Origin of the sequence: Schlesneria paludicola DSM 18645 (genome assembly GCF_000255655.1) — a bacterium.
Lineage (GTDB): Bacteria > Planctomycetota > Planctomycetia > Planctomycetales > Planctomycetaceae > Schlesneria > Schlesneria paludicola.
This window is the reverse complement of sequence record NZ_JH636434.1, coordinates 2,526,613-2,584,283: the sequence shown is the minus strand read 5'-3', so window position 1 is coordinate 2,584,283 and position 57,671 is coordinate 2,526,613. Positions and strand designations below refer to the sequence as shown.

38 protein-coding genes and 1 pseudogene (1 of these 39 running past the window's edge) are annotated in these 57,671 nt (G+C 54.8%); 24 read left to right on the top strand and 15 right to left on the bottom strand.

Annotated features, from left to right (window positions below):
* The 5 genes from OSO_RS0112760 to OSO_RS43310 form a co-directional block, all read right to left on the bottom strand.
* Nucleotides 1–568 carry the 5' portion of an RNA polymerase sigma factor gene (locus OSO_RS0112760; RefSeq protein WP_010583695.1) on the bottom strand. The gene continues 188 nt to the left of window position 1, outside the view, so 568 of the gene's 756 nt are visible here — the first part of the coding sequence; it begins with the start codon at nt 566–568; its stop codon lies off the left edge, out of view.
* A 948-nt stretch (nt 569–1,516) separates the two neighbouring features.
* A complete protein-coding gene (locus OSO_RS0112740; RefSeq protein WP_010583692.1) occupies nt 1,517–3,049 on the bottom strand; it encodes a DUF1559 family PulG-like putative transporter in 1,533 nt (510 codons plus the stop codon).
* A complete protein-coding gene (locus OSO_RS0112735) occupies nt 3,046–4,563 on the bottom strand; it encodes a hypothetical protein (protein ID WP_010583691.1) in 1,518 nt (505 codons plus the stop codon). The genes OSO_RS0112740 and OSO_RS0112735 overlap by 4 nt, the downstream gene beginning before the upstream one ends.
* Nucleotides 4,560–5,222: a hypothetical protein gene (locus tag OSO_RS0112730; RefSeq protein ID WP_010583690.1), complete on the bottom strand. Its 663-nt coding sequence runs from the start codon at nt 5,220–5,222 to the stop codon at nt 4,560–4,562. The genes OSO_RS0112735 and OSO_RS0112730 overlap by 4 nt, the downstream gene beginning before the upstream one ends.
* Complete coding sequence (locus OSO_RS43310; protein ID WP_010583689.1) at nt 5,183–5,698, bottom strand: RNA polymerase sigma factor; 516 nt, start codon at nt 5,696–5,698, stop codon at nt 5,183–5,185. The genes OSO_RS0112730 and OSO_RS43310 overlap by 40 nt, the downstream gene beginning before the upstream one ends.
* Nucleotides 5,699–5,955: 257 nt before the next feature.
* On the opposite strand from OSO_RS43310, the gene OSO_RS47885 reads away from it, so the two are divergent.
* The 4 genes from OSO_RS47885 (at nt 5,956) to OSO_RS0112705 (ending at nt 10,384) form a co-directional block, all read left to right on the top strand.
* Nucleotides 5,956–7,965 (top strand): SUMF1/EgtB/PvdO family nonheme iron enzyme, encoded by a 2,010-nt coding sequence (locus OSO_RS47885; RefSeq protein WP_162130538.1) that lies wholly within the window; start codon nt 5,956–5,958, stop codon nt 7,963–7,965.
* A gap of 178 nt (nt 7,966–8,143) precedes the next feature.
* Entirely contained in the window at nt 8,144–8,611 is a 468-nt protein-coding gene (locus tag OSO_RS0112715; RefSeq protein WP_010583687.1) for an Rrf2 family transcriptional regulator, read from the top strand.
* A 145-nt stretch (nt 8,612–8,756) separates the two neighbouring features.
* Nucleotides 8,757–9,440 (top strand): class I SAM-dependent methyltransferase, encoded by a 684-nt coding sequence (locus OSO_RS0112710; RefSeq protein WP_010583686.1) that lies wholly within the window; start codon nt 8,757–8,759, stop codon nt 9,438–9,440.
* Between the two features lie 272 nt (nt 9,441–9,712).
* The gene (locus tag OSO_RS0112705; RefSeq protein WP_237729278.1) at nt 9,713–10,384 is read left to right on the top strand and encodes a class I SAM-dependent methyltransferase; all 672 of its coding nucleotides are present in this window, start codon (nt 9,713–9,715) and stop codon (nt 10,382–10,384) included.
* A gap of 15 nt (nt 10,385–10,399) precedes the next feature.
* On the opposite strand, the gene OSO_RS0112700 is transcribed toward OSO_RS0112705, so the two are convergent.
* From OSO_RS0112700 to OSO_RS47880, 3 genes are all read right to left on the bottom strand, one after another.
* Nucleotides 10,400–11,617: a hypothetical protein gene (locus OSO_RS0112700; RefSeq protein WP_010583684.1), complete on the bottom strand. Its 1,218-nt coding sequence runs from the start codon at nt 11,615–11,617 to the stop codon at nt 10,400–10,402.
* A gap of 278 nt (nt 11,618–11,895) precedes the next feature.
* Complete coding sequence (locus OSO_RS0112690; protein ID WP_010583683.1) at nt 11,896–13,218, bottom strand: MFS transporter; 1,323 nt, start codon at nt 13,216–13,218, stop codon at nt 11,896–11,898.
* A gap of 171 nt (nt 13,219–13,389) precedes the next feature.
* Nucleotides 13,390–14,853: an ankyrin repeat domain-containing protein gene (locus OSO_RS47880; protein ID WP_010583682.1), complete on the bottom strand. Its 1,464-nt coding sequence runs from the start codon at nt 14,851–14,853 to the stop codon at nt 13,390–13,392.
* A gap of 715 nt (nt 14,854–15,568) precedes the next feature.
* On the opposite strand from OSO_RS47880, the gene OSO_RS0112680 reads away from it, so the two are divergent.
* From OSO_RS0112680 to OSO_RS0112670, 3 genes are all read left to right on the top strand, one after another.
* Nucleotides 15,569–16,672, top strand: a complete 1,104-nt coding sequence (locus OSO_RS0112680; RefSeq protein WP_010583681.1) for a DUF1559 domain-containing protein — start codon at nt 15,569–15,571, stop codon at nt 16,670–16,672.
* A 272-nt stretch (nt 16,673–16,944) separates the two neighbouring features.
* Nucleotides 16,945–17,409 carry a hypothetical protein gene (locus OSO_RS47875; protein WP_010583680.1) on the top strand — a complete coding sequence of 155 codons (465 nt, stop codon included), beginning with the start codon at nt 16,945–16,947 and terminating at the stop codon, nt 17,407–17,409.
* A gap of 349 nt (nt 17,410–17,758) precedes the next feature.
* Nucleotides 17,759–19,888, top strand: a complete 2,130-nt coding sequence (locus tag OSO_RS0112670) for a sulfatase-like hydrolase/transferase (protein ID WP_083842856.1) — start codon at nt 17,759–17,761, stop codon at nt 19,886–19,888.
* Nucleotides 19,889–20,020: 132 nt separating this feature from the next.
* Here the strand turns inward: OSO_RS0112670 and OSO_RS0112665 are convergent, their stop codons facing one another.
* Entirely contained in the window at nt 20,021–20,473 is a 453-nt protein-coding gene (locus OSO_RS0112665; protein WP_010583678.1) for a DUF2165 family protein, read from the bottom strand.
* A gap of 317 nt (nt 20,474–20,790) precedes the next feature.
* Here OSO_RS0112665 and OSO_RS47870 point away from each other — a divergent pair, with 317 nt between their 5' ends.
* A complete protein-coding gene (locus OSO_RS47870; RefSeq protein ID WP_010583677.1) occupies nt 20,791–22,797 on the top strand; it encodes a Ycf46 family AAA ATPase in 2,007 nt (668 codons plus the stop codon).
* A gap of 64 nt (nt 22,798–22,861) precedes the next feature.
* On the opposite strand, the gene OSO_RS0112655 is transcribed toward OSO_RS47870, so the two are convergent.
* Together OSO_RS0112655 and OSO_RS0112650 are read right to left on the bottom strand one after the other, a co-directional pair.
* Nucleotides 22,862–23,812, bottom strand: coding sequence for a mannonate dehydratase (locus tag OSO_RS0112655; protein ID WP_010583676.1), 951 nt, complete (start codon nt 23,810–23,812; stop codon nt 22,862–22,864).
* Nucleotides 23,813–23,963: 151 nt separating this feature from the next.
* Nucleotides 23,964–24,704, bottom strand: a complete 741-nt coding sequence (locus OSO_RS0112650; RefSeq protein WP_010583675.1) for a glycosyltransferase family 2 protein — start codon at nt 24,702–24,704, stop codon at nt 23,964–23,966.
* A gap of 608 nt (nt 24,705–25,312) precedes the next feature.
* Between OSO_RS0112650 and OSO_RS0112640 the strand changes: the two genes are divergently transcribed.
* Nucleotides 25,313–26,548 carry an aminotransferase class I/II-fold pyridoxal phosphate-dependent enzyme gene (locus OSO_RS0112640; RefSeq protein WP_010583674.1) on the top strand — a complete coding sequence of 412 codons (1,236 nt, stop codon included), beginning with the start codon at nt 25,313–25,315 and terminating at the stop codon, nt 26,546–26,548.
* 128 nt (nt 26,549–26,676) lie between these two features.
* Here the strand turns inward: OSO_RS0112640 and OSO_RS0112635 are convergent, their stop codons facing one another.
* Nucleotides 26,677–27,954 (bottom strand): metal-dependent hydrolase family protein, encoded by a 1,278-nt coding sequence (locus tag OSO_RS0112635; RefSeq protein ID WP_010583673.1) that lies wholly within the window; start codon nt 27,952–27,954, stop codon nt 26,677–26,679.
* A gap of 748 nt (nt 27,955–28,702) precedes the next feature.
* On the opposite strand from OSO_RS0112635, the gene OSO_RS43285 reads away from it, so the two are divergent.
* From OSO_RS43285 to OSO_RS0112610, 3 genes are all read left to right on the top strand, one after another.
* Nucleotides 28,703–29,098, top strand: coding sequence for a carboxypeptidase regulatory-like domain-containing protein (locus OSO_RS43285; protein WP_157605166.1), 396 nt, complete (start codon nt 28,703–28,705; stop codon nt 29,096–29,098).
* Between the two features lie 123 nt (nt 29,099–29,221).
* Entirely contained in the window at nt 29,222–30,301 is a 1,080-nt protein-coding gene (locus OSO_RS0112615) for a DUF1559 domain-containing protein (protein ID WP_029246948.1), read from the top strand.
* 137 nt (nt 30,302–30,438) lie between these two features.
* On the top strand, nt 30,439–31,668 hold the full coding sequence (locus OSO_RS0112610) for a Kelch repeat-containing protein (RefSeq protein ID WP_010583670.1): 1,230 nt from the start codon (nt 30,439–30,441) through the stop codon (nt 31,666–31,668).
* 50 nt (nt 31,669–31,718) lie between these two features.
* Here OSO_RS0112610 and OSO_RS0112605 read toward each other — a convergent pair whose 3' ends face one another.
* Both OSO_RS0112605 and OSO_RS0112600 read right to left on the bottom strand, forming a co-directional pair.
* The gene (locus OSO_RS0112605; protein WP_029246947.1) at nt 31,719–33,332 is read right to left on the bottom strand and encodes a sialidase family protein; all 1,614 of its coding nucleotides are present in this window, start codon (nt 33,330–33,332) and stop codon (nt 31,719–31,721) included.
* Nucleotides 33,333–33,372: 40 nt separating this feature from the next.
* Nucleotides 33,373–34,644 carry a TlpA family protein disulfide reductase gene (locus OSO_RS0112600; RefSeq protein WP_010583668.1) on the bottom strand — a complete coding sequence of 424 codons (1,272 nt, stop codon included), beginning with the start codon at nt 34,642–34,644 and terminating at the stop codon, nt 33,373–33,375.
* A gap of 514 nt (nt 34,645–35,158) precedes the next feature.
* On the opposite strand from OSO_RS0112600, the gene OSO_RS0112595 reads away from it, so the two are divergent.
* From OSO_RS0112595 to OSO_RS0112530, 7 genes are all read left to right on the top strand, one after another.
* Nucleotides 35,159–35,737, top strand: coding sequence for a peptidylprolyl isomerase (locus OSO_RS0112595; RefSeq protein ID WP_010583667.1), 579 nt, complete (start codon nt 35,159–35,161; stop codon nt 35,735–35,737).
* Nucleotides 35,738–36,037: 300 nt separating this feature from the next.
* A complete protein-coding gene (locus OSO_RS0112585; protein WP_010583666.1) occupies nt 36,038–37,858 on the top strand; it encodes a sensor histidine kinase in 1,821 nt (606 codons plus the stop codon).
* A gap of 284 nt (nt 37,859–38,142) precedes the next feature.
* Nucleotides 38,143–40,179 carry a hypothetical protein gene (locus OSO_RS0112575; RefSeq protein ID WP_157605165.1) on the top strand — a complete coding sequence of 679 codons (2,037 nt, stop codon included), beginning with the start codon at nt 38,143–38,145 and terminating at the stop codon, nt 40,177–40,179.
* Nucleotides 40,180–40,392: 213 nt separating this feature from the next.
* Nucleotides 40,393–41,361, top strand: coding sequence for an ABC transporter ATP-binding protein (locus tag OSO_RS0112565; protein WP_157605164.1), 969 nt, complete (start codon nt 40,393–40,395; stop codon nt 41,359–41,361).
* Between the two features lie 74 nt (nt 41,362–41,435).
* Complete coding sequence (locus OSO_RS0112560; protein WP_010583663.1) at nt 41,436–43,019, top strand: ABC transporter permease; 1,584 nt, start codon at nt 41,436–41,438, stop codon at nt 43,017–43,019.
* A gap of 554 nt (nt 43,020–43,573) precedes the next feature.
* On the top strand, nt 43,574–45,007 hold the full coding sequence (locus tag OSO_RS0112550; RefSeq protein WP_010583662.1) for a DUF1501 domain-containing protein: 1,434 nt from the start codon (nt 43,574–43,576) through the stop codon (nt 45,005–45,007).
* Nucleotides 45,008–46,096: 1,089 nt separating this feature from the next.
* Nucleotides 46,097–46,477: a hypothetical protein gene (locus OSO_RS0112530; protein ID WP_010583660.1), complete on the top strand. Its 381-nt coding sequence runs from the start codon at nt 46,097–46,099 to the stop codon at nt 46,475–46,477.
* Between the two features lie 312 nt (nt 46,478–46,789).
* On the opposite strand, the pseudogene OSO_RS52595 reads toward OSO_RS0112530, so the two are convergent.
* Nucleotides 46,790–47,262: pseudogene (locus OSO_RS52595) on the bottom strand (IS630 family transposase).
* Nucleotides 47,263–48,803: 1,541 nt separating this feature from the next.
* Here OSO_RS52595 and OSO_RS0112510 point away from each other — a divergent pair.
* From OSO_RS0112510 to OSO_RS50785, 5 genes are all read left to right on the top strand, one after another.
* A complete protein-coding gene (locus tag OSO_RS0112510; RefSeq protein ID WP_237729277.1) occupies nt 48,804–50,441 on the top strand; it encodes an ArnT family glycosyltransferase in 1,638 nt (545 codons plus the stop codon).
* A 97-nt stretch (nt 50,442–50,538) separates the two neighbouring features.
* Entirely contained in the window at nt 50,539–51,708 is a 1,170-nt protein-coding gene (locus OSO_RS0112505) for a hypothetical protein (RefSeq protein ID WP_010583656.1), read from the top strand.
* Between the two features lie 690 nt (nt 51,709–52,398).
* The gene (locus tag OSO_RS52590; protein ID WP_083842854.1) at nt 52,399–52,995 is read left to right on the top strand and encodes a cysteine peptidase family C39 domain-containing protein; all 597 of its coding nucleotides are present in this window, start codon (nt 52,399–52,401) and stop codon (nt 52,993–52,995) included.
* A gap of 1,010 nt (nt 52,996–54,005) precedes the next feature.
* Complete coding sequence (locus tag OSO_RS0112490) at nt 54,006–55,151, top strand: hypothetical protein (protein WP_157605162.1); 1,146 nt, start codon at nt 54,006–54,008, stop codon at nt 55,149–55,151.
* Between the two features lie 254 nt (nt 55,152–55,405).
* Entirely contained in the window at nt 55,406–56,443 is a 1,038-nt protein-coding gene (locus OSO_RS50785; protein WP_157605161.1) for a LolA-like protein, read from the top strand.
* The last annotated feature ends 1,228 nt before the right edge of the window (nt 56,444–57,671 follow it).

Here is a 57,671-nt window from a genome sequence, read left to right as displayed (position 1 = left end):
CGTTCGCGCGTGGGATCAAATGAGGCCGAATTGCTGCGAACAATTCAGATTGGTTTCTTCTCTCGTAGTGTTCGGACAAGCGTTGTTTGACACGATCGAGCAATGCGACTGCCCACTCGCGATCGAACGCTTGATCAAGCGAGTGGTCGCAAGCTTGTGCCTGAGCGAAACGAGCGTCGGCGTCCATCTGCTCCAGAGAGATAATCGTTTTACCACCTCCCCGAATCAGTCGATTCGCATTTCGATGGTGGTTCGCCATGAAATTCTCGAACGTCCGCAATAAATACGAGCGGAAACGTCCTTTTTCAGGCGAAATCGATTCGAATCGATTGCCATTCAGCAGATGGACGAAGAAGGCTTGCGTCATGTCCTGGGCGTCGTGATCGTTGGTCCCCTTGCGTCGGCAAAAGGCATACAGCGGAAACCAATAGATGCGAGCGATTTCATTCCAGACATCTTCGGCCTCACGGACATTGGAATCCTTGATGCGCAGAACGACGCTCCAACGCGTTGTTTGAAACCGGCTGCGATTGACCCGATCATCATCAGCCAAAAACTGTTCTGCCACGTTCCCGCCAATTCATTGGAATCTGCTGACGATCCTCAAGAGCCTGTTGAAAATTTGGGGCCTCGCCCTGATGAGCCTTCACCCTCGCCATGACGTTTGCAGGGGAACAGAGTTTGCCCCGATTGCCATCACGGGGGAAGTCTGATGATCGTGCTCGCCTCGATTTCCGAACCGATGATTTAACAAAATTTCTCAAAAAAAACTGTTGTCTTTGCGACGAAAGCGTGTTGATTGAACTGGAGTCTAGCGCGTCAAAATTCCTGACGCAACTGGATTCATGCTCGGAAAGCTCCAAACGGCCAGCGAGATCTTTCGGCAGTGCCAGCGGTAGCGACCAGGACGCACGTAGCGAAAGCAACGACGAATAAAATGACTGATGGGACTGATGTGCGATGTGCCGTTTGTGGCAACGTAATTCCGGCGAACAAGACTCCACCCGAGTGCAGTTTTTGTTTGCTTGGATTGGGGCTCGGTTCGGCAGAGAAAAGGCCGAAGTCCGCGGATCATTCACGGGAACGGGATTCGTCGATTGGAGCGCCGGAATGTGAACCGCCTTAGCCGACTATTGGAGTCAGTGGGCAGGCACTTCGTATTTACATAGGCAAAAGATACCTGGCGTCAAAATCTGATTCTGACGCCAGGTATCTTCGGTGACCTGCCCTAATTCGATCGTCGCAAATCGGTCGGACCGATCACTGCGAGGCCGGACGCTGTTTTGCATTGTCTGAACAGCACTTTTACCGAACCGCGGCATGCCGGCTGACGTCGCGATGTGGGCCCATCCCTTTGTGTGATCCGGCCCCGACTCGCGTTTGTCGTGATGGATCCCGAGGTCTGGGATTCGCTTTCGGGAATCCATAGCCTTGCTGATCCCGTGCAGGCATTTCATGGGCCCTTTCGAAATGCGCGAGCCTGATTGCGACCCTTGCAACGAACAATGCAGCGCGATCAGAATTCACCCATGGCTTCGCCGTCGTTGATCTGAAAAAGTCGTCTCATGGTTTCCGCGTCAAGTTTGTCGGAAATCGCGCGGACTGATCCGTCGCAGAACAATGCCCAGATACGTCCATCGGCCTGGCCGGACAATTCTTTCAGCGGCTGTTTAAAATCGATGACAAGATCATCAGGCCTGGTCCACGCAACAGCCGTGTCGGAATTCGAGTCGACGACCATAATCGTGTTTGACGTTCCATCGGTGATTTGTTTAATTGCGTTCCCTTCTGAAGTTGCAAAGAGTGTCTTATCCGCGATTGGAACGAGAAACGTCGTCTTGCCACTCGCTCGTTGATCTCGCGTGATATTGGATGACACGAACACGTCCGGCATCCGCTTAATCAACTTGCGATTGTGTTCGCTGTCCCAGGATTCATCGAGATGAAACTCGTCGAACAATTCCTTCTGATCGAGGAATGGCAGAATGAGAACGCGCCAACTGAGCAGTTTCTTGCCATCATTACTTACGACCGCGGCTGCGGGAAATGCATTGTGCAGATCGTGGTAGTTGTGCATCGCCAGACCGATTCGTTTGAGATGATTCTTGGTCTGAAACCTGCGGTTATTTGTTTCCATCAGATTCAGCAACGGCGTGGCGATTTCATTCATCAGCCGACTGGCACCGTGATTCGCGTCGGTCAACGAAAGCACAAGCTGATCGGTTTCTCTCGACGGCGTAAGGAGCGAAAGCAATCCCGTTCCGCTTCCGATAAACGCTTTCGTCTGCGGGGAATCCAGTGCCAATTTCAGCCCTGCAGCAACGAGTTGTTGAAGAGCTTCGGCCGACGTGACATCTTTGGCTTGGACGATCATTTTGACGGAGGGCCTGGACGATGGAGTGACGCCCAGGGCCAGCCAGTTCCAGCCTTCAGTGACGGTGCCAAGCGGCGATCCACCGAACTCGTTTGGCAATCGAGGAAGAAATTCTTGCAGAACCCGCCGTACGTCTTTTCCCAGTCCGAAGGCGATCTGGATCTGAGAATCCTTGACGGATGCGAGGGCCATCGCAAATTCTGGTCGATTGCTCGACATCTTATGCGGCCCCTGAGCCACGAAACCTGATTCGTGAACGATGACTCCATGGGACGCGATTGTGACTTCGTCCTGCCATTGAGCTTTCAGCGAATCGACAATTGCGGCCCGCTCTGCGTCCGGCCCGTCCGTTGGAACGATCAGTGTCGGACGTAAATAGGGCAGACTCTCGGTCGACAGCAAGAAAAACGCTTCACGAACTTTGAGCGCGGCGAGGTCTTGCAATGTCCTTCCAAACCGCGCCGACGTTTGGCCAAAATGACCTGTGGGATCGGGAACTTCGATCATGAACTTGCTGATTGTCGCCAGGTCAGGTCGAGTCAGGTCGATCCGTGCGACGAGCACCGTTTCCTCGTTGACCCATGCTTGAACGGCGGTCGGCAACGACTGTTGAGCGATCGCCGACGATGTGATCACACAAGTCACGATTCCCGCGAGGGACAATGTGCGAATCATTTCATTTCCTTAGAAGAAGGGCGAATTGTGACCAGAAAGCGTCGGCCGGAATATTCTTGACCCGCGTCGGTGGGTGGGATCAGCAGGTCCGCTCGCTGATTGACGACTCGGTAGAGCGGTCGTTTTCCCGTGGACGGGTTGGTGGGGACGGGAACGACTGTGATCTGTTCAAGTGAGGCGGGCGGCTTGCCGGAATTCGCCGCGGCGTGCATCCGAATGGCCTCGACCGCCGTCAGGCCCGCAATCAAGACTCGCTGGCGATTGGAAGCCTGTAGCACTTGGGCCGACGCATAACTTAGTTCCGTATTGATCATCAAGGGGTCGTGCGTGGGCAACGAGCTTGCAGGCTTGCCAAAATAGCCTTGTGCGATCAGTTCCTGGGAAGCTTGTTTTTGCCGCTCGTATCCTTGAGCAAATGGGACCAGCAGCCATTTCGAGGTTTCGCTGCTGACATGGGCATAGCAGTCCCGTGCATAGATCGCAATCACCTGCCCAACTGGCATCTGTTCGATTCGCTGGGCGTCATAGCCTGCGGAAATCAATTCGCGCTTGGCAATCGGATAGTTCTTCAGCAACATCGCGGTGAAGAGGGCTTGGCTCTCTACCGAGTTCGATTGAGGATGATCGGTCCACTCGCCCAACTGGACAAACGCCTCGGTCAGCAATTGTTTCCATTCGTCGACAGAACGTTGCGCCGTTTCCGCATCTTGCAGGAACGGGAAGACGCGAACGGCCATCGTCGATTCCAAATGCGCGGCCGCTTGAATGTTCACGAGCGGATCGGGAAGTGCGCGGAACGCCCAATACAAGTTGGGCAAATTTTCCATCGCCAGCAAATCAATGACGGTTTCACCCGCGACCGAACTGACCGCGATTCCAACGAGATTGACAATAATGTTTGGGGCTTTCGCTAAGTCGTTCGACAATTGATAGATCTGTCCGACTGTCGTGATTGCGTCGTCGAGTCGCTTTTCGGCAATTTCGAGTCGGGCCTTCGTTCGTAGTAACCGGGCCAGCGACCGTGCGTACTGAAATTCAATCAAGCGAAAATCGACGACCTCTTTGCCTCGCATCTCCTGGAATCGGATTCCCCAATCGCACGCGTCGCACGTCGTCGCAGTCTTGATGTCACCAAAGAGTCCCTGCCTTTGGTTCACAAACAGTCTCACTTCATCAAGTGGAAGCTTGTCCAACGGAAGTTCGAACCAGGCTTGCATCTCGGTCTCTTTCCGGCCGCTTTCCAGAAAGTCCATGATCGCACGGTTGTAAAACACCGCCGCGTTTCCGGCGTGTCGTTCAGTGAGTGGAACGACGAATCGGTGTTTCAGTGCGGGGTTCGGTTCCTTCGCGGCCGAGACCGTCAGTTCATACGTCTTCACCGCAGGTACAGGTTCGGGAAAATCTTCGTCCGCCCAAGCTGAGCCGACCATTCCCGACGAAGTTACAGCCAGTGACGAACACAATAACAAGAACACTTTTGATCGACTGGCGAATGTTGCTGGGTCACGCGTCATAGGTTTGGCTCCTCGATGAGTCGGTTAATCAAAACTTGAGATCTCTCGCCGTGCAGCAACGTCCGGTGACTTAGAACGGGAGCGGGATCACCCCGAAAGGCGAACTCAATTGTTCGCTCTGGATTCACTGACGTCAGGCTGGAATTCGAAAGGCCGTCAACCATTTGTTCGATCGATGCCAGCCGTGTCTGCAATCCTGCGAGCTCATTCGAAGCTGGATGGGCGGTTGCCGCACTGTGGACATTCGGTGTTTCCGGTTCTTCGCGACCCGTTCGAGGCGTGATTGAAGCCAATTGCTGCGCGGGCGATTCCCGTATGGCAAGGATGCCGGTTTCAGGAACGCGCTCGGTGCTGGGGGGAATCACCGACGGACCTCGCTCGGCGACGACAATTTGAGGTGGCTGTTCATGACGCAGAGTCAACGATGCCCCAAGCCCCAGTGAGAAAGCGAATAACACGACCGCCGCAGACTGCCAGACGTGCAGAGTTCTTTCTAAAGACGAGACGTTCGCGAGCAGTACCGTCCGCGCCGCGGCCTGCCCCGCCTCAAAGACCATCTGATCGCGATTGCTGATTGGGGAATGAGCTTCAAACGCAGCAAGCCGTTTGGCAAACTCATTCAAGTCGTTCGGCAATTCGAATGATTCGTGTTGTTGCATCGAGCCTCCAATACTGCTTTCAGGTTTTTCAGTCCTGATTCAAATCGACGAAATGCGGTCGCTGTCGAGATTTCGAGCGATAGGGCGACTTCCGCGTATCCCAGTCCACCCCAAATTCGTGCGACGATGACTTCGCGCTCGTCGTCACCAAGTTCCCCTAACGCGATCAATAGCTCTTCCACATCGACGGCATTTTCATGCCGCTCGTTTGAAACGCGAGCGAGGCGAGCGGCCATCGCCTCGTGCCTTCGGCGACGTGACATCGATCGATGAGTCGTCATGGCGCGTCGTCGGACGACGTGAAATAGCCATGCGACGATGTTCTCGGGCGGCGTCGTTTGACGGGCGAGCTCCAGTACCGCCTCCTGGACGCAGTCCTCGGCTGAGTCGGTCCATTGTGAGGCAAACAGTGAGAGCGCCGCAAAATGCTCGTCGAGCAGTTGCGCCAGCTTCGCTCCACTGAACCAGGTTGTCATTCACACAGCCTTCGGTTGAACCTTTTCACTGATGTCGCCGGTCGATGGCCGTTTTTTCACGAAATTCGGGATGGTGGAAATTTGGCGTCAGAAAAAGAACTCCCGGTCCGCACTTCGGACGAGGGTTCGTGTCTCTCACGGACGTCGCTGCGTCATTCCCGATCTGGCGAGCATTGCAAATCCGTGTCTTATACTGCTACCTTCGCGAAGACGCGATGTCTGTGGTTTGCTGCTTTTGTGTTCCTGGAGCAAAACAAATGAAGATCGCTGGAGCCCGTCTGATTTCCCTTCTGATCTGCTCTGCGTTCGAAGTGTTAGTGCTGGCCGAGTACTCGCGTACCATGGCGGACGATGGTTCTTTGGCGGGAAATTATGCTGGTCAGGTCCGCGCGGATAATGGATTGTCGATGACGCTGGTCTGGTGTCCACCGGGCGGGTTGATGATGGAGCAGGTCGAAGTCCCTCAGGAGCCCTCTGAATCAGAACCGAATGCGGAACAAAATCGTCGCGCCATCAAGGTTTCATTAAATCACGGCTTCTGGATGGGCCGCTACGAAGTCACGCAGGCCGAGTGGGATCGGGTAATGAAAACACGCCCGTGGAACGATTGCCGACACTTTGTGCCTGACCAGGACGATTCTGCGGCGACGTGTATCAATTGGTTCGATGCGGCGGAGTTTTGCTGCAATCTCAGCCGTGAAGAACGCGCCGCTGGTCGGCTACCGGAGGGCTGGGAATACACGCTGCCCACCGAAGCTCAGTGGGAATATGCCTGCCGCGCTGGGACGAAAACACGCTTCGATTTCGGTGACGATGATTCTCTGATTGGCGAGTCAGCGTGGTTTTTCGAAAATACTTCGGGCAAGCGTGAGCGATACGCCCATCGTGTTGGACAGAAGCGGCCGAATGCCTGGGGACTGTTCGATATGCACGGCAATGCGAGCGAATGGTGTCGTGACTTTTACCAACAGAAATTGCCGGGTGGTGTTGACCCCTATGTCGCTGACGAAGGGTGGAATCGAGCGATTCGTGGTGGCTGTTTTAACGATCTACCGGACGCCTGTCGGTCGGCCCACCGCGATCGTTTGTCGCCAATCCCCCGCGGTAACTGTATTGGCTTTCGGATCGCGCTCTGCCCCGGAGACGCTGATTCGACGGTCGCGACGCTGCAAAAACTCAAGCAGACCATTCCTATTCTCGTGGAGACAGAACGCTCAGGACCTGCACTCGAGCCCGCAGCGCGGAAAGCAGGTGCGTTTCCCGGCGACGAGCCCGATGTCGTCCAGGCCCTGATCAAGATCAAGAATCTGAGGGGAAGCGTTCGCCGAGATTTTGGCAAAGTTGACGCGCCGATTCTTTCCGTTGACCTCGCCTTCAGCAATCACCTTCGCGACGACGATCTGGAACTGCTGCGGCCGCTCAATTCCGTGCGGGAGGTCAACCTGGCCCACACATCCGTCCATGGTGACTGTATTGAACAGATTGCAGGTTTACCTGGCGTGCTTTCCTTGAATTTGGGCGGAACGAAGATCTCGAACGCAGCGATGCGAGACATTCGAATGTTGCCAGATATTCAAGAACTCTGCCTCTATGACACGGCTGTCAGTGATGAAGGTGTGGCTCATCTCTCCGAGCTGAAAGCATTGAGACGACTATTTTTGAATGCCACGCCCATCACGGATGCCGCTCTCAAGAGCCTTGCCAGAATGGATTCATTGACCGATCTGAATCTAGAGGGGACTCGCGTTAGCCCGGCGGCACTCGATGAACTGATCGCGGCTCGACCCAACTTGACGATCACGTCGCCAATACCGGTCGTCAACAGGGACACTGTTCCATCGCCACTCGTGGGAAAAATCTCCATGAACTGGACTGCGGTTGACCTCGCGGGACAGAAGCACTCGTTGGAAGAATACCGTGGCAAAGTGGTCATTCTCGATTTCTGGTTTCGCCAATGCTCGTGGTGCCTGAAGGCAATGCCTCAAGTGAACGAGGTCGGTCTGCATTTCATGAACCAACCCGTCGTCGTGATTGGGATGAGCACGGATGAAGATGAGGAAGACACGGCCGCCGTCGTGAAAAAAATGAGTCTGAACTATCCCGTGCTGAAAGCTCGGGAAGTGGCTGAGCAATACGAGATTGATGGATTCCCGACACTGCTCGTCATTGATCCTAATGGAGTCATCCGCAAAGTTCACGTGGGCTATTCATCAGAGCTACGGGAAGAACTCATCGCAATCGTCGATGAGTTGATCAAAAAAGAATAAGTCGGCAGATGGTCGATCGATTGCCTGATCGATGCAGCGTATCCAGATGCGGCAACACCTTCTTGTACGAAGGGTGGTTCCGAGCCTCAATGTTGCTGTTGCTGCCTACTGCGGCTGGCCAGAACGATTTTTGGGTCGGACCTTGACTCGTGTGAACTTATGTAATAATTGAAGTTACATGAAGCGCGACAGTCGATTATCGGGCGTACTTCACGTCCTGCTGCACATGGCAGGGCAGAGCGATCCCGTCACGTCCGAAATGCTTGCGAAGATCATGCAGACCAACCCGGTCGTGATTCGACGGATCATGGCGGGGTTGAAAAAGCAGTTGTACGTACAGTCGGAGAAAGGGCATGGTGGCGGATGGACACTTGTCTGCGATCTGTCGAAGGTGACATTGCGTGACATCTACGTCGCGCTTGGTAATCCTTCGTTGCTCGCGATTGGTAACCGGACGGAGGCACCTGGCTGCCTTGTCGAACAAGCCGTCAATGTAGCACTCCAACAGGCGTTTCATGACGCAGAGAGTCTGCTACTAGCGCGTCTTGGTGAAGTGACGCTGGCCATGCTGAGTGCCGATCTTCAGGAGCGTCTTGTGGCGCGTGGAGGTTCGCACGAGCACTTTGAAGATGGTCACGCGTCATAACGTCGTACTCGTCGGCTGTGTAACGGACCCACGTCCAACGTGATTTGTCATCTGCCTGAAGAATTCTCGCAGTTGAAGCCGAGTGCGATGTCGGTACGCGTGGCCGTCTTGGATTTGTTCCCCTTTTCGTTCTCGAGATCGAACTATGAGCGCTCGAATCGATCCGTTCTCTGATCCACACGCCGTGGCGCGATATGCCGAAGGACCACCGCGGTTTGTCCCCGGCTACAATGGATTGCAGCGGATGACGACGCTGCTGCTTTCAGAACGTGTTCCCGAGCTTGGCCACATTCTCGTGCTGGGCGCTGGCGGCGGACTGGAATTGAACGTGTTTGCTCAGGCGATGCCCCAATGGACATTCGATGGAGTCGATCCGTCTGCTGAGATGCTGAATCTGGCCGAACGAACTCTTGGCCCGCTTGTCTCGCGCGTTCGCCTGCATCAAGGGTATGTCGATGATGCGCCGGCCGGGCCGTTTGACGCGGCGACGTGTCTTCTGACATTGCATTTCGTGGATCTGAAAGAGCGCAGACGCATTGCAGCCGAAGTCCGCCGCCGACTGAAGCCCGGAGCACCGTTCGTGGTGGCGCACTTCAGCTTTCCTCAGGGTGAGGGTGAGCGTGATCTCTGGTTGTCACGATACGCTGCATTCGTCATCGATTCAGGCGTGGCCCCCGAGCAGGCTGAGAACGCCCGTGCAGCGATTGACAGGCAATTGCATATTTTCTCGCAAGAGCAGGACGAAGCGATTCTGCATGATGCCGGTTTCTCGAATGTCGGCCTGTTCTATGCCGGGTTTGCGTTTCGCGGTTGGGTGGCCTACGCCTGATGCGTCGACGCGATCACTCGGCCGCCAGCGTACGAGTCAAATTCAAATGATTATTCGAGTTGTTCGTCCCTGTGAATTGGGGTCGGGGGCTTGGTGTGATTGAAGGGCGGCTTCTATTCGATTCGGATCACGAGCGGCTCGCCAATCCAAGGCACCAGGCGGTATTGAAAGGTGGCGACGTCATGAAGAACTGTGTCAAGTTTTTACTCCTTGTAATTGTAATTGCTATGGGCTGTGTCGCAGGGTGCGGTCAGGGGAATGAGGTCGCTTTGGTGGAGGTTAGTAGCGATCAATCGATCAATCAGAGGCCTCAACAAGAAAAAGGGGCTCATCAGGAAGCGCGGGCCAGTCATGAAGATCACAACCATCATCACGCCTTCGTTGATCCTGCCGAGCGTGCGAAGAAGTGGAATGACCCGGATCGCGATACGTGGCAGCACCCGGATCAAATTGTGGCAGCGCTGGCGCTGAAACCGGGGACAGCGGTTGCCGACATCGGCGCGGGAACGGGCTATATGGTGGCGTTCTTAAGCCAGGCGGTCGGACCCAATGGTACGGTGATCGCCATTGATGCCGAGGCCGCCATGATCGAGTATTTGACGAAGCGAAGCCTAGACCTGGGCCCCGCCAGGATCGTGCCGAAAAAAGTCGGTACGGATGATCCCCAACTCAATCCCCAAAGTGTGGATGGCGTGCTGACACTCGACACGTGGCATCACGTCAGAAAGCGAGAAGCCTACGCCAAGAAAGTGTATGAAGGGCTGAAGCAGGGCGGGCGGTTCGTGGTGGTGGACCATGAAGTTAATGCAGAGACCGGTCCGCCGAAGGCAATGCGACTCGCCCCTGAGTACGTTGCGAAGGAGCTCGCGTCGGTGGGCTTTCGCGTCGAAGTCGTACCCGAGTCGATGCCACGTCACTACATGATCGTCGGGCACAAGGAATGACCGCGCACTTGGGCGTCATACGCCATGATCTCGCACACGGATACCGCGGATGATCTGATCTCGGTAGTCTGCGTTCGAAAAATGAAAGCGATACTCGTTCGTCGCCGGATTGAATGTGACGTCAGCGACACTCCAGATCGGTGGCATCAGGCGATAAGTGAGGCAGGTGAGCAACAGCACTGCGAGATTGGCGACAGCGTAAATAACCGGTGGTACGAAGAGTGTTTGAAAAATCGTAATGACGAAAGCGACTACAAAGATTGCTTGGATCGCAAGAATTGTCATCCAAAACCAACGCCGTGATCTCATCCAGCAATCGTCGCACGTGGGAATGGTGAGCACGCCTTTTTTCAGGACCGGAAGTCGCCAGTAGAGTTGCGTTTTGATAGTGACGTCCTTGGCTGTTCTCGTGGCGGTCGCACAGGAACAGCACACGGCGGGAAACGTCAGCGCGGCAGCCGGGACTTGGAGTGCGCCATTCTCCAGAATGAAAACACCCTCGGGTAACTGCTCCATCTCTCGTTCGATATTATGGGACGGATCATTGATCCAACGACGTTCCTTCAGGGGACCCACCCGAGTGGCGTTTGTGTCGTCAAAGGGCGATGCGGCCATCCGCATGGCAATCTCGCGGAACAGATTCGGATCGAGTCGATACGTCCAATGTAAGACAATTTGAGTGGGCGTTATGCTCCACATTCCATGAAGCTTTCCGCCGTTCGCGATCGTTCGGGTGATGCCATCCTCCGTTGTCACGGCCGCTTCATGGAACGAGGACGTGACGGGAAGTGTCCAGGCGAAACCTTTTTCTCGCCAGTCACGATTGATCAGAAGGCTTGTCCAGGGGACGAATGTGTCGGACTCGCCCTGAACAATATGAAAGCCGATCGAATCGAGTACCAATTTTCGTCGCGACAGGACGGCGCAACCAATCACGTACCAAAGGATCGCGCCGATTCCGAAAATCGCGGCGACGAGCGAATGCATCCCGCCATTTTGGAAGTAGATCACCGTCAGCGGCCACGTCAGTGCCAGCAGTAAGAAATAAAAGGCGTAAACCCTGAGACCCAATGTGGGGAAGGTCATCGCTCCTTCGGACAATCGCGCCTCGGGATCTTCGGACAGTGCGCTCCAATCCGCTTCACGGCCGGGAATCGGATGATTCCAACCGCTAATCCATCGTATCAAGGGCCTCGACAGGCTTGTCACGAGCGGTTCGGATTCGATTGCCATTACGGTTCTCGATTTGCCGTTGGAATTTCATGGTCGGGGCGGACGTTATTGTGTCACCTCTCACAGTCCGAAGAGAGGGGGACAGGCGCGATTTCCAGGTTCATGGAAATCCGCAGTGCATCGACCAGAGCAACCCTTCCCTTTACCGCGGGAAAATGAGCCAGTCCCCGACCTATGAACAGTGACTTCTATTTTCGATTCCGTCTCCTGCCCCGAAAATCATCAACATCACTGGCTGTGGCGTCGGTCACATCGACGGATGTCTTGAACGTGACAGATTAATCTTTCGAGTGTGGCATCATGAACGTGACAAATGCCGCCGGCAGGAACAGAAAGCCTGCGTAAAGCAGTGCGGCGCGGTGGTCTCCCACTTGAGAGTAGAGGCCGAACACCACCGTACCGACCGCTGCGGCAATGCGGCCGATGTTGTAGCAAAAGCCGGCGCCGGTCGTTCGTAACATCGTGGGAAACAGCGGCGGGATGTACATCGTGAAGAGTGCGAACCCGCCCTGACAAAAGCCGATCAAAGGCAGCCAGAACAACAGTTCTGTGTGCGGACGTGGCACGATGTAGGCACCAAACATCGCGGCGAAGTAGGCAAAAAATGTCCACGCGATCGTGGCGCGATAGCCGATCCGTTGAGCAACCCCGCCCGCGACAAAGTTTCCGACAATCGACGAGCCGATGACCAGATACATGGCCGTGCTGGCCAGTTGATTTTTTTGTTCCGCTGTCATCACGAGCACATCCGGTAGATTACGCAGATGCTGTTGATGCCAGAACATGAAGGCCCAGTGGGCGGTTAGCGAAATGCCGCAACCGATCATGACCCACAGCGTGACACGTAACGTGTCTCCGCGGAACAGCTCGGCGAATGCGGGATCGCGATGCTGGCCACTCGCCTTGGCGGCATGCCATTCTTCTGGCTCCGGCACGGCGCGGCGAATCCAGAGTACGAGCAGGGCGGGCAGCACGCCGACCAGAAACAAATATCGCGGTGGCGCGCTGGCCATGATTGAGTTCGCGAGCCCCGCGCCCAGGACGCCGACGTTCACGGCGGTTTGCAGCACGGCGGCAAGCCAGGGCCGCCATTTACGCGGCCAGGTTTCCGAGAGCAACGACGCACCGACGGCCCATTCGCCCCCGATCCCGAGTGCGGCTAGAAAACGCAGGATCATCAGGTGCCACCAGGTTTGCGCGAAGACCGACAGGCCGGTGAAAATCGCATATGTCAGGATCGTTAGACACAACGCCCGGCTTCGTCCCAGTCGGTCAGCGATCAATCCGAAGAACCCGCCGCCCAAAGCCCAGCCAACCAGGAACGCCGCCTGGATGATCGATGCGTATCGCCCGACGGTTGGATCGGTGGTCGGAACACCCCCCAGCAGTTGCGCCACAAAGGGCGTCGCGACGAGCGTGTACAGGTGCATGTCCAATCCGTCGAACATCCACCCTAGCCATGCCGCAATCCCCGACTTCCATTGCTGGGAATCGATGTCACGTAGTGAGGTGATTTCCTTTGCCATGGGCTGCTCCATGGCGAGAACGGCAGCGCCAGAAGTGTCAGCCGTTCCGGCGGTATGAACCGATTGAGATTTCATGGATCAATTTGATTTTCAACAGGAGAAAGAAATCGCCGTCACCCGCCGACCGTGGCCTTGGGTGTTACGATCGACACTGGGGGATGATTTCAAGATTGGCGGATTCTACGTTGGCCATCATGGGGTGGACAACAACGCGGTGAAAAGTCAGATTCCCAAGTTGGAGGAATTTCAGGAGCATGCCCAACCGAAAGCGACAACCTCTTTGTGTTGGCGGCACTGTGTGATATGGCCGATCCCACAGTCGCCAAACATGAACGGAATATGATCTTCCGATCCGATCTGGAACAGGAGCTCCATTCGCTCACCACATTTTGGACAGTGGGGATACTCGACTCCTTGAACCCAACACGGCCAGCCTGCGAGTTTGTCTCCCGGAAGACTCTGGACGATTTCTCCAAGGGAGTCCACAAATTCGATACCCGTGAAATGCAGTCCGAGTTCCTTGCAGGTTATTTCCGTCGGCTTGAACGGTACGTCATTGAAGTGGTAGTCGATGATGATGCCCAACTGGTCGTGCTCGGCCGGACTCGGGTAGTCAACGGTTTTTTCCCATTCGATGATCCGCTTGGCGTCACACCGGTTTTGGCAAGGAATCTGAGCTGCCATGCCGTGCGGTGACACAATTCTGACGCGAGAAACAGAATCCGAAAACGGTTCCCAACCATTCTCACCCTCGCACTCTTCGCCCTGCTCTGTGCAATAGAAAAATTGCAGCAGCCCGGTTCCAAAGCGGCTGTTCAGCTCCGCGGGAAGCTCCGCGAGATTCAGCTGAAGAAATAGTTCGAGCGGCAGGTGGCATGCTTTGCAAGTTGGCCAGGATTCATTCACATCCAGCCATGGAATGCCACCGAACTTGGATGTCATGACGTCACCATCGCCATCTTCCACCATGGGCAGCCAACAGGGCCGTTCTTGACGCTTGATCCAAGGGAGAAGTGGAAAGAGTGGGTTGTCTGGCGTGAGAATGGGAGCCTGCTCGCTCACGACGGGCGCATCGGAATCGAGAGAAGTGAGAAATTTCACGGCCTTTTTACACTTCTCTAATCCCGCGAGTCCCAACGCGGTCCGATTCTTCGCCCAAGGCAATTTGCAGGGGCGTGACGTATCGGCTCCATTGCGGACCAGCACCTTAAGTGCCTCGACGTCGTCTGCTCTCGCTGCCAGCATTAAGGCTGTCTGATCCGTTCCTGGAGGTCCATCCACGTCTGCGCCGTGATCGATGAGCATTTGAATCAATTCAGGTGTGGAATTGCCGACAGCAAACTTCAACGCGGTCATTTCGTCGGAACTGCGGACGCATGCAATGTCCGCGCCTGCTTTTATCAGTGCCGCCGCGACCTGCGATCCCTTCTTCCCGCCGCAGGAGCATGCATGCATCAGCGGCGTCTTGTGGTTGGGGCCGGGATTGTTAATGTCTGCACCGTTTTTGAGCAGAAACTCGACGGATTTGATGACGCCGTCTCCCGCAGCGGATGCGAGTGGAGTCACCTGCGGAAATGATGCGACCCCATTGATATCTGTGCCGTCAGCGAGCAGGAGTTGCATTTGTTTGATCATGCCGGCCCCCGCCGCGATGGCGAGTGCGTCGATTGCTGACTTGGCCTTGATGCCGTGAAAATCGGAAAGCGTCATCGCAGTCTCTCCTCGCGTGCTCTTGTGCATAAGTCACAAATGTTCAGGCGTCACACTCGCCGAATTCTGAGGAAAATGGAGACCAACGAATTGGCGGCGTACGTACCAAAAAAAGATACGAAAGCCGCGTGACGAATGACATTCGTAACCGTTCACAGGCCGGGGACTAACTCATTTTCCCGCGACTAAGGACAGAGTTGCCATGGCCGAAGCACTGTGGATTCCAATGGTCCGGGGAAATGTGCCCTGTTCCCCTCTCTTCAGACGGTGATCGGTTACATGACATTCTGAGGGGAGTTTGCCCGTCCCTCTCTGTCTCCGGTCTGCGAACGATTGCCAGGGGTGGTATACAAAGTGCCATGTCAACTTCTAACGTATTTGTCATCTTATGGCAGGGTGAGACGGTTGTCGTCAACATCCTGATTTTCTAGTTGATTCGCGCCTGCGGTTTTGTCACGCACTTTACCGAAGCGACGAACCTTGCATCTTGTTCATCTAATTCATCGCTGGTGTCTATGGGTAACGTGCAACCTATTGTCGGACAGGAACATATCATTCAAAAAGATGTATCAGGTGCGGATTGACTATCACTACCGATCGAACGTGCTTTGTTCATCGCCTCTTCATTGTTTCTCCCTATAATTCCGATCGTCGCCCCGCTTGCCATTAGGCGAGACCGGCGCCATCTTGAGTTGTTGTTTTTGAGGATTGGCGAATGTTCAGGACTTGGTTTCGTAGGTCGGGATTTACCTTGATCGAATTGTTAGTGGTCATCGCAATTATTGCAGTGTTAATTGCACTATTGTTACCTGCTGTGCAACAGGCGCGTGAGGCTGCCCGCCGTACTCAATGCAAGAATAACTTGAAGCAACTGGGGTTGGCGTTTTTCAACTACGAGTCGACGTTCAATCAGTTTCCACCAGTCGGCACGGTTGATAATCTTCCCGCGCCTCGAAATGACTATAACGCCCACGGATTCATCGAATACCTACTGCCGTATATCGATCAGGGAAATCTTTATAGCCAGATTAATTTCAGCGTGCCAATTGGATTCGGCACCGCCACAGGTGGACCGCTGAACATGAGTTCCGTCGGTGGGACGAACTACGCGGCGTCGCAGAATTTTACGACGTTCTCGTCGACGGCGATTACCGCTTTGATGTGCCCCTCGGTTCCCCGAAACTCGACTCTGGTGATCAGTCAAGATGCAACTCTGGCCCAGAACGGGGTCACGGGTGCATACAATGTCGGTAGTGCAAACGATTACGGTGCGTCGAGCGGGATTCGCCACACTCTTGCGAACATCTACCAGGCAGCCAAGCCTTCCGTGGTTGACAGGTCTGGAATTCTGAACACGTCCACGATGCGTCCGTCAGTCGCTCAGGTCACCGATGGGACTTCGAATACGTTTCTGATGTGTGAAATTGCTGGTCGTCCCAACTGGTATTCAAACGGAAAACTGATTTACACGTCGCCTAACGGAAGCAGCACGTTGTCTCAGGGCAGCGGCGGACCGGTCCAGGGTGTTATTGGCCCGGTGACCATGACGACCAGTTCGGTGTACGGAGGGGCTTGGACTGACTGGAACAGCGTCCAACTCTGGTTCAAAGGTTCCGACCTGCTCGGTAGCGGCAACGAGGGCCCCTGTGTGATTAACTGCACAAACCTCTTTGATTACAGCATGTACGCCTTCCACCCCGGTGGCGCGCACGTCCTAATGGGCGACGGAACGGTTCGCTTTTTGGCTCAGAATATGTCAAACGTTGTGTTTGCAGAAGGGGTCACACAGGGTTCGGGTTCACCGAACGGCGAATTCTGATCGGCGTTCTGCCACGAGTCTGTTTGTGATGTCGGGAACTCGCACCGGGTTGTCTCCTCGGAGTCACCGTTTTCGGATTTGGGATTGCGTCGCAACCGGCGTGTCATGCCGCGTAGGACCGTTTTGACATGATACGCGTTGCCGATGAGATTGCGTCAAGTCCCCTTGCTGACCCGTGAACGGTGACTCTCCTCAGGCGACTCGGTGCCTGTTCTGTTTTGTGGTCCAATGAAACATCAGCGTCGGTGTCTGGCGTTTGGGAAGAGTCTGTTATGTCAATTCTTGGGAAATTGTGTGCAGGGCTGGTCGTGACGATCCTTGCGGGGTGCAGCAGCGGCCTTTCGGACAGCGAGCGACTGAACAAAATCATGCACGGTGATGTGAAGGTTGTGACACCTGTCAGCGGCAACGTCCTTGTGAATGGAACGCCCGAAGAGAAAATTGCGATTTTGCTGCATAGTGCTGACGGCTCGCAACGAATCGGGTCCCCCCGGCCGGTGGTCACGGGTAAAGGTGGTCACTTTGAATTCACCACCTATTCGGCCGGTGATGGGCTGCCAGCGGGTGAGTATAAACTGACATTTCTGGGGAAAGTATACCGTAAATCCACGGGCAGTTTTGTTGGAACTGATCTCCTCAAGGATCGCTATAGTGATCCTCGTAAGTCCCGATTTACGCTGAAAGTTGTTGAAGGCGAACCTCAAAAGGAGTTGAAGTTTGAGCTGACAACCAAATAGCGCATGTTTGCAGTCTGTTTAACAACCTATTGAAATAAGGTGACTCCGAGAGAAGTCACCGTTCACAGGTCGGGGACTGGCTCATCTTCCCGCAGTAGATGGATGGTTGGTTGGATGACTCAAGCCGATGCACCGTGGATTCTAATTGAACCGGGAAAATGTGCCTGTCCCACTCTCTTCGGGCTGCAAACGGTGACTCGAGAGAAGGAGGCAAGCACATTCGCCAGGGGCATTGGAGTCCATCGTGCTTTGTTCCCAATAATCCTTCTCTTTGCCGCAGAAGAATGAGCCCGTCCCGCTATTTCAATAAGCTGTTTACTATCACAAGTCGTTTACAATAAGTGTTTCCGTGAATCTATCCACAGCGGTGCGATCTCGATCGATTCGAGTGTGCGTGTTTGTCTCGGCAATTGCCCTTGTGCTGACGGGTTATTCCTTCTGGCGTCCCAGTCGGCCGAATGTGATTCTGATCACGTTCGATACCACGCGAGCGGATCACATTGGGGCCTATGGCTACACGCAAGGGTTGACGGAAAGTCTTGACGATTTGGCAAAAACAGGTGTCGTGTTTGAGCGAGCCTACGCCCCTGCGCCCCTGACACTGGTTTCGCACACAACCATGCTGACAGGGCTGTACCCACCCGAACATGGATTGCGGCTCAATGGGGCGGGGCGGCTGACCAAAGACATTCCGTTGTTGCCGGAACTGTTGCAGCGACATGGGTACCAGACCGGGGCCTTCGTCGCGGCGTTCGTGCTGGATTCCAAATTCGGGCTTGAGCGAGGGTTCGATGTTTATGACGATGATCTCTCAGGGACGAAAGCCGCGGCCCATTCGACCGATCGACGCCGCGATGGCGAGTCGGTTGTCACGGCGGCGCTTGCGTGGCTGAAGAATCGGACGTCACGGCCATTTTTCTGCTGGATTCATCTGTACGACGCACATGATCCGTATGACGCGCGTCCCAATCGTTTCGGTGACAAGTTTGCACAACAGCCCTATGACGCCGGAATCGCGGTCGAAGATCAGCAGTTGGAACGAGTCCGGCGATTCTTGCGTGACGAGCACCTTGATGATCAGACGCTGGTTGTCGTGGCAGGCGATCACGGTGAAGGGTTGGGCGAGCACGATGAAGAAGAGCATTCGATGCTGGTCTACAACAGCACGTTGCACGTGCCTCTGGTCATCGCAGGTGGAGGAAAATATTGCCGACCGGGACTGCGAGTTGCCGAACCTGTTTCGCTAGTGGACCTGACCCCCACGCTGTTGGATCTTGCGGGTGTGCCGGCGCCAAAGCATTTCAGCGGTCGCAGTCTTCGGGCGGCATTGGCGGGTGATACGGTTCAGGAAGTTCCGTGCTATGCCGAGACCGAGGCGCCATTTCGAGGCAACCGTTGGTGCCCGCTTCATACCGTCATTTCCGGCAAGTGGAAGTTCATTCACACGACTCGCCCCGAGTTGTTCAATCTGGCGGACGACCCGCGGGAAGAAAACAATCTCGTTTCGACCGACCATGATCGACTCATCGAAATGCAGTCAATTTTGGAGGCGATGCAGGAACAGTTCGTTGTTTCGGAGGCGAGCAATCTGAATCTCTCCACAAGCGATCGGCAAAAACTCGCGGCACTCGGTTATGTGGCTGGAAGCAAAGGTGACGATGCCGCCGTTTCTCCAGATGAAACGCTGCCGGACATGAAGGACATGCTTCCGTACTGCAACATGATCTACGCTGCGCAATCGCTGCTGCGGCAACGCCAATTCGACGAGGCAGGAGAACTCGCGAAGAAAATCATTGCTGCCACGGACAAACTTCCGATGGCGTATCTTGTTCTGGGGGATGTCCTGCGCGAGCAGAATCGCTTGGATGAAGCAGAAGCGACGTACCGTCAACTGCTCGATCCACAACCCGAGAACGCGATTGCTCATGCTCACTTGGCGGTGGTTTACGTGAAGCGAGGTCAGTTTGACCAAGCCGCACAGGAATTTCGTCGCGCGATCAAATTGGATCCAGACGGATCTCAATTCCATCTCGACCTGGCTCAGACGTTAACTCAGCTGGATAAGTTCGACGAAGCGATCTTGGAATACCGTGAAGCAATCAAGGCCGATCCGGCGTTCGTCATCGCTCATTTTCAATTGGGACTGCTCATGGCGCGAGGCAATCGTCCCCGCGATGCGATCGCGAGTTTCAAGCAGGCCGTCAAATATGATCCTGGCTTTTTGATGGCGTACATCAATCTGGCTCATCTTGAGCTGCAGCTCGGCAACGCTGTCGATGCGGTCGTCCATGCTCAGAAGGGGGTTGATCTGGATTCGTCGTCGTTTGAAGCCCGGTTGCAGTTGGGGGTCGCGCTGACGATGCAGAGGCAAATTCCAGAGGGGATTACACAATTGGAGAGGGCGCATCAGTTGCGCCCCGACGATCCCCGGCCTTTGCAGTTGATCCAGCAGGCGAAAGGCTCTCTCGGTCGTCGTTAGACGTCCCTTTCTACCCTCGTTCGCGTTTCGAAATCTGACAAGGCTCCAACCAACGGCATCCAACTTGAGAATGTGACCTTCGCTGTTGCTTCAATCGCGGTCGTTTTGTCGCGCGACGAACGTGTGGAAGCGTCATTCTTCCGGCAGCAGTTCGATCGCCAAGAGTGTCACCAATTGGGCGATGAATAGCCGTAAATGCGTCGCTTCCAGTGCGTACGCGATACAGATTTCATCGGCAATGACGAATGCCGCCCATAACGACAGTGAGGCCGTAAAGGCGCGATAGAGATGATCGCGGCCCGCTTTTTTGCCTCGGTAAGTCCAGGTTGCTCGCCAGAACAGCAGTGCGGCGAGACCTTCCCAACTGATGACACCACAAAACAGCAGGCGATCCACGATCGCGGGGTTGCCGTACCGGGCGGTTGTCGCTTTCAGGAATTGGAAGTTGCCTGAAGCGAATACCCAGGATTCGCCGAGAAAGCCCAATTCTTTCGCGGCATCTGTCAGGTTACTGAGAAGAATCACGAATAGCCAAATCGCCCAGAAGAGGAGCAGCGATCGTTTCAGAAAAAGGATGTTGGCCACACCGTCACTCCTTGTGTCTCGCGTCGATCGCCTCACTCTACGACCAATTTCAGCTTGATGCCAACCTCGAGCGTGTTGGAAACCCCTGTCGGCGTGTGGGGCTTTCAGAACGAATTCTGAAGGGGGCGGTGGCCGTGAATTGTTGCGGCAGCGGTGTCGACGGCCTTCCAACGAGGATACGGTGGTCCATGGAAAACTCGATTTCCAAATCGATAGACTGGACGTTCGTTGTTACGAATGTCACATGTCAGCCGAGTCCCATTTCACCGAGCCGCTCTCCTGGCACGCCCAGAGACCGAGAGAGAACAGACGATCCTATGAAAACGACGAACGTCCTCAATGATCTTCGTGCCCGGATCGAATCGGGGTATCCGCTGATCTTTCTGAACTCGGCGGAAGAAGATCGCTGGGAACGCGAACTGGCCGAGGTGGCGATGGAGCTCGAACGCGGGCTGGTCACCTGGACGATTACGCGGGGGCTGCAACCGCCCGCGTCCGACCAATTCAACGAACCGCCGTCGGCGCGACTGCTGCTGGATCAACTCAGTCTCTATCCCGACGAGCATCTGTTTCTCGTCAAAGATTTTCATCCGTTCCTGTCCGACCCTTATATTGTCCGTTCGATCCGCGACGTGCTGCCGCAACTGATCAAGCAGCGGAAAACCTTGTTGTTTTTTGGTCCTGTTTCCGCCGTTCCGCTCGAGCTTGAGAAGGAGTCGATCAAGATCAAGCTACCCATGCCCGACTACGACGACTTGCGCGAGGAGTTCGATCGGGTTTGGTCTGATCTGCAGACCTCGGATGCTTCAACATTACAGCTCAGTACGGACGACGAAGACCGTCTGATCAAATCGGTGATGGGATTGACGGCGCAGGAAGCATGTCAGGCCTGGCGACGTGCACTTCATTCGTGCCGCGAACTGAACGATGATCTGTTCGCGACGTTGATCTCGGAAAAGCGGAGTCTTGCCACGGCGTCAGATATCCTCGAGTTCTACGACCTTGAGGACGGTGCGAGTGACATCGGCGGTTTGGATCAACTCAAAGATTGGATCTCGAAACGGGCCGAGGCGTATTCTCCGCGCGCTCGTGAACAGAACGTCCCACTGCCGAAAGGGGTGCTGTTGCTGGGGGTACAAGGGTGTGGAAAGAGTCTGACCGCCCGTGCGACGGCGCGGATTCTCAGTTTTCCCCTGATTCGCCTCGATATCGCGGCCGTCCTGGGAGCACAGCGTGGTGAATCCGAACGAAACCTGCGCAACGTGCTAAATCTGGTAGAGTCGATTGCTCCGGCCGTGTTGTGGCTCGACGAAATTGAGAAAGGGTTCGCTGGCGTCGAAGACGATGGTCGCGCCGGTGCCGACAACACCATGGTGCGGCTGCTTGGGACGTTTTTGACCTGGATGATGGAGCTGGATCTGCCCATCTTCGTCGTTGCTACGACAAACTCCATCGAACGACTTCCGCCCGAGATGCTGCGCCGTGGTCGATTTGATGAACTCTTTTTCGTCGATCTCCCGAATTTCGAAGAACGCCGAAACATTCTCGAAATCCATCTCAGAAAGCGCGGCTGGAAAACAGAGCAGCTCGACATCGATGATATTGCGCGTCGCAGCGAAGGCTTCAGTGGATCGGAACTGGAACAGATCGTCGTGTCGGCATTGATTGAAGCCTTTGGTGACCACCGTGTTCTGGCGCAGGGCGACTTGGAACGAGCCTGGCGTGCGACGGTTCCTCTTTCGATCACGATGGAAGATAAGATCTTCGCCCTGCGCAACTGGGCTCAGGATCGTTGCCGCCGCGCGACCTCCGACAGCCGCGTGACTGCGATGCTCGAGGCCGAGCATCGCAACGATCTGGCGCGAAGTGCGAAGCCGGATCCCGCTGCGTCGACGGCACCACCGTGGATGCAGCTTGCATCGGCCGGACAGTTGAAGGCAGCGATTGTCGAGTTCGTCCGCGCCAAGGGGGAAGTCCTCTTCCCGGAAATCGTCGATGTGATGCGGCCGTATATGGAAGTCGCAGGGGACCAGGGGCTGGCCCTCAGAACGAATCCCAATACCGTCCTGTGGGCGGGACTGAGCCAGGCATTGAGCGAACTGCTGACGGAGCTTACGGCTTCAAAACGGATCTACATTCACCCGACGGAGCTGGATCGGTACAAGTCGATTCAACAGGGGATTCGCCTGCCAGTGCTGAAGGAACCAACTGACGATCGCATTCCGCGGGCCGCCTGGTTGCCAGCGTCGGTTCGTACAGCACCGCATCCGGTCCACGGGACCCGACTTTCGCGTATCGGGCGGATGCGGCTTGCGCCATCGTGATTCGGATGTATCGTGCACACCAAGCCCGCGTACAAAGCATCCGGTCCTTGTGAGGTTCGACGCGTCACTTCGTCGCGTGCAGCAGACCGCGGATGTAGCCATAGGCAAACAGCCGCCCCAGCATGGTGTATCCAGGCTCACCGTCGTCTTCACCGACAAGCTGCGGAACATGGTCGGGGCGAATGGGCCCCTGGAAGCCAATCTCTCGATAGGCGCGAATCGCGGCCGCCATATCCGTGGGACCGTTATCGTGAAAGGTTTCCGCAAAGGATTCTGCGTTTCCGCGAACATCGCGAAAGTGCACATATTGAATGTGCGAACCCAGGCGTCGAATCGCCGCAGGAATATCGGCTCCCATCGTGGCGAAGGTTCCCTGGCAGAAACAAATCGCATTCGACCGGCTGGGGACCAGTTTGACCAGACGTTCAAAGTTCTCGACGGAATTCATGATCCTCGATTTTCCCAAGAGTGCGGGCAGCGGGGGATCATCGGGATGCATGCACAGAAAGACGCCATTGGCTTCGGCGACCGGAAGCAGCTCCTGCAGAAATCGCGTCAGATTCGTCCACAAGTCCTCGGCCGAAATCATCTCGCGTCCGACCTGCTGTGCGCCGATGGTTAGCGACATCGCCTGTTCCACATCCGCCAACGCGAACGACGTCACTTTCGCTCCGCCCCGCTCGGGGGCATCCAGCCGCGTGCGAACCCAGTCTGTACCCGCCATGAAGTTGTAGCAGACATACTGAATCCCAGCCTTGTTGAGGTTCTGCATCAGCAGCTTCATCTCGGCCAGATCGCTGCCATCGTCTTGGCCGACCTTGATTCGTTCGATGGGCAGTCCCCCTTCGATCGCGATCAGCTTCAGGCCGAATGACTCAATCCGATCGCGTACTTGCAGTAAATCCTGCAAATGGGGACCGGGGTAGCGGGCGACGACGCCATAGACGCCACACTGCGCGGCGAGCGTCAGGTTTTCGTCGGACATGGGAGTGAGTACGGTCGACAGTTGCATCATTTCGAATAGGCCTTGCTCGCGAGCTTGTCAGGATAGAGTCGCGGTGTCACAAATTGCCCGTTAAAATTAGGGGGGCGGGCACCGTGATCTTCACGATTTTCTGGCGTTCTTGAATTTGGACGGAAGTCGTCCCCGTGATTTCAACACGGCCCTAATTCTTGGGTAACGCGTCGGCTGATTTGGGATTGAAAAGAGGTGATTTCCAGATCCCCAGTCTACGTCCCCAGAATTTCCCCAGGACCCCCAGCGTCGACAATCCGTAAGTGACGCTCCGGCGAAAATTGATGCTCGACGCTTCGTCAAAATAGCGAACGGGTACGGGGATATCGCCAAGCTTGAAGCCAAAGTGCACTGCTTGAGCGAGGAATTCGCTATCGAAGACGAAGTCGTTCGAGTTCTGCTGATAAGGAATCGTTTCGAGAACTTCCCGACGGTAAGCTCGAAAACCGCTGTGAAAATCTCCCAGATTCTGACCGAGAGCGACATTCTCGGTGAGCGTCAGGCAACGATTGGCGATGTATTTCCAGGGCGGCATGCCCCCCGCCAATGCTTCACTGCGCGTTCGGATACGGGAGCCCATGATAAAGTCGCAAATCCCCAGCCGGATGATGTCGATTGCCGCGGGAATCACGCGGCTGTCGTATTGGTAGTCGGGGTGGATCATCACGATGTAGTCCGCCCCGTTATCGAGTGCCCGTCGATAGCAGGTTTTTTGATTACCGCCATAACCGAGATTTTTTTCGTGCCGAATCACGGTCAGTCCAAGCCGTTCGGCAATCTCAACGGTATTGTCGCGACTGCAATCATCCACCAGGATAACCTCATCGACCGATCCGGGAGGGATGTCGGCGACGGTCCGTTCCAGCGTTTTGGCCGCGTTGTAGGCGGGCATGACGGCAATCGTTTTGCCACGGGGCAGAGCGGATGTTGCGACATGGGATGAGACGACGGGATTCGAAGTGGGCGGCACGGTGACTCAACTTTTCGGTTCAGGTGCAGTCAAACAGTCGATCTTCCGAGAGGTTTCATTATGAGCGTGGTGCAGACGACCGTCGACCGATCTATCGAAATAACCTAAGCACGCTCGAAAGTTCTGCTCGCAAGTCCGCTTATTACGCCGTTGATGGCCCGGATCGTGGGAAACAGACCCCACAGATCCAAGCCGAGTCCGACAAAAAATGGCTGAGATATTGGCCGCGGCGGTGGATGGAAGTGGGGCTATGGGTAGGAGATCTGAGAATCAGATGGTCCTATCTGATGCGGCTCAGTGGCATGGAGTTGCGGGAAAACTCGCTTGCCTTCCAGACGCGGTGAAACGAAGAGAAAAAGCGAAAGACGAGTCATTTCCTCAAAAGAATCGGCTTCGAGATTTCGATTTTCTCGATCAATTCCTGGTAGGGAGACTGGGGTTCAGAGCCGAACTTCCGGCGTTTTCGCGTGTCTGTTAGAATCTCTCCACGGAATACAGAATTGTCGAATTGAGGTTGCGAAAGGAACACCATGCGTAACGAATCGGAAATCCCGTTTGCTGACAATCCATTTTCGATTCCGGTCGCAGATCGACTTAAACGATTGCCGCCCTATCTGTTCGGGAAAATCAACAAGCTGAAATACCAGCAGCGTGTGGCGGGCGTCGACGTGATTGATCTGGGGATGGGCAATCCGACGGACGCGCCAGATCAACAGATCACCGACAAGATGCAAGAAGCCCTGCTCGAACCGAAGAACCACCGGTATTCGGTCGCCAACGGGATCGCCAGCCTGCGCCGCGAAGTCGCGAAGCGGTACGATCGGAAGTACGGCGTCAAGCTGAACGGCGACGACGAAGTCATCGCCTGTCTGGGTTCGAAAGAAGCGTTCAGCCATATGTGTCTGGCGCTCATGGGGCCCGGCGACACCGCGATCGTTCCCGCACCGACCTTCCCCATTCACGCTTACTCGGTAATGCTCGCGTCCGGCAATGTCATCGCTCTCGACGTGCGCGATCCTTCGGAATTTCTGAAGAATGTCGCCTACACGTGCGAGCATCTGTATCCCAAGCCAAAGCTGGTTGTCGCCAACTTCCCTCACAATCCTTCGGGGACCTGCATCGAGCAAAAGTTCTTTGACGAGTTGGTCGTTCTGGCGAAGCGATACAAGTTCCTGGTGATCAGCGATTTTGCTTACGCCGACATCTGCTACGACGGCTACCAGGCCCCCAGCTTTCTGGCGTCACCGGGTGCCATCGACGTCGGCGTCGAAATGACGACGATGAGCAAAGGGTTCAGCATGGCCGGCTGGCGAATCGGCTTCTGCTCGGGAAATCGCGAGATGGTGCGAGCTCTCGCCACGATCAAGGGCTATTACGACTATGGGATTTTCCAGGCCGTTCAGATCGCCGCCATCATCGCGATGCGGAACTGCGAACCCGCGGTCGAAGCGATCGCCAAAGAGTATCAGATTCGCCGCGATGCCCTGGTTGATGGCCTGAATCGGATTGGCTGGGATATCGAAAAGCCCAAGGCGGGGATGTTCGTCTGGGCGAAGATTCCCGAACCGTGGGCTCAAATGGGTTCGATCGAATTCTCGATGAAGCTGCTGCAGGAAGGCGGTGTCGCCGTCAGTCCGGGACGTGGATTCGGAGAAGAAGGCGAAGGCTACTTGCGACTGGCGATCGTCGAGAATAGCCAGCGACTGCGGCAGGCCGTTCGTCAGATTCAAACCTGCTTAAAGGCGGAAGCGGCTCCTGCGGCCTAAGAAGCTTCGGCAATTTTTGTGCGGGCGATGTGCGTATGAGATGACAAGACCTTGGCGGCCGTTGATTCCGCCAGGGTCTTCGTATTTGTCAACTTCTTGAAGGAGTTACGTCGGCTTCAGCACGCGACTTAGATCGTTGGCGGACGGACCAACTGGCCCGCCTTCACGACGCCACCCTGCATGACCGCAATGAGTCGCTGGCGATCTTCCAGGATCGAAATGTCCGCCAGAACGTCGCCTTCGACGACCAGAACATCGGCCAGTTTTCCGGTTTCGAGCGTTCCCAATTCGTGTTCGCGACCCAGAATTTCGGCACCGGTTTTTGTCGCGCAGGTCAGTGTTTCCATGGGGGTGAAACCGACGTAGTTGACGAAGAAAGTCAGTTCGCGAGCGTATTGCCCGTGCGGATTCCAGCCAAATCCATAGTCGCCGCCCAATCCGATTCGGCCGCCCGCTTTGAAGATTCGCCGTGCACTTTCGGCACCGCCTTCGAGTGTTTCGCGATGTCCGTCGATCACGCGGGACGACAGTTTGAACTCGGGGCCGCGCTCAATACTGGCCAGCTCGAAATAGAGCGCCGGAATCACGGGGGTATTTCGCTCCAGGATCATGTCGAGCGCTTCGTCGTCGACGAATGTCCCGTGTTCGAGCGTGTCATAGCCGGCGCGAAGTGCGTTTTTGATGCCCTCTGTGGCTCGGCAGTGCCCGGTGACTTTTAGGCCGTGATTGTGTGCCGTGGCGACCACGGCATGCATTTCTTCAAAGGTCATGCACAGCGTGTGATGGTCGTTGACGTCGGGTGATGCGGCATCACCCGTTGGGTAGGTTTTCACCCATTCGATCCCATCCTTGACCAGCTTCCGTACCGCGGATCGGGCTTCGTCCGCCCCATTGATCAGCAGGACCAACCCGTCCATGCCGATCTTACGGTAGTCGGGGTTCCAATCCATCAGGCCACCGACACCGCAGATTTCTCGACCGCTCGCAGCAAGCCGCGGACCGGGAATCAGGTCGCTCTCAATCGCTTTCTTCAACCAGACATCGACGTTAAACAGGCTGCCCCCACTACGGGCGGCGGTGTACCCGCATTCCAGTGCCAGCTTGGCATTTGCCGCCGCCAAGAGCGTGACGTATTCGACGGGGTACTTGATGTCCAGGTCTTCGAGAGCTTCGACGTTGAAGTACGTCGGATGAAAATGGGCTTCGATCAATCCGGGCATGATCGTCCCGCCTCGTGCATTGATCGTCGTTGCGGAGCGATCAATCAGCGGAGCGAGTGCCGTGGGGCCAACATAATCGATCTTTCCGTCGCGAACGATCACGGTCGCGTCGGGGATCGGCGCCGCGCCAGTTCCTAAAATCGCGGTTCCGTGGGAAATTACCGTGCAACCTGTGGCAGTCTTCATAGGTAGAAGCTCTTGTAGGCGTGGATTGATGAATCGGCATTTCGATTTCCGAACAGACGATCGTACAGTCAATCGCCTCGGACTTCGACCACCTCGAAAAGTCGCATCGTACTTGTCTGCCAAAACCGAAGTTGGGGGCGTCCCAAATTGGTCATTTCTGAATCCGAAGCCAATCAAGCCAATCTGAAACAAGTAAGTTGAGTTACATATGAAATTTCCGTTAAATTTTCATAGACAGACAGGCTGACGACGCCTATAAGTACTGATCAAAGGCTCTTCAAGCGCTCACGAAATCTCACATTAGATGGGCATGTGAATATATGTTCAGTGCCACTTGTCGCACTGGCAAGCCACTTGATCCTGAACTTCCTGCTGATTGCGTTCGATCCAAAATTTGACTCGGCTTTACGATGACATTTGTCCCATGTCATTGCCATTCGTTTTTTGCGGTTCCGGCGGGCTCTGTACCCAGTTCAAATTTTCGATATTCGTCATGGGTTACACCGTGAGAACTCGTGTTTTCTTCGCATCGAGATGACCAACAGACAGCTGTGCTGCGAACACTCTCGACGTTGAATCAATCCACTAATTTGTCGCGACGACTCGTTTGATCGCGACCTGAATTCATCGAATTGAGCCCGTCAAGGTTCCTGTTTTTTTCCATCGTTGTCTTATTTCTCGGACTCTCAGGGAACTCAAACTCACTATGCATTGTTCAAGATTTGTCGTACCGATAATGGTACTGATCGTGACCGGTATGATTAATGGATGTAGCCAAGGCGATCGGCCGCCAATAGGTCAGGTTTCCGGATCGGTCAAGATCGACGGGGAACCGCTGAGCGACGTGATCGTGACGTTTATGCCAGAAAACGGGCGACCAGCCACGGGACTGACTGATAAGCAGGGGAAGTACCAACTTCAATACCTGTATCAGGTTTACGGCTGCAAGATTGGTCTGAATAAAGTGAGCATCTTTGCCCCTACCACGGGTGCACCGTCGCATCCCATCCCCTCGAAATATCAAGAGAAATCCGAACTGACGGCCGAAGTCAAAGCCGGCAAGAACGTGTTCGATTTCGATCTGGAGTCGGATGCGAAAGCGAAACCAGCGCCGACCAAAAAGACGAAAGAAATTCTGGACTGAGCGCGTCTCAAAAAAGTTCGAATTCACCACGGTTTGTGGTTTCCTTCTAGCGAGTGTTCGTCTGTTCTAAACGGTCTTTTGTCGGACCGTTTCCTTTGTCTGTTTTTTCTTTTGGAGTCAGTCATGATTTTGAGGCCAAGGAATCGACACGGATTTACCTTGATCGAGTTGCTGGTGGTCATCGCGATCATCGCCGTCTTGATCGCGTTGCTGTTGCCTGCTGTCCAGCAAGCGCGCGAAGCAGCTCGTCGCACCCAGTGCAAAAACAATCTCAAGCAGATTGGTTTGGCGTTGCACAACTATCACGACACCTCGAACACGTTCCCACCTGGCTGGGTCAGTGCCATCACCGCTTCCGGTGCCGGTGAACCAACGATTTGGAGTTGGGGCGCGTTGATCCTTCCGTATCTTGATCAAGGCAACACGTTTAATACGCTTAGCCCTGGCACGAATCGGATGGATACTTTGCTGGCCGCGGGGGGAGCGCCTGCTGCCGCACTCACGACACCCTTGGCCGCCTTTCGTTGTGCAAGCGACACTGCACCAGGGTTGAATAACTTCGACGGAAGCCTCGGTGCCGACGCGACGCAGCAGTCCGACTTTGCAACGTACAGCCGTAAGGTCAACAACGGCACTGCGAACGTGTCCATCGCGACGTCGAACTACGTGATGGTGGCCGATACCGGCGACAGCATCACGCCCGCAACGATCTTCTTCTTTGGGACCTATGGCCCACCAACAGGTGTCGCTTGGCAAGATTCGAAAATCGGGATCCGAGATCTTACCGATGGTTCGAGCAACACATTGCTTGTGGGTGAACGTGCCTTCCGAATTAAGAATTTGAACATTGGTGCAGGAAATGCCTTGGGATTCAGTCCTGCAGCATCGAGCGGCAGTTACTTGAATCAGCAGTGCCGAGCATGTCTGGCTGTGGTTGGGATTCCGTATTGGGGGATCAATCAACAAGTGACAAATGCCAACCACCAGTCGCGTGGTTTCTCAAGCAACCATGTTGGTGGCGCTCACTTTATTTTGGGAGATGGATCGGTGCGATTCATCAGCGAAAACATCGATCACAAGCCGAACAGCATTGGTGGTGCCACTGCACTGTCACCTCCCGATCATTCGGGGGCGGGATTCATCGACAGCACGTTTGAACGGCTGCTCGGTCGCGCTGACGGTCAAGTGGTGGGCGAGTTCTAATCCCGTCGCTTGTTGCGAGGGGAGCTCGAACTTCATATAGAACTGATTCCGTGTCTCGTGGCTCGAGTGGGCTGCGAGACTTTTTTTGCGCTCAGTGAAAGCCCGGTTGCCAGCAACGCGAGTCAGAGGCCTCAAATATGCGACAGAATGCACAGCCGTTCTCATGGTTGGTGATTTTTATTTGTTGCCTATGCGTTGCGAATGGTCCAGTTAATGCCCAGATCTATGGAACCTGGACAGACGGTGACCCACAGAAGACGCTCCGAAACGTTCACGTTCTTGGCGCGGCTTCACTTCTCAAGGACGGTCGCGTCGTTGTGGCGGGGGGATTGGATCTCACGTCCGCCACGCCCACGGCAACCACCGTTGCGGAACTTTACGATCCCGTGAAGCGGCAATGGACGTCGGCAGGGGCGCTAAAGGTTCCCCGCTGGTCGTTGGATGCCGTGACGTTGGCGAACGGAAAAGTCTTGTTCGCCGGCGGTTCCACAGGATTCAAGTCGGATGCCGCAGTCGACTCGGCGGAACTGTTCGATCCCGCCACAGGCGAGTTTACCTCTGTGGAGAGCACGCTTTCCATTGCGCGTCAGGGCTACGGTATCTCACTGCTGAACGACGGACGCGTGATCCTCACCGGTGGCAACGCGGCGGGAAATAACTTGAACGGAACCGGCGTCACGGCGGTGGACATCTACGACCCCGCGACAAATCGGTTTCAACCCGCCGCGCCCTTGCACTCGGGCCGTGCGCTGCATGCTCAGCTGACCCTCAAGGATGGCCGTGTCGTGGTCATCGGCGGGGCTCAAACCGATGCCGAGATCTACGATCCACTCAAGAACATTTGGACCCAATCGCCCGCTCAGCTTCCGACCACGCTGAAAGACACAAAAGCATTCGAGTTGTACGACGGGCGAATTTTCATTCCCGGGGGACAGAACACGGTGGACGCGTTGACGACGGACGCGACGTGGTTCTTTGACGTCGCGACGAGGAAGTTCACCGCCGGGCCCAGTCTGGCGGGCTTTAATGAGGCACCGTCCGGGGTACAAGTCGGCACGAGTGATTATTCCGCCTGGGATCTGTTTCCCGCCGGACATGCGCTGCGCGGCCGGTATATCCTCATTGCGGGCGGCGAGCATGATCCGTTGACCGGCCCCGATGTCGAATTGAATTCGGCCACTATTTTCGACGTTGCGCAAAACAAGTTCATCCGTGTCGGCCCGATGCCATACGTTCACGACGACCATACGGAATCGGCGCTGAAAATGAATGATGCCGGCAATCCCGAATTCCTGCTCTTCGGCGGCAACAGCTCAAAAGGAACGAGCCGCGTTGAATTCGACGCGAAAGCGTTGCAAGTTCCCTAAAAGGAATACTGAGTTCGATCTCCAAGAGGTTTGTCCGTCGGCGTGGTTGGCTATGCGAATCGATAGGCGAAGACTTTCGCGCTTCGAAGGCGGATCGCGAGTTCCAGGTATTTTCCACGCAGCCCGCCGACGTTGTCTTGTCCCTTCCACTGGCAATCGGTCCAGATGTGATCGCCGCTCAACGGTTGGAAATCGTCGAACGAAAAACCTGGGACAGCCTTGCCACGCTCGCGCAGCTCGACCTCAACGCTGCCGGCCCGCGAGGCTCGTGCATTCAGTTGAATTCGTTGGCCCAGGAAGAGCGCGGCGGTGGTCGTGAACTGCCCAAGTTGATCCGCCTGAATCCCCGCGAGTCGTGCATCATCCCAGATGGCCCACGCGATTCCGGTTGAGGCATCGTATTCGCGATAGAAGTTCGAAAAGAAGATCTCGTTATGAGTCGTGTTGTAGGCGTCATACGGCAGGGCGAGTCGTCCGTCAGGAAGTTGCACCAGATTGGGCTGGGCATAAACCGATCCTCCGTCCCATGACCCGGCTTTGCCTGGCTTGAGAATCGGATCGTATGAAACCCACTGAAACACGCGGCCATCCCTGCTGACCGATAGCCGTACGTCCACGGAATCGCTGTCGTGGTGATAAATGGCAGGAAACATCAGTCGCAACGACGGTTCGCCTGGGTAAGTTGTGTAGCAACTCGTGTAATAGTCCTGCGCCGGTCCGTCCAGTGGACCGGCATGCAGCAGCGGTTGCGGCGCGGGCCATTCCCCAAAATCGTCCGTTTCAGCACGCGAGATCGTCCGCCCACTCAGGTGATGCCGAAAGTATCCGACATACTTGGACATCAGCGGGTCCCATGCTGCGATGTTGACGGTGTCGCAGAAGTAACGAATCAGCGGTTTGGAATTCTTCGTCCAGGTGTATCCATCAGGAGATGTCACCCCATACAACCCGTACCGAGCGCCCGGGCTGTCCTTCGGAAGCTCGTCAAATTGAAATCCTTTGTACCGTTCTTCGGCGAGGCCATGATCGTCACGAAAGATCGAGCCGCCATTATTGAAGGGGCTGACGAGGTTGTTTTCGCGCGATGAGCGATACGACAGTCGATTCAGGATGGGTTTGGTCCAGTGGATGCCATCCTCGCTTTCAGCATAGGCCAGCGCACTACCGCTCAGTTCCATCACGCGGCCCTGATCGACGGTGGCCTCTTGCTTTTCATCATTCAAGAGGGCGCTGTACCAGCAGCGATATTTTCCTTCATCGAATAGAACGGTGGGACTGGTGACGCTCTTTTCCCATGGCTTGTCCGCCCGCAGCCATGGCTCGCTGCGTTGAGCAGGTTCCAGAGTGACTCGCACACCAAACGGAACGTCGACCGGTTTGTATCCGTGTCCCGAGACGTCGAATTTTTTCTTGAAATCGCGATCGTATTTCTCGATCAGCGCTTTGCCTTCCGGTGAAATTCGTGCCGGGTCGAGCGTGACCTGCAGATCTCCCTTTTTGACGTGAAACCAGTCCACGAACAGAAAGGTCTTCCGCTCAGCGGCATCCGCGCGCTTTCTTTCCTGGGCCACAGTGACCGAAGGCTGACGACACCAAGGCAAAATTGACGCTGCCAATCCCGCGGCCAGCAGTTCTCGACGTGTCCACGAATCGAAGTTATGCATTGGGACGCCTTTGGATGGGGGCATTCAGGAACTGAATTCTTCACCGCGTCAGCGCTGCGATCTTGGCGGTCAATTGGCTGCCACGCAAGTTGACGTCGGCGATTTGACCATCCGGGCCGACGATGTAAATCGTGGGAAATGACGTCACCGCCCAGCGTGTCGCGACCGGTCCCTTTGCGCCGTCCCAACAAATCTTCCAGGTCAGTTTTCCGGATGACACGGCATTCGTTGTCTCGTCCCGATTTTCATCGGCCATGATGCTGACGACCACAAGTTTGCCTTTGTGTTCGTCGGCGAGCGAACTGAGCGTGGGGTACATCTCTTCACATGGGCCACACCCTTTGAATGAAAACTGAATGATCACCGTTTTGCCGCGTTGATCCGCCAATGACCAGTCTTCGCCGGAAACAAGTTGAAGCTTGAGTTCAGGTGCCGGCTTCCCGATCTGGAGGTGGTTTTCTTTGAACAGGATTCCGCTGGCGAGATCTCTGGCCAAGGGCATCGCGTTCGTCTTGGTCTGGTCGACGCGGATCAGGTACCAGTTTTCATCGAGATTGACGACGCCAGGTTGTGTCAGATTCGAATTCGATGTCGCGATCTGTTCCAGGAAGGCCGTCGCTTCCCGCCCACGTTGGATGTTCCTATCGGTGGTCGGCAGTGATTCAAGGGCTTCGGTAAGATGCGTTTTCTCGTCTGGATATCGGAGATCGTCGCCCTGTTCGAGTTGTTTTAGCCGCCGCTCGACGTACACACGAGCGGAATGCATCCTGAAGGACCAGTTGGCGAACGCGAGTTTCGCCAGCACTCTGTTGTCCTCTGTGATGTCCGGCGCACGGATCAGACCCTGCAAGGCGCGTTCGATTTCTGGCTCAAAATTGCCAGAGCTCAGATTGCGAATGATTTCAAACAACTCAGGTGCATTGCGGTAGTCGCGCAGCCTCCGCAAAGCCTCTCGTCGTCCGAGATCGCACGGATTGTCCTTCACTCCACCACCCGCCCCCAGTCGGACAAGCGCACGCACGGCCATCAAGCCCGCATAGGTGGAATGATGCGCACGTTCGAACGCGACCAGTTTCTCGACATACTTCGCCGAGGGATCGTGATCGTTGTAGTACGTCTTCTTTTTCGCCTCATCCTTGATCTCGTCCGCACTGTCATAGTAAGCATCGAAGGCGGAGTACATCTCTTTGCAAAGGGCGGCCAGTTCGGCTTCCGGCTGCCCCAACATTACGGGCGTCTTGACCTCTTCCGCTCCGAGAAGTTCGAAAGAACTCGTTGAAAGGACCGCGCAGATCAGAGCCCATTTGAACATGGTCGATTCCTGAGGTGGTGTTTCGTCGAGACGACGATGCCAGACGGATCACTTATAAAAGATCACATCGATCTCCGTAATCAACTTGAGCGAATTTGTCTGAAACTTGCTGGCCGGAATTGTAACCGATCACAGGCCCGGGACTGGCTCATTTTCCCGCGACAAAGGGAAGGTTGCTCAGGTCGATTCGCTGCGGATTCCAATGAACCGGAAAATTGTGCATGCCCCCGTCTCTGCAGGCTGTGAACGGTTACGCCGGAATTCAACGGGAAATCCGAGATCGTTGCCTGATGGGATTCGTGAGCGGGACCGCATGTCCAAACAGAAATGGCATCCAGCCGTTGGAGTCGCGTTGTGCGGTTCCAACCCTGTCAAGAACGGGACTGCTGCGTGCAAATGTCGGTGTCTGGCGATGGCACGCGTTGGCACTTTCAGCTAGCCTTCCAGGTAGTCGAAAACACTGCTGGCGATGGACGCTGGCGGAATTAGATGTTCTCTTGGAAGACCCCCTACCATGTTTACACGCCGACAAGTTCTCTCTGCGTCTCTGGCTGCTGCTGCCCTCGGTCCGGCGCTCTTGGCCGCTGATAAGCCCGCCGATCTGCCCAAGGTCTTTTTCGATATCACCATCGGCGGAAAAAAAGCCGGCCGAATCGTCATGGAACTGCGTTCTGACGTCGTGCCCAAGACGGCTGAGAACTTTCGAGTGCTGTGCACCGGAGAAAAGGGATTCGGCTACAAAGGTTCGCCATTCCATCGCGTCATCCCCGGCTTCATGTGCCAGGGCGGTGATTTCACCAATCAAGATGGTAGTGGCGGAAAGTCGATTTACGGCGCCAAGTTCCAAGATGAAAACTTCAAGCTGAAGCATGCCGGTGCTGGAACGCTGAGCATGGCGAATGCGGGACGAAACACGAATGGATCGCAGTTCTTTCTCTGTACCGGAGACACGCCATGGCTTGACGGCAAGCACGTCGTTTTCGGTTCGGTCGTTGAAGGGATGGACGTCGTGAAAGCGATCGAAGCCGTCGGATCACAATCGGGCAAGACCTCGAAGAAGGTCATCGTCGAAGATTGCGGCGAAGTGAAGTAAGTGAATTGAAGTTCGGTTGATTCAGGGGCCTGCAGCTCTGCAACGCGATTTGTGCTGCGGTCTGTCATGGCCCCTGCTTTGTTTTTTTTGGACGATTTCGACGTGGGCGAAAAATCACGACAGGCGATTCCGCCTTGAGGGATTTCCCCTTTTCACCGATGCTGCATCGTGCTGATGCGGGATGAGAGTCATGAGTTGCGGGTGTTGACAGAGTGTCAGCGGCCTTCTGATTCAGTGCTTGAACTCTTCGCACGTGGCTATCGATTTGATGGCCTGATTCGTTCGTGATCTGGATCTGCGATGTCCTACCGTACGTTCAAACGCCTGCTGGGTGAAACCAGTCTGGAACGAAAGTGTCGACTGCTGTTCGGCGGCGGGTTGCTGTTGCTGATCTCGGGCAGCTTTTACTTTTATTCCAAACAAACCCAGCAGATCATCTTCGATCAGAACGACGAAGTCGCGCGGATGCAGATGACGAACGCCATTATGGCGAAGCACTCGGAATACTTCCTGCGGAATTTTGACGAGAACCGCAAGAAGTCGTTCGCCGCGATGCTCAAGGACTTGAAGCCCGAGAGTCAAAAGAATCAAAGCTGGGCATTGCTCAAGCCGGATTCCAAGGATCACGCTCCCCGTCCCGTACAGAGACCGACTTCGCCGCAGGAATACACGAAGCTTCCCGCGGATGGAAAAGACCATGAAGCGATTCGCATCCTGGCCCCGAACAACAAAGCGGGCAAACGCGAATGGACGATGCGGCTGAAAGATCCGCCCGAGTATCGGTTTTACGCGCAGGTTCTGGCATTGGAGTCGTGTCTTGTCTGCCACCGACAGCACAATCGAGACGTGTTCGATCCCGATAAAGGCGATGCGCTTGAAGCGGGCGAAGCCGTGAAAGTCGGCGATGTGCTGGGGATTGTCAAAATCTCGTATCCCCTCGCCAAAATTAATCGTGATCTCAGTTGGAATAACGCCGTCTTGCTCGCGACCGCGATCCTGACCACGGCGATGGCCTGGATGGCCACCTATGTGATCGTGCGGTACGTGATCGTCAAACCGGTGCTGCACCTGAAAGAGGTGAGCGATTCGATTACCCGAGGCGACCTCGACCAGCGCGCTGACATTCGTACGGGCGATGAATTTGAGGAACTCAGCCAAGCCTTCAACCGCATGTTGCGTCACCTCACGACCGTGCAAGAAGACCTGCAGAAGCTGAATCGTGGATTCCAGCGAAACGTCGATGAACTGGCCCAGGCCAACTTGCGATTGTTTGAACTGAACAATCTCAAGAATGAATTCCTGGCAACGATGAGTCATGAGTTGCGCACGCCGCTCAATTCCATCCTGGGTTTCAGCGACGTGCTCCTGACGAATCCCGGCAATTTGACGGAGAAACAGCAACGGTACGTGGCCCACATTCGTTCGTCAGGTCGAACCCTAATGAGTCTGATTACCGACGTCCTGGATCTGGCAAAGATCGAGAGCGGTAAAATGGAGCTGCGACCTGTCGAAATGTCCGTGACCGATCTGGTCGAACGAGTCGTTGGCGCCATGATGCCGCTTGCCGAGCGGAAGAATATTGATCTCGGCTGGGACGTCGATCCAGACGTTCCCGTCGCTTTTCAAGATTTGGGCAAACTGCAGCAGATTTTGAATAACCTGCTTTCGAATGCGATCAAGTTCACGCCTGAAGGCGGACGAGTTCGTGTGCGGGCATCGCAGCGGCAGCACAATCTGGTCCTGGTCGTTGAAGACACCGGGATTGGAATTCCGCTGGAAGACCAGGAACGGATCTTTGAAAAGTTTCGACAAGGATCAACCACGGCCGGCGAACGTGATCCACTGACGCGCGAGTTTGAAGGGACAGGTCTCGGTCTGTCGATTACGCGTGAACTTTCCAAGCTGCTCGGCGGCGGCATCGGCCTGCAAAGCGAATTCGGAAAAGGGAGCCGTTTCACCATCGTTGTGCCGTTGCGGATCGTCGTCCCATTAGAGGCCGATCCGACAAAGCCGCGTCCGGTTTCTGAAGCAATCGACCTGGTTCTTGAGCGACCTTCGGCGGGAGGACGCGTTCGCCTTCCCAAGACTCTGGATGATCCCGGCCGATCATCGCTCGGTTAGCCGCCTGTTTGATAGCCGCCTGTTTGAGATCACGGGGACACGCTCCACGATGATTCAAGAACGTGACAACGCCGTGAAGCCCAGGGGGCAGTCCCTGCGATTTCAACAGGCTGCGAAGTCTCACCCGCGCGAGGCTTATTTGCCCCTTCCTGTGGACGGCGTCGGTTGAATCTGGAGACGAGATTTCCGATTCTTGCTTGGTCGAAAATCGTATTCGGAATACCTTCGATTCCATTTTCCTCGTCGCTCTGGCATTCTATAACGGTCTCAGACGGAATGCCTTGGTGCGTTTGCGAGTGGATGCTGCGAGCGTCACGGGGCCTGACGGAATGAAGTTCTCGACTGCGCTAGTTCAAGGTGGGAAGATGATCGTTCGATCAGCCGCGAAGTTGTGCCGAAGTTGTTCACGAAGCCGATCCGTTCTGACGGCGGTGTTGATCGTCCTGATGGCCCACCTGATCGAGGGGGCGACGGCCAAGGCGATTGACGTTTCAGACCCCAAATGGGGCTTCAACGGGAAGGTCGCTCCTCACCGCTTCAACATGTTGTCGGTCCTGGTCAACAATCCGACTCCGCAGACATTCACGGGCGAGATCATCCTGCGGAAATCGTTGGGGGGGGCCGGGTATGTTGACGCGACGATTGCGGAAACGGTCACGCTTTCGCCGAGTTCCTCGAAGTGGGTGCAGTTCTATCCGTACATCTCGAGTGACAATAGTTTCAACGGCTTGCTGAACGAGAGCTGGCAGCTCAGTTATCGCGGTGGAAGTTTCGATCTGCCGACACCGCGAATTGCCAAGTATCAGCGGATCATTCTGGATGACCCGAACAGCGTGATTGCGAGGGGCGGGGCACTCAAATTTCATTTGCCCGACAATTTGTTTCCGCCGTTTGCCACGGCGACGGATGCCCTGCAACTGGTCGTGCTGGATCATGTGCCACGCTGGGAGGAAGCCCGTCGTCAGGCCTTTCTGGATTGGCTGTACCTGGGGGGGACTGTCGTGTTGCTGCACGACGTGCGAGGCAAATTTCCGGAATTCACTGGTCCGATGAGTGTCTTGCAATCGCCGTTGGATGATCAGCTCTACGGAGCAGGGCGGGTGATCAAGATGCCGCGGAATCGTTCGCAGTTCAGCGACGACGATCTGCGACAGATCTGCGCGAATTTGCCGAAGAATATTCAGCCCTCGAACGCCGAAAAATCCGATGATGTCATCGATCGCGATGACGAATCAGAACAGGTACGTCAGGTTCAGAACTATGGCTACTCAGATTCGAACGATCCATTCAAGTCGGGAGTGTTTCTTTCGCAACTGAAGCAGATGACCAAGCCCGATCACAACTGGTTCCTGCTGCACGCGATGTTCTGGGCCTATATTGCTTTGGTGTTTCCCGGATGCTACCTGCTGGGCAAGCGATGGTCCGATTTCCGGATTGTCTACGCGGGACTTCTGGGAACGGTGGCGATCTTCAGTCTGCTGTTCTCGTATGTCGGACGCCGAGGCTATGGCGAGGCCAGTGCGATCCACACCGTCGCGATCGCGAAGCCGCTGGCGAACGGTCAGATGGATGTGTCGACCTGGTCCAACGTGTTTGTGACGAATGGTGCGGACTATGACATCCGCCACAATGCGTCCGGTGCGCTCTATTCGACGTGCAATGAACACGAGCAGGTCAAGGGAATCATCAACAATGGCGCCGAGGCGAATTTCAAAGTCGACATTCCCCCCTTTTCCAACCGCGAACTGGCAACACGATTGAAGATTCCGTTTGCGGGACCGCAGTTAACCATTGAAAAGTTGGTGGGAAACGACGGTCGTTTGAGTGAGCTCGAACTGGCGGTTTCGGGACTGGATGCGAAAGATGTCGAGAAGCAATACGCGCTGATCGACAACCAGTTCTACCAGTTGAAATGGAACGAAGGAAAGCTGCAGCTCGCGAATGAAATGGGCTCGGTGGAAGGGGTGTTGCGGATTCAAGAGAAACGCAATCACAGTTACGGGTACGGCAATGTGTACAACAACGGATACAGCCAAGAGAAGTCGACTCCGGGGCGTTATCTCGAGATGTTCGACTTTCTGCTGTCACGTAGCGAGAACATCAGTCGCGAACGCGAGGCCGAGAAATTTCGCTTGCCAGCGAATCTGATCAGCGTGTTCCTGTATGCCAAGCTACCGGTCGAAATGACCGTTCAAAATAACCTGTTGGGAAAACAGGAAGGCCGGACGCTGTACTGCATCACCCTTCCTGCGAATGCCGTAAAGCCCGCCGATGCGAAAATCTCGGACGACAAATCGCCTGGCGACAAGGTGCCAGAGTAATGGTCGTGATCCCTGCCGCAGGAACGCTCCGCGAGGAATCGGTCAAGCCGACCGCGCGAGAAGCCCCAGTCAATGTTCGATGAAGACAACGCTCGGTGTAACGCTCCTGTTTCACCTGTCTCGAATCACATCCTTTCAAGACGCTCGTACTCAACTTCAGAATCGATCCACGACTTCCCTCTCGAATCCTTTATTCCACTCGGAACGTCATTGATGAATACCTCGACGAACGGCAGCACCACCCGACCCGTAATTGAAGTGGACGACGTCGTCCATTCGTTTAAAGGGCGTCGGGCACTGGATCACGTCAGCTTTAAGGTCATGCCCCAATCCCTGCACGGATTTGTGGGGCCGAATGGTGCGGGCAAGACGACTTCATTAAAGATCATCTGTACGTTGCTACGACCGCAGTTTGGCGTGGTCAAAGTATTCGGCAACGATGTCGTCGATGAACAAAAGCAGGTGCGTCGCAAGATTGGCTTCATGCCCGATCACTTCAGCACCTATCGCCAGATGACCGTCTACGAGTACCTGGACTTCTTCGCCGCAGCCTACGGATTGGCGTTCGCGCAGCGAACCCGCGTGATCGATGAAGTCCTGGCACTGACCGATATGGACGGCCGGAAAAATGATCTGATCAGTGGACTGTCCCGTGGCATGCAGCAGCGAACGAGTCTGGCGCGGGTTCTCGTCAACGATCCCGATCTACTGCTGCTCGATGAACCCGCATCGGGACTTGATCCCCGGGCACGAATCGAACTTATGGATATCCTGAAAGCGCTTCGCTCGATGGGGAAAACGATCTTCATCAGTTCTCACATCCTGCCGGAACTCGCCGAACTGTGTGACGCCGTCACGATCATCGACAAGGGAAAGGTGATGTACAGCGGGACGATGAGTGGGCTGCAGGCGTCAACGAATGAGTATCCAACGTGGCGTGTGACGCTTGGTTCTGAAGTGGACGGGATTGTCGACCGAATCAAGGTACTGCATGGGGTTGTCGACGCGGATCAGGTCGAGGGTCGTCCAGATTATCGGGTGTCGTATGACTGGACTCAGACTGACATCAATACGTTGCTGCGGAACTTACTGGAACTGAACGTTCCGATTGTCGGTTTCACGGAAGACAAGCGGCATTTGAACGATGCCTTCATGGATTTGACCACCAAAGGCGTGAAGTGAGCGTCGGCGGCCACTTTGCCTGACATCGTCGATTCCAAAATCTGAACACTTTCGTTTCTCTACCGAGTCTCTTCATGTACTACGGTTTACTGGCGCTGTTGACGCGGGCCTTGCGAATGGATGCTCGGCAACTGCGGAACCACCTGTTCCGATTAGCATTTGTGGGGTTTATTTACCTCTGCCTGCTGACAGCCACATTCCAGAGCGCCATGCTCGGTGCACCCGGGTTGACGTTCTTCTCGCAGATCGCGTGGTTGAACGCGCTGTTTATCACCTGCGCCGGGATCGGTTTTTTCTCGTCTGCCATCACGGAAGAGAAAGAAGAAGACACCATTGGCCTGTTGCAGATGGCCGGGCTGAATCATCTAGGGATTCTGTTTGGAAAATCGACCAGCCGCCTGATTCAGGTCATGTTGCTGCTGGTCGTTCAGTTTCCATTCATGCTGCTTGCTGTGACGCTGGGGGGGGTGACGACACAGCAGATCATCGCCGCCTATGTCGACCTGATGGCTTACACAGTGCTTTTGGCGAATGTGGCTTTGGTGTCGTCCGTGGTCTTTCAGCGCGGAGGGGCCGCGGCGGCGTTTACGACTCTCTTGATGGTGCTCTATGGCGTCATCCCGAAAGTGGCCGCTGTCGAATTGAAAGACCTGCAAGTCACTGGCTGGACGAAATCGATCTGGTGGCAATCACTGGTTCTCACGCTGCTCGAATGGATCCAGGACTCGTGCGTCTACTACAAGCTTTCTGACGTCATGATGACGGGATTCAACGAACCGTTTCTGACGAAACAAGTGATTTCAAACGTGGGTGTCGGGGTCTTCTGCTTTGGCCTGGCCTGGCTGTTATTTGGACCGTACGTCAACTCGGCATCGCAAGGCAATGCGTCGCGCGGCGCGGTGCTGAAATCGACGACGCGAATGAAGTTTCTCAGCCCTGGCCGATGCTGGACGTATCCGTTTGTCTGGAAAGATTTCCAGTTCATCGGTGGTGGGTATCTGCTGCTTGTTGGCAAGTTTATGGCGTATATCTCTCTGTTTCTGGTGCTCATGGGGGTTGCTGAAATCCCGTCGAATAGCCTCGGGATCGGACCGTCTGATGTTCTGCCGGTCTACAGTGTGACCTTGCTGGCTTTTCTGGTTCTGGAATCGTGCGTCTACGCGTCGCGGATTTTCCATGACGAGATTCGTCTGCAAACGATGTCATCGCTGCTGATGCTGCCCCGTTCAATTCCGTACATTGGATACTCCAAAGCGATCGGCTGTGCGTTGGGGCTCGTTCCTGTGCTCACCTGTTTGGTGTTTGCGGTGAGCTGGCTGCCTCAAGCAACGACAGGTCGTTTCATCGCGAATGCCATTGATGCGCGGTTCTGGGCGATTGTCATGTCGTTCCTGATCTTCCTGCATTTGATCGCCTTGCTAAGCCTGTTCCTCAAGTGGGGGGCGCTGCCCGCCGCGATTTTTCTGATGGGCCCCGTTTCTGTCTGTTGCCCGGTCTGGCAGTTCTTTATGGTCATCGCCGATTCCAGTGGAGTGCGGAGTCTGTGGGGTGAGCTTCCCGCGACGATCTCGGTTTGGGTCCTGACCGGATTGGTCTGCTTTGTCTTTCAAATGATGATTGCCGCCCGACTCCAGGAACTGGGAACACGCCATTCCTAGGAACGTTTCGCGACGAAACCGGTCGTTTGAAGAATTGAACGCAAGGGCGCGAAGGAAATCCAAAGACGAGAGATAGTGACCATGTGTTCCTTTGCGTCTCCGCGCCCTTGCGCCTTTGTGCTTGATTCTTAAAGCCCTTGAGCCGGTGCGAGGGAATCAGCAGCACGAAGAATTGAACGCAAAGGCGCGAAGTCGCAAGGGCGCGAAGGAAATTCAAAGACGAGAGATAAGTGACCATGTGTTCCTTTGCGTCCCCGCGCCCTTGTGCCTTTGCGATTCATTCTTAAGGCAATTAAGCAAGCTCGTCGCGAACACCTGGTCGTGAGATATTGCCGACGGTCGCGACCCAATGCATGTCGTTCGTGACGACCACGTCCCGTTCATGATCAGCGTCTTCCATCGGTCCGATCTGGAAATTGCCTCACTTACCGATACGATAGCGGGTCACAGCGCGAACTCGAAGAATTGAAATCAGGTCATTCCAATCACGTCGAAGCAAAAGGTGACCTGAGGCACCACTTCGCCAGCACGTCAATCCCCGTCGAGGTTCCCAGATGTCTTTCGCCAACGAATTGCATCATCGCAGTGCCGCGAGCCGCCGCGATTTCCTCTGTCGCGCAGGTGGCGGATTCGGTGCCATTGCGTTGGCGGGAATGCTGGCGGGCGAACGGCAGCAAGGCCACGCGGCGGGAACTGACCCAAGCAAACCTCATTTCTGGGGGGCCGCACGGAACGTCATCTTCCTGTTCATGGACGGTGGGCCCAGTCATCTCGACACCTTCGATCCGAAGCCATTGGTGAACACCTTTGCCGGCCAGCCGCTTCCTCCGTCGATCAAGCGGGCGATTACGCCCATGGGGGTCAACGAGAATGGACTGCTCGCCTCGAAACGGACTTGGAAGCAGTACGGCCAAAGCGGGCTGCCGGTTTCCGACTGGTATCCATTTGTCGGGGAATGTGCCGATGACTTATGTGTGATCCGCTCGTGCACCTCTGATGCGCTCAATCACGTCGGCGGCGTCACCCAAATGAATACGGGCAGTATCCTGGCGGGACGGCCAAGCTTGGGAGCGTGGGTGAACTATGGACTGGGAACCGAGAATCGGAACCTGCCCGGATTCGTGGTCCTCCTCGATAGCGACCGCGAGCCGCCTGGCGGAAATCGTGCATGGGGATCGGGCTTTATGCCTGCGGTCCATCAGGGAACGAAATTCCTTCCAGGCCGTCATCCGATTCTGCACCTGAATCCACCCGCAGAAATCAGCGATGCTCGGCAGCGACGAAAGTTGGACTACATCAATCATTTGAATCGCGAGCACCTGACGAATCGTCCGGGTGATAGCGCCCTGGAGGCACGAATTGCCTCGTACGAACTGGCGTTTCGGATGCAGGCGCATGCTCCCGAGGCGGTGGATTTGACGCAAGAGACTCAAGCGACTCGGGCCGCTTACGGCTTGGACGAACCGCGTACGCAAGCGTTCGGGCAAAACTGCCTGCTGGCGCGTCGACTGGTGGAACGCGGTGTACGCTTCGTGCAGCTCTATTCCGGTTCCGGTAGCAAATGGGATGCGCATGCTCGAATCGAACAGAATCACACGGAACATTGCGGTGCGACCGATCGTCCAATCGCGGCCTTGCTCAACGATCTAAAGCAGCGTGGACTGCTCGAGGAAACACTCGTCGTCTGGGGCGGTGAGTTCGGTCGGACGCCGATGAGCGAAAAGGGGGATGGCCGTGATCACAATCCTTACGGTTTTACCATGTGGCTGGCGGGGGGCGGTGTGAACGGCGGACAGATCGTGGGGGCGACCGATGACTTTGGAATGCACGCTGTTGAACGTCCCACTCATGTGCACAGTCTGCACGCGACGATTCTGGCGGCACTCGGAATTCATCATACCGAACTCATCTTTCCGCTTCAGGGCCGCCCCGAACGGGCCACGGTGAATGAAGGCGAGATCGTGACCGAGGTCTTTCGGCCGTCGTGATTGCTTCGCCGAAATCATCGCGCAATGTGGCTCGCCGTCGGAAAAGTCACCCCAATCCACGCGTTGAGTTTCAGTGGATTGCTTCACGCAATAGGTTCTAAGCCTACCTGAAACAATCCGCTGGATTCGCGACTCATCACGCCCGATAACTGAGATGCCCGCGTCACTCGATTTCGATTGGCATGGGTTCTGAATCACGAGTGATGACGCACGTCGATCAACTTCGCCGGGGAAATCTTTCCCAGCGGCTCGATCGGTTCCGCAACACGGCAACCATGACTTTCCACCAAGAGTAAAATTGCGGGAAAGCGGTCGAGGTCAGTGACAGTACGATGGACATTCGAAAGAGGCAGCGAACTGTATGATTTGACGGGCCAGTCATTCTTGATTCTCAGTCGCCGTCGTTGAGCCACCCCCTCGGTTCTGCGACGGCGATTTGCTTCTTTGGCTCGCGAGAACGCTCAATCGCATCGATCGCTGGAGCGTTTTCGTTCCACGTCCGAACGAGCTTGAATCAGGATTTCGCTGATCGAATGGGAAGTTTGGAATGCTTCGGAAAAAAGAACTCACGTTGCAGGATTGTCTCTCGCAATCGTGTCGTCTCTTGAGTCCGCAGTCATCTACAGCAGATCTTCACAAGTTCCTGATCCGCGATTCGCTCAAGCTTCATGATGAATTGCCTGTGATTAGTGCAGTCGGTCCTTGACAATGGTCCTGTGCCGTTCAGAAATCCACGTAGCAGGCCCTTATTTACTGCGTGTTTCGCGCAGTTTTGAATTAATGACAAACCGTCATCATTGCTGGCACGCCAGTTGCTAATTGCTCTTTCGTCGCACGGTTCGCTGATGAATTGCAATACGCCGGCTCAACGTGGTTGCACCGAATTCACAGCGTTGACGCTTTTCGAATCCGCTCTCGAAAACGGCGGCATCCCAGCTGTTTTACTGATTGCCCCAACGCAAGTCTGAGGATTTGATTTCTCTTTCTTTCGTAAGGTGCTTGGCCTTTGGCGGACTTGAATCACTTGACGTGGCCAGAGTTTTCGATGGAGCAGTCCGCTCAAGGCGGACCTATGTGAGGAAACAGTCGATGATCGCCGCATCCCCTCGTCACATTTCGGCCACCGGCGAAAATCGAGAACTTGAGTTCCTGTTGCTGGGGGATTTGCGCGAGATACTCGAACAGCCGGTCGGGCCACAGACCTCATGTTGGCTCTTAGCGATCCTCGACATGCTACTGGTGGGCCGCCCCCACGCACGCCAATCGGTCTTCCTCCCGGTCGAGCACGCTCACGAGCGTTACCGAGCCACCGGATTGGAGACAGGGTCACTGATTGACAAGCTGCGTCGTCTCCGCGACCGGGTCGCGCATCGCGCCAGTCATGCCGGGTTGGCCAACGAAATCCGCGAAGAACTCCGCGAAGTCATGATGGACCGCATGAGCTCCGCCGGTTGCCTTTACGATGCCTGACCCGCTACCGCGCTGCTCGCATTACGAGGCTTCGTTTCACCGCGCCTCGGAGAGACGCGCGTCTTCAGTCGACTCTCACAAATCGATCTGATGTGAGAAGGAAAATCGGTAAGAAGTGAACGCAAATGCGCCAAGCCGCGGGTGAAAGGGGGGTTAGGTCCGCCGTTCTTTCTTTGCGTCCTTGCGCCACAGGGCCTTTGCGTTTCCTTCTCTCCTGAACGTCTTTCGCTCGGACGGCATGCCGGGTTGGACGTCACTGGTCGAATCGTGCAAACTGATTCGGTAAGAAGTGAACGCTAGAGCGGTTCAGCATTAATCGTAGCGGTATCCGCACTCCTTGAAATAACCTCGGCATTCGTGCTCAGAGAAGAAATCGAGGATTTTCCCGCAGTGTTTCGTCAGTTTCTCCGTCGTTCGTTCGGCACCGTCTCTGAGCAGCTTTTTGAGTTTTGAAAACGCGAGTTCAATGGGGTTCAGGTCTGGCGAATACGGCGGTAAGTAGCGAACTTCGGCGCCAACAGCCTGGATGGCTTTACGGATGCCGGCCACCTTGTGGCTGGACAGATTGTCCATCACGACAATGTCGCCGGGTGCCAGTGTCGGAGCTAAGTGCTGCTCGATCCAGGCTCGAAAGATGTCTCAGTTGATCGCCCTTCGACAGTCAGAGGAGCCACGAACCCCGCCGCTCGTAAAGCCCCTAAGAACGTCGTCGTCTGCAAGCGGCCACAAGGGGGCTTTTCGATCAGACGCGTTCCGATGATCGAACAGCCGTATCGACGCCTCATGTTTGTCTTGGCGTAGGTTTCGTCGATGAATACCACGCGATTCGGATCGATCGTTGGCTGTGTGGCGTGCCATTGAACTCGTTGCTCAACGATATCGGACCGATCCTGTTCGGAGGCGATCAGAGTCCTTTTTTTTTCGACTTCGTTCCAATGCATGACAAGCATTGCAGATTGTTTGCAATGAGACGACGACATTGCGTTCCGCCTTCAAAGCGGCTTGCCGTTCACGCAAGTATGCGTCAGGCCGCTCGTCAATCTTTGCCAGAAGCCAGTCTGCCCAATTCGCTTGCGATTGCGAGTACTTTTTTCCGCCACTTCGCCGGTCTCGCGACGCTGCTGCTTGACTCGACGTACCTACGACTCTGATACGTCAAATCGCAACGCAACAGGTTGAGTTCCTTCATTCGCATCACATGCCGTCAGAGCCGCGCCGCGAAATTCCTTAGAATAGGACATCCGCCACCCCCTTGGTGGACCCAGACTACCAAGGCTACGCATAATTTCCGAGCATTCAGTCGGCCGAGTCTGTTCGGTTCTAATGCTGTGATGATTCATGAAGACACAAGTCGGACAGCTCACTTCACTCAAGAATCGCCAACGTTCGGTCGTGATTCAACGTGATTCACCTAGAGTTGACTTCAATGATGCGCCAGGGTATCAAATGCATGCTGTGTTTGCAAATTCATACTCCGTGTAGACTCATGGCTAAACTCAATGGTGTGCCGATGTTTTGTGTCTCGCTGCCTCTGTGTTGTCGAACTGCGATAACGAACGGCAACGCAGCAAGGCACTGCTTTTAGGTGAGTCCGCATGCGTTCACGAACGCGACTTATCTTTCGCACGCTGGCGTCAGTGTGCGTCGATGCATCTTTCCAAATCAATGGCTTTGCGTCAGATGTCGATGCTAAGCAGAGGCGAGGAAAGCAGACAAGGGTTCGTGCATTCGGAGTGGGCTTGATTCAAGGGCTCGATGAGTTGTCATCTGCGCTTATTCGGAGATGGGTATGAGGCGCTGTGGTGTCGACTAGCGACTTTCATTCGCACAAAAAAGCTACGAATTGATTCAGCTAAAGCGGGTTCTAGTGGTGGCGTGTGATCAAGCTCAATGAAGTCTAGGATGTCGATCGACTCTTGCGAGTTCAGCATACTGAATCCGAATAAGCATTTTTGACGGCGGGAGTCTGCGTCAAGGCGCGGATGCGTGTCGCTCCTTCGCGTCTTGTAGCGTCGGGCTGGTCGCTCAGTCTTTGCCAACCGGATCTATTGGAGTTGCTTTTTTCGACTGAATACAATTTTGCGATTCTACCTAGCCTGGACTTTGGGAGCTCATCTTGCTTGGACAGAGAGTACAAAGTGGAGCGCTGTGCGGCGTTTCTGTGTTGCGCAATCGGTATGAGACGATCGCTGTGGTTGCGCTTCTAGCAATTCAGGCAGGGTTACTGGGGTATTCGGCAACATGTCATAGCCCAACCTATCTAGAACCCGCTTTCTTAGCGAGTGGGATTAGTCATTGGTGTCTAGGGAGCTTTGAAGCCTATCGCGTGAATCCTCCTCTCGTCAGGATGCTTGCCGCCTTGCCGGTAATCTTTGTCGGTCACAAGCCTGACTGGTCGCATTTTCATCATAGTCCTGGCTCAAGAGCTGAATTCGCTCTTGGTGATGATTTCATTCTGGCGAACGGACCGTTATCAATTCAGCTCATCTACTATGCTCGATGGGCTTGTATTCCATTTAGTCTCATCGGATCGATCTGCGCCTACCGTTGGGCAAGAGAGCTGTACGGTGTCGCCGCGGGATTCGTTGCATTGAATCTTTATGTCTTCGAGCCAAATATATTGGCTCACGGGGAGCTCATTACTCCTGATTCTGCTTGTACCGCATTTGGTATCGTGGCGGGCTACACGTTCTGGCGTTGGCTGAAATCCCCAAATTGGAAATCTGCTACAGTCGCAGGCATCTCTTTGGGTGTTGCAGAGCTGACGAAGCTAAGTTGGTTGTTCCTTTTTGGTTTATGGCCACTTCTCTGGTGCTCATGGCGTCTGCTCGATCCAAAGAGGGGGCGAGCTTGCAGAAGCGAAACAATCCAACCTCTTTGGTCACCGGCTACTTGCGATTCGAGTCTCGCACGCACAATCGGCAACACTCAATCTGCGAGCACTGAGTCTGGCGTCCACAAGCCCGCGCCATCCGCGCTACAGCTCACTGCGATTCTTCTTATTGCAATATATATCATCAACGTCTGTTACGCGTTTGGCGGGACAGGTACGTTACTCAAAAATTTTACCTTTGTGAGCCGTTCGCTGGCGGGTCATCCGCCGGGGACCGCAGGAAATCGCTTCCGCGATCACTGGATCGGGCTTCTTCCCGTTCCGTTCCCGCAACAGTATCTTCTTGGATTCGACACTCAGAAGAAAGATTTCGAATGCTTTCACGAAAGATCCTACCTCCGTGGCGAATGGAAACATGGTGGTTGGTGGTATTACTATCTCTATGGTCTTTTGGTGAAAGTGCCCTGCGGCATTTGGGGTTTATTTGTGCTCGTGACAGTGCTTCGATTGCTGTCGAGCAGTCGGCCGGTGTCAGTTCGCGATGAATTACTGTTGCTCGCCCCTGCGATTGTCCTGCTGTTTGTTGTCAGTTCGCAGACAGAGTTTAATATACATCTCCGATATGTATTTCCCGCACTCGGCTTGCTCCTGATCTTCATCGCGCAGTCCGGGTCTCTATTGATGGCGTCGCCCGTCAAGATGACTACGCTCTTCGTCTTGTTGCTTTTTTCTGTATATAGCACCATGAGCGTTTACCCGAATCATCTCGCTTATTTTAACGACTTTGTCGGGGGCACTGAACGCGGACACCGCCATCTACTTGGTAGCAGCTTAGATTGGGGTCAAGGCCTCCACGAGGCGATCGACTGGATCAACGCGAATGAGCCCAGTAGCAACATCGAATTGGCAATGTGGCAAACATCCGTCGCAACAATTCTGCTGCGGCGAACGCCAGAAACACAGCCTCTAGCGACACCAGGAACTTATTTAATTCTCTACAGTGCCGACTACTACTCAAAGGGATCGCATGAGACAAACGGGCGGCTAAAGCAGCAGTCGCAGGAGGTTGTTATGCGTTTCAGGACAGGCAATGTTCTTACGCGCTCAAGGAGATCGAAGGGCCCGACCTAGTGTCAGTCGTCGGTACAAAGTTTAATGTAAAACTCAAGCGGCGCACTTGTTTGTAGCCTGATGTTTGAGCTTAGTCATTTAGATGGAATGCACAGTGATGTCGACATCCACTCTCCGCGCGCTGCATCCGCGAGCGAAAATATGGCACGCGGTCCTTGTCGGTGCGGCCAGTTCAGTCATTCTTTTAGGGCTTTGGGATTTCTGGCCGAAGCACAACGTTAACCGCGCAGTAGATGTCACGCCGTTTCTTGGAAGGAAGCCGAAGGTTTTATCGCTCGAGCCTCAGCTCGTACCAGTACTGATCCCTGAAAAGGAAATTCGAGAAGTTGCGCAGAAAGTTGTCTCCGCAGCGTCAACTCAAACGCAATCCACGTCTGCGTTACTGCATGCAACACGCCTCTCAACGATGGTTGGGCCTGGCGTTAGGGAGTGGATGGAACGGGATGAGGCCGGACGTATTATTCGCCTGAATGTTGGCGCGGAAGTTTTCAAGGATAGCTGGCGAGGCTTTGAGGTGCGTCAGACATCGAGTGGAGATCGAACCGAACATCGCGATCAATTCCTCGCCGCGATCGCGCAGATGGGTGTATCGCTATCATGCGCAATCGGCCCCGAGAGAGAAGACGGCAGGGCGTTTGCTGTTAGTGATCTGTTGCAAACATCGCTCGCGGAGTTTCATCTTAAGCAATCAGAATTGTCTTGGACGGCGACTGCATACGCGCTGTATCTTCCTCCTCAACTGTATTGGAGCAATCGCTACCAGGAACGATTTGATTTCGATGACTTGACTCGCGCGCTTATTGACAAGCCTTTGAAGAGCGAATCGTGTAGTGGCATACACTTAATGCTCGCGCTGACCACAATCATGCATGTGGACCGTCAGTCCGCGATTCTCCGCGACGATACGAGGTCTATTCTCGAGAAGTATCTGCGTATGCGTGTTGCCGAGGCGGTTGAATCACAGTTGCCGGATGGCTCCTGGCCAGCATTCTGGGCGAAGTCCGGCTTTGAGAATGCTGGTCCACGGCTTGCCACTCCCGCTCCAACATTCTTGCAAAGGCTGACCATAGGAGGCCATTTACTGGAATGGCTGCAGATGCTGCCCCGTGATCAACAGCCTCCTGAATCTACCATTAAAAGCGGTTTGCTTTGGATTACTCCCCAGATACTTTCGATGCCTGAGCGAGATCTTGTTCCCGGTATTTGCCCATGTACGCACGCGTTGCTGGCGGTTAACGGATCGCTTCGTCTCACTTCCAATCGATAGGCAGGTGCCTTTCGGCGACGAATGTCGATTCGTGTTGTTGAAGAGGAGGAAGATATGAGTCTTGGAAAAGTGTTTTGTGCTCTGGCGTTGATCGCATCGACTGCTGCGTCCGCGACGCTGACGCAGTCGCAGCTTCCGGGGCGGGGCGTGACCCAGAGTGAGGCGGAGAGCTTGAAAGGAGGCGACTGCACAAATGCAGTCTCTTCAAAATGCGGTAGAATGTCCGAGTGTGAAGGGCTCGCAAATTGTGTCGGCTCGATCGGAACGGGCAAGAATGATCCTACCTGTTCCGCATGCATCACCGACTTGTGTGATCTTCATGCCGAGCCCGGGAAATGCGCGCAATAACTGATTGCGGATCGATTTGACTTTACGCTATTCGAAGTTAAGTCGCGGGTCTCCTCCTCGATATCGTCGGGGTGGAGGCTTTTTGGCTCAGCGCTTGAAAGGTGGTTCGTGGTTCACGGATGGACTCAACAAGGGCCGAGATGCAGCTCGGCGGCGCTATTGAGTTTCGTTTTGGGCTAGTTTTCACGTCAGGTCGGAATGCAGGGGCTCAAAGTGCGTAGTGTTGGCGTCAGGGGGCGGCGATAGTGCCTACTGGCGAGATCTCAATTGATCTCTGCGGTCGAGATTCGCGATCAGCGCCACCCGTGCACGAGTACAACAAGCAAGTCGCGCAAGCGAGGTATGATAATGTATCGGCCGTGTGCCATTGTTGTTATTGTCGTTGTGGCCTTTCTTACGCTGACGGGCTCGAAGGGGGCCTGTTCTCATTCAGCAGATGAACCGGCAAGCCGCAAGGCGCATGCCGAATCGCTTCGCATGCGCTGTGGACCTCGCGCTGCTTGGGCCTTCGGCTTGTGTTGTGGCGTTTCCTTGGGGCATGATGCCACGATGGCCCTTTTTGAAAAACAGCCTGATGCGGTGTCGTTGCGTGAGCTTGTCGAATTTCTGAATTCAAAGGGAATCAGTTGTGAGGCTCGATGTTTAAGCCCGAGTGATCTCACGAAAGAAAACTGTCCATCAATTGCGCTGTTGGCTCCGGCGACTGTTACAGATCACTTTGGCCATTTCGTCGTTGTTGTTGCGAGCGACGAGGACGGCGTAACAGTCATAGAGCCGCAGGTGGGCAGGAAAGAAAGATGGACATGGCGTTTTTTTTCGGACCACTGGACTGGGCATTGCATATTAAGGTCGCCAAGAGTGGTTCCCGAGCGTCGCGTGCTTTGTCTGTGTATTCTGACGAACATTATTGGCCTGGCATACATTTGTTTCCGTCGTTAGCCCGAAGGGGGCCATTGATGCGATTCTTAATCACATTTGCCTTGATCGCGGGAGCTGCAAGCGGTGTTTTCCCTTCGAACGGAAGTGCGCGGCCTCCAGAGCTTAGGGGTGCATCCAGGGACGCAATCAATGCGGCCTGGCTGATGGCGTCACTGTCTGATGGTCTCGGCAGGGATCAACCTCACTCTGCGCTCCCTGTGCAGGGGGGAGGGGATTCCACCTTTGGGGAGGTCAGGCGACTCTGCCATTCAATGGGGCTAAGCACGGTGCTTCGAACGCTTACGTTTTCAGAGCTATGCTCATTGCACCAGCCATCAGTTGTTCTGCTGAGAGATGGCTTTCAGTCGACTGGGTATTTCGCTGTTGTCTTGTATGCACGGCCCGATCAAGTGACGGTGGTTACAGCTGGTTGGATGACTGTAGGGGTGTTTACAGAAGATGAATTCAGGCTTCGTTGGTCCGGCCATGCGCTCGTATCAGAGCCGTATGCTTACGATTCCGCTCTTATTTCTGGCTTATGCATTGCATTCGGGATTGTTTGTTCGTTTGGGTTTTTGTCTCGCTGTAAAAAGAAGGCTGCCACTGTGTTGAATTCGGAACGGATGACAGGGGACGCAGTCTGCTGTGGGGAGTGAAACGAGTTGGCGCAGATCTTTGGGTTTCCTGCGTCATGAAACTGCTTTCGGAACGAGTCGTGAGTGAATGCATCGTGCTATAGAGAGTCGCCGTGTCTAAGCCAATGCATCTGGAAATGCGTCTTTCAGAAGTAGGGTGTGTGTTTTTTTACGCTGAGACTCACTTGTCGTGAAAGCCCTTCATTTCGGTGCAGTCTTGAGTCTGGTAGCTAGCGATTGTAGCTAGCCGCTGTTGAGAAATTCATACAAAATATAGAAATAGGTCAGAGGTGTATTATGTTGAATAGTGTCGCGTTTGTGGTGTTTCTTACCACTGTGTGGCACCAGGCAGAAGTGGCGCCAGCCTCTGGTGTGGTCCCTGAAGGGGCCGCTCAAATGATTGAAAAACATGCTAAGGCTCTTGATGGGTTGGAACTCATAATTGCTACGGAGCGTGTGTCTATGGCTGAGACCTCGAATCTTCCGGTTGAGTTGCAAATTTTGAATAGTCCGTCGTTTCTTGAACCAGAATCATACTTGGTGCGTATTGATGGGCGGCGTTTTTTTCAAAGGCTCACTCAAGGGTCGAGTGGAGTGATTGCGGGAGAAGCGACATTCAACGGTAAGATTCTCTTTTCAGGACGTCCCCCTGCGTCGGGCGTGGAGTCGTTGTTGACGATTGACACAGTTGACCGAAGCTTGGGTGAGGCGAAGCGGAAGGCCACATCCAGGAATCATTTCTTTTGGACATACTTTGAAGAAGCCGGATATCATCTACCGGCATCTCCTCGTGAAATCGGCGAGCCCACATCGTCCTTGGTCCTGCACCTTGCAAAGCAGGGCCGAGTCATTTCCTGGAGCACCGATTCGGAACCAGGAGGGTTGCATGATGTGACGATTGAGGCTCCGGATCCATGGTCGAGGCGCAAAATGACGCCCGATCAAATCACGGCTGCAGTAGCGCATTTGAGAACGAGTAAGAGCAGGGAGAGACAGTCACTGCTCCTTCAGCGTCTGTCAGAAAGATCTGAGCTGAACCCGACGCGGCTTTATCGCTTTTCCCTGGATCCTGCAATTGGCTTCGCGGTAAGAAGTAAATGGGAGATGACCCTAAATCGCGAGCTGCTATTCCATTCCTCGTGCGAGGACTTTGTTAAACTTCCAGATCGAGATTTATGGATTCCGAAGGTGATTCAAACCCTTGTTCATGCAAGCGACTTACATCCGACGTACATCGCTCAAAGCCCAATTCAGCGAATCACTAACTCAGTCGAGAAGGTTACGCCAAAATCATTCGGGGATTCCGACTTCGAGCTATGGTACGATGCGCCCGGAGGTTCCGTGTTTGACTACACTGCGAAAGATGCGACCGCGGATACGCCAGTTACTTACAATGTACCAGCAAAAACGTCCGACTTGGCCAGGGCGGCAGCGGTTTCCGGCCTTGGTTTCACTCCGACCCGTTTGCTAATTGCTCTGAACGTGGTCTTTGCGATCTCGATTGCAGTTTGGCTATGGCGCAATCCACGCGGCGCGAAATGACCATTTCTTCCAACGCTGGACGGGCCAAGGGGCGAAGACTCTGAGAGAGCGCACGCAATATTCACGTCGGCAAATAATAGCCGAAGTGAATATTGATGCACGGTCATTGAAGTTGCTTGCGCCGTTGGTAGGGGTTGTAAGCTCGCATGTCGAGGCAGGAGAGGGGAGGGACGATGGTTTGCGGGAGATTTCGTGGGAGCTTCCGAACAGCAGTTCTCGCGTTGTTCGGGTTGCTCTGCGGTCGATACCCGGCAGTGTCAGGCTACGGTGCAGAATTTCCGAAGACGGTTTCGGGGGTGAAGCGGGAGTTGTTGGAATCGCACGAAAAGCGTCACGCGTTGTATGTCGAGTATCGGTTTGCAAGGTCTACAATGATTCCAGTGACGACATCCCGCTATGTTCGTCGCGTCATTGCGGCTGACAGGCAAGGCCACTTTTATCTTGATAATGGCCATGAACACGACTCAATGGAGTGGGAAGATGATCCATATCGGAAAATCGCATTTGTGGGCCCCAACGGTACGCAAGTTTTGAGGCCGTTGGATCGGGTTGTCGACAGGTATCCCGCGCCGGTGTCGCCTAGTTTTCTTCACAGTCTACCTGGCGAATTAATGCTCGTGTTGGGTTGGTGGCCATTTCTAGATGTGGCAGAGCACGAAATGTACGGCCATAAGCGTTCAATTGAAGAGGTCGCGGCCGATGCTGATTACGCTCTCCGAGACGAGCAGGAAGTTATTGGTGGTCGCAACTGTGATGTGATCGAAATCCCGCATGTCGATGTGCTTTGGGTGGATTCGGATCATGGAGGTCTTGTTCGACGTCGCGAACTCTATGATGTACCTACCGGCGCTCTGGCATTGACTGTTGAGTTCGATGAGTATCGCGACGTTCGCGATGGTGCCCAGATACCAATGTCGATACGCACGATCGCATTTGATTACACCGCGCAATCGCCAGAGGGGCGGCTTCGGCACCTCAATCATCTTCATTTTAAAATCGACAGTGTCCGAGCAAATGACGATGCCAGTATTCTGGCGTTGGCGGACATCACCCTTCCGGGAGTTATCCAAAGAATTAACGACGATCAATATTCCCTCGTTACAGAGGGCGAGCAGTGTCATGCTCAATCGCTTAAGGAATGGGCTAGGCGGCTTATTCGCTCATCCCAAGGCCGTTCTGACGTTGCGTCGTGGTCACGCTTGGGGACGCCGATTGCCTTCTTTCTCGGAGGGCTAATTGCAGGGACTCTCGGATGGTTTTTCCGGCGTATTGCTTGTCGCGTGTTGAGTTGAGTTCAAGGGGCTCCCAAGGGGACTCCTTGTTTTCATGGTCGCGAATTCGCCTCCTCCACGTAGATGCAATTGCAACGCGATTTTGAGCCGAGCATCAGGCACTTTTGGGGGGGGCGACGGCGTGGCGGCAATCCAGTGGATGCCGTTGATATCCGCACCAGCTGATTGTTCGTTCGATCCTTCAGCGATGCTTGTTGCGACGCAGTTTTTCGACCGCCTGTCGATGCCAGCCTTTTTCGACGAGTTCAATGAGGTGTGATTTGCTTGATGCCACGCTGATTCATTGCCCCGCGAAGCCCGTCGGAGTCTGCCACCTGGTCACCCAGAGGTCGCTCGGATTGTTCTTCGGAGACCAAGATATCAATCAACGTTTCGATAGTTTTGTCTACAAAAATTTGCGAGGAGCTGTTATGCACTGAGATCGAGTGTCATCCTTGCTCCGAAAACCGCAAGAACATTAGTTCCCTTTTTGTCTTGCTGATTTCAAGCCTTTCGCCTCACCTTTCCTCCAAGTCCAACAGTGAGTGTGATCTCATGCGCGGCGTTCAATCCACAAGATCCGCCAATTCGCTTATCCTCTTTCTGCTCTTTTTCGTCTCTGGCGCCGCCGGGCTATCGTATGAAGTGCTTTGGTTCAAAATGTTTTCTCACGTCTGGGGTAGCTCGACGTTTGCGCTCGCGTCCGTAGTGTCCGCGTTCCTATTGGGCTTAGGGCTTGGCGCTAGTGCGGGGCAACTTGTGAGTTCCCGAATTCACAATCATTTGCTGTGGTATGGCTTCTGCGAGCTCGGTATTGGCATTCTTGCATTACTACTCCCGCTTGAGATTACGTTTTGTCAGTGGGCGCTGAAACAGTACCAGTGAAGGGCGCTTGAAACGGTACCAGTTGAGACAAAGGGGCTTTTGTTTTGCAGTAGTGGTTTCTTTTCGTAGAAACCCACCACTGGAAAGACGATGGCTTATCAACTGAGTATGGACAAGTCCTTTTCGATTAAGGCTTTGCACGACAACGGACTCTCCGAGCGTGCAATCTGTGAGTCGCTGGGTGTATCTCGAGGCGCAGTTCGGCGTCATTTGGCCGAAAATTCGTCAAACGATACCAAAGCGCCCACCGGCAAAGCGCCCACCGGGTCGGAGGCTCCAAACAGTACCAAAGCGCCCACCGGGTCGGCTGAGCCTGAGAACAGTGCGGTGGTTCGAGTTTCCCGCAGTTGTTGCGAACGTTTTC

What these genes read in the sequence shown, in the direction of transcription:
- OSO_RS0112740 (WP_010583692.1), bottom strand. Translation starts at nt 3,049, where the DNA reads ATGATTCGCACATTGTCCCTCGCGGGAATCGTGACTTGTGTGATCACA.
- OSO_RS0112735 (WP_010583691.1), bottom strand. Translation starts at nt 4,563, where the DNA reads ATGACGCGTGACCCAGCAACATTCGCCAGTCGATCAAAAGTGTTCTTG.
- OSO_RS0112730 (WP_010583690.1), bottom strand. Translation starts at nt 5,222, where the DNA reads ATGCAACAACACGAATCATTCGAATTGCCGAACGACTTGAATGAGTTT.
- OSO_RS43310 (WP_010583689.1), bottom strand. Translation starts at nt 5,698, where the DNA reads ATGACAACCTGGTTCAGTGGAGCGAAGCTGGCGCAACTGCTCGACGAG.
- OSO_RS47885 (WP_162130538.1), top strand. Translation starts at nt 5,956, where the DNA reads ATGAAGATCGCTGGAGCCCGTCTGATTTCCCTTCTGATCTGCTCTGCG.
- OSO_RS0112715 (WP_010583687.1), top strand. Translation starts at nt 8,144, where the DNA reads ATGAAGCGCGACAGTCGATTATCGGGCGTACTTCACGTCCTGCTGCAC.
- OSO_RS0112710 (WP_010583686.1), top strand. Translation starts at nt 8,757, where the DNA reads ATGAGCGCTCGAATCGATCCGTTCTCTGATCCACACGCCGTGGCGCGA.
- OSO_RS0112700 (WP_010583684.1), bottom strand. Translation starts at nt 11,617, where the DNA reads ATGGCAATCGAATCCGAACCGCTCGTGACAAGCCTGTCGAGGCCCTTG.
- OSO_RS0112690 (WP_010583683.1), bottom strand. Translation starts at nt 13,218, where the DNA reads ATGAAATCTCAATCGGTTCATACCGCCGGAACGGCTGACACTTCTGGC.
- OSO_RS47880 (WP_010583682.1), bottom strand. Translation starts at nt 14,853, where the DNA reads ATGACGCTTTCCGATTTTCACGGCATCAAGGCCAAGTCAGCAATCGAC.
- OSO_RS0112680 (WP_010583681.1), top strand. Translation starts at nt 15,569, where the DNA reads ATGTTCAGGACTTGGTTTCGTAGGTCGGGATTTACCTTGATCGAATTG.
- OSO_RS47875 (WP_010583680.1), top strand. Translation starts at nt 16,945, where the DNA reads ATGTCAATTCTTGGGAAATTGTGTGCAGGGCTGGTCGTGACGATCCTT.
- OSO_RS47870 (WP_010583677.1), top strand. Translation starts at nt 20,791, where the DNA reads ATGAAAACGACGAACGTCCTCAATGATCTTCGTGCCCGGATCGAATCG.
- OSO_RS0112655 (WP_010583676.1), bottom strand. Translation starts at nt 23,812, where the DNA reads ATGATGCAACTGTCGACCGTACTCACTCCCATGTCCGACGAAAACCTG.
- OSO_RS0112650 (WP_010583675.1), bottom strand. Translation starts at nt 24,704, where the DNA reads ATGCCCGCCTACAACGCGGCCAAAACGCTGGAACGGACCGTCGCCGAC.
- OSO_RS0112640 (WP_010583674.1), top strand. Translation starts at nt 25,313, where the DNA reads ATGCGTAACGAATCGGAAATCCCGTTTGCTGACAATCCATTTTCGATT.
- OSO_RS0112635 (WP_010583673.1), bottom strand. Translation starts at nt 27,954, where the DNA reads ATGAAGACTGCCACAGGTTGCACGGTAATTTCCCACGGAACCGCGATT.
- OSO_RS0112615 (WP_029246948.1), top strand. Translation starts at nt 29,222, where the DNA reads ATGATTTTGAGGCCAAGGAATCGACACGGATTTACCTTGATCGAGTTG.
- OSO_RS0112610 (WP_010583670.1), top strand. Translation starts at nt 30,439, where the DNA reads ATGCGACAGAATGCACAGCCGTTCTCATGGTTGGTGATTTTTATTTGT.
- OSO_RS0112605 (WP_029246947.1), bottom strand. Translation starts at nt 33,332, where the DNA reads ATGCATAACTTCGATTCGTGGACACGTCGAGAACTGCTGGCCGCGGGA.
- OSO_RS0112600 (WP_010583668.1), bottom strand. Translation starts at nt 34,644, where the DNA reads ATGTTCAAATGGGCTCTGATCTGCGCGGTCCTTTCAACGAGTTCTTTC.
- OSO_RS0112595 (WP_010583667.1), top strand. Translation starts at nt 35,159, where the DNA reads ATGTTTACACGCCGACAAGTTCTCTCTGCGTCTCTGGCTGCTGCTGCC.
- OSO_RS0112585 (WP_010583666.1), top strand. Translation starts at nt 36,038, where the DNA reads ATGTCCTACCGTACGTTCAAACGCCTGCTGGGTGAAACCAGTCTGGAA.
- OSO_RS0112565 (WP_157605164.1), top strand. Translation starts at nt 40,393, where the DNA reads ATGAATACCTCGACGAACGGCAGCACCACCCGACCCGTAATTGAAGTG.
- OSO_RS0112560 (WP_010583663.1), top strand. Translation starts at nt 41,436, where the DNA reads ATGTACTACGGTTTACTGGCGCTGTTGACGCGGGCCTTGCGAATGGAT.
- OSO_RS0112550 (WP_010583662.1), top strand. Translation starts at nt 43,574, where the DNA reads ATGTCTTTCGCCAACGAATTGCATCATCGCAGTGCCGCGAGCCGCCGC.
- OSO_RS0112530 (WP_010583660.1), top strand. Translation starts at nt 46,097, where the DNA reads ATGATCGCCGCATCCCCTCGTCACATTTCGGCCACCGGCGAAAATCGA.
- OSO_RS0112505 (WP_010583656.1), top strand. Translation starts at nt 50,539, where the DNA reads ATGTCGACATCCACTCTCCGCGCGCTGCATCCGCGAGCGAAAATATGG.
- OSO_RS52590 (WP_083842854.1), top strand. Translation starts at nt 52,399, where the DNA reads ATGATAATGTATCGGCCGTGTGCCATTGTTGTTATTGTCGTTGTGGCC.
- OSO_RS0112490 (WP_157605162.1), top strand. Translation starts at nt 54,006, where the DNA reads ATGATTGAAAAACATGCTAAGGCTCTTGATGGGTTGGAACTCATAATT.